Origin of the sequence: Rhizobium sp. CCGE 510, assembly GCF_000292525.1 — a bacterium.
Classification (GTDB): Bacteria; Pseudomonadota; Alphaproteobacteria; order Rhizobiales; family Rhizobiaceae; genus Rhizobium.
On sequence record NZ_AEYF01000013.1, the window covers coordinates 1 to 56,259 of the forward strand.

50 protein-coding genes and 1 pseudogene (1 of these 51 only partly in view) are annotated in these 56,259 nt (G+C 60.0%); 33 read left to right on the plus strand and 18 right to left on the minus strand.

Annotated features, from left to right (window positions below):
- From RCCGE510_RS34685 to RCCGE510_RS06355, 5 genes and pseudogenes are all read left to right on the plus strand, one after another.
- Nucleotides 1–121 (plus strand): annotated as a pseudogene (locus tag RCCGE510_RS34685) (sugar ABC transporter ATP-binding protein); the annotation flags it as partial.
- Nucleotides 122–136: 15 nt separating this feature from the next.
- Entirely contained in the window at nucleotides 137–1,642 is a 1,506-nt protein-coding gene (locus RCCGE510_RS06340; protein WP_007628243.1) for a GMC family oxidoreductase, read from the plus strand.
- Nucleotides 1,643–1,684: 42 nt separating this feature from the next.
- Nucleotides 1,685–3,340, plus strand: coding sequence for a GMC family oxidoreductase N-terminal domain-containing protein (locus RCCGE510_RS06345; protein WP_007628244.1), 1,656 nt, complete (start codon nucleotides 1,685–1,687; stop codon nucleotides 3,338–3,340).
- 12 nt (nucleotides 3,341–3,352) lie between these two features.
- Nucleotides 3,353–4,522 carry a Gfo/Idh/MocA family oxidoreductase gene (locus RCCGE510_RS06350; protein ID WP_007628245.1) on the plus strand — a complete coding sequence of 390 codons (1,170 nt, stop codon included), beginning with the start codon at nucleotides 3,353–3,355 and terminating at the stop codon, nucleotides 4,520–4,522.
- Between the two features lie 6 nt (nucleotides 4,523–4,528).
- The gene (locus tag RCCGE510_RS06355) at nucleotides 4,529–6,613 is read left to right on the plus strand and encodes an FAD-binding protein (protein WP_007628246.1); all 2,085 of its coding nucleotides are present in this window, start codon (nucleotides 4,529–4,531) and stop codon (nucleotides 6,611–6,613) included.
- Nucleotides 6,614–6,643: 30 nt separating this feature from the next.
- Here the strand turns inward: RCCGE510_RS06355 and xth are convergent, their stop codons facing one another.
- Both xth and RCCGE510_RS06365 read right to left on the minus strand, forming a co-directional pair.
- Entirely contained in the window at nucleotides 6,644–7,435 is a 792-nt protein-coding gene (xth, locus tag RCCGE510_RS06360; protein ID WP_037078003.1) for an exodeoxyribonuclease III, read from the minus strand.
- A 132-nt stretch (nucleotides 7,436–7,567) separates the two neighbouring features.
- Nucleotides 7,568–8,065, minus strand: coding sequence for a hypothetical protein (locus RCCGE510_RS06365; protein ID WP_007628249.1), 498 nt, complete (start codon nucleotides 8,063–8,065; stop codon nucleotides 7,568–7,570).
- Between the two features lie 313 nt (nucleotides 8,066–8,378).
- Between RCCGE510_RS06365 and RCCGE510_RS06370 the strand changes: the two genes are divergently transcribed.
- A complete protein-coding gene (locus RCCGE510_RS06370; RefSeq protein ID WP_007628251.1) occupies nucleotides 8,379–8,909 on the plus strand; it encodes a hypothetical protein in 531 nt (176 codons plus the stop codon).
- 21 nt (nucleotides 8,910–8,930) lie between these two features.
- On the opposite strand, the gene RCCGE510_RS06375 is transcribed toward RCCGE510_RS06370, so the two are convergent.
- From RCCGE510_RS06375 to RCCGE510_RS35110, 3 genes are all read right to left on the minus strand, one after another.
- On the minus strand, nucleotides 8,931–9,554 hold the full coding sequence (locus RCCGE510_RS06375) for a response regulator transcription factor (protein WP_007628254.1): 624 nt from the start codon (nucleotides 9,552–9,554) through the stop codon (nucleotides 8,931–8,933).
- Between the two features lie 2 nt (nucleotides 9,555–9,556).
- Entirely contained in the window at nucleotides 9,557–10,945 is a 1,389-nt protein-coding gene (locus RCCGE510_RS06380) for a sensor histidine kinase (protein WP_007628256.1), read from the minus strand.
- 63 nt (nucleotides 10,946–11,008) lie between these two features.
- A complete protein-coding gene (locus RCCGE510_RS35110; protein WP_007628258.1) occupies nucleotides 11,009–11,185 on the minus strand; it encodes a hypothetical protein in 177 nt (58 codons plus the stop codon).
- A gap of 167 nt (nucleotides 11,186–11,352) precedes the next feature.
- Between RCCGE510_RS35110 and RCCGE510_RS06390 the strand changes: the two genes are divergently transcribed.
- Nucleotides 11,353–12,198 carry a methyltransferase domain-containing protein gene (locus RCCGE510_RS06390; RefSeq protein ID WP_007628260.1) on the plus strand — a complete coding sequence of 282 codons (846 nt, stop codon included), beginning with the start codon at nucleotides 11,353–11,355 and terminating at the stop codon, nucleotides 12,196–12,198.
- Between the two features lie 61 nt (nucleotides 12,199–12,259).
- On the opposite strand, the gene RCCGE510_RS06395 is transcribed toward RCCGE510_RS06390, so the two are convergent.
- Complete coding sequence (locus RCCGE510_RS06395; RefSeq protein WP_037077960.1) at nucleotides 12,260–12,541, minus strand: hypothetical protein; 282 nt, start codon at nucleotides 12,539–12,541, stop codon at nucleotides 12,260–12,262.
- A 200-nt stretch (nucleotides 12,542–12,741) separates the two neighbouring features.
- On the opposite strand from RCCGE510_RS06395, the gene RCCGE510_RS06400 reads away from it, so the two are divergent.
- The 8 genes from RCCGE510_RS06400 to RCCGE510_RS06430 all read left to right on the plus strand — a co-directional run bounded on the left by RCCGE510_RS06400 (nucleotide 12,742) and on the right by RCCGE510_RS06430 (nucleotide 18,466).
- Nucleotides 12,742–13,140, plus strand: a complete 399-nt coding sequence (locus RCCGE510_RS06400) for a DUF1236 domain-containing protein (protein WP_003587123.1) — start codon at nucleotides 12,742–12,744, stop codon at nucleotides 13,138–13,140.
- A gap of 110 nt (nucleotides 13,141–13,250) precedes the next feature.
- Nucleotides 13,251–14,090, plus strand: coding sequence for a DUF1236 domain-containing protein (locus tag RCCGE510_RS06405; RefSeq protein ID WP_007628262.1), 840 nt, complete (start codon nucleotides 13,251–13,253; stop codon nucleotides 14,088–14,090).
- A gap of 49 nt (nucleotides 14,091–14,139) precedes the next feature.
- Nucleotides 14,140–14,307: a hypothetical protein gene (locus RCCGE510_RS35115; protein ID WP_007628263.1), complete on the plus strand. Its 168-nt coding sequence runs from the start codon at nucleotides 14,140–14,142 to the stop codon at nucleotides 14,305–14,307.
- A complete protein-coding gene (locus RCCGE510_RS06410) occupies nucleotides 14,304–14,873 on the plus strand; it encodes a BA14K family protein (RefSeq protein WP_007628265.1) in 570 nt (189 codons plus the stop codon). Before RCCGE510_RS35115 ends, RCCGE510_RS06410 begins: the two co-directional genes overlap by 4 nt.
- 92 nt (nucleotides 14,874–14,965) lie before the next feature.
- Nucleotides 14,966–15,280 carry a hypothetical protein gene (locus RCCGE510_RS06415; protein ID WP_007628267.1) on the plus strand — a complete coding sequence of 105 codons (315 nt, stop codon included), beginning with the start codon at nucleotides 14,966–14,968 and terminating at the stop codon, nucleotides 15,278–15,280.
- Nucleotides 15,281–15,385: 105 nt separating this feature from the next.
- Nucleotides 15,386–16,264, plus strand: coding sequence for a hypothetical protein (locus RCCGE510_RS06420; protein ID WP_007628268.1), 879 nt, complete (start codon nucleotides 15,386–15,388; stop codon nucleotides 16,262–16,264).
- An 86-nt stretch (nucleotides 16,265–16,350) separates the two neighbouring features.
- Entirely contained in the window at nucleotides 16,351–17,343 is a 993-nt protein-coding gene (locus RCCGE510_RS06425) for a L,D-transpeptidase (protein WP_007628269.1), read from the plus strand.
- Between the two features lie 415 nt (nucleotides 17,344–17,758).
- Nucleotides 17,759–18,466, plus strand: coding sequence for a type 1 glutamine amidotransferase domain-containing protein (locus RCCGE510_RS06430; RefSeq protein WP_007628270.1), 708 nt, complete (start codon nucleotides 17,759–17,761; stop codon nucleotides 18,464–18,466).
- A gap of 122 nt (nucleotides 18,467–18,588) precedes the next feature.
- Here RCCGE510_RS06430 and RCCGE510_RS06435 read toward each other — a convergent pair whose 3' ends face one another.
- The gene (locus RCCGE510_RS06435; protein ID WP_007628271.1) at nucleotides 18,589–19,380 is read right to left on the minus strand and encodes a phenylalanine 4-monooxygenase; all 792 of its coding nucleotides are present in this window, start codon (nucleotides 19,378–19,380) and stop codon (nucleotides 18,589–18,591) included.
- A gap of 124 nt (nucleotides 19,381–19,504) precedes the next feature.
- On the opposite strand from RCCGE510_RS06435, the gene RCCGE510_RS06440 reads away from it, so the two are divergent.
- The gene (locus RCCGE510_RS06440) at nucleotides 19,505–19,969 is read left to right on the plus strand and encodes an Lrp/AsnC family transcriptional regulator (protein WP_007628272.1); all 465 of its coding nucleotides are present in this window, start codon (nucleotides 19,505–19,507) and stop codon (nucleotides 19,967–19,969) included.
- A gap of 10 nt (nucleotides 19,970–19,979) precedes the next feature.
- Here RCCGE510_RS06440 and RCCGE510_RS06445 read toward each other — a convergent pair whose 3' ends face one another.
- On the minus strand, nucleotides 19,980–20,480 hold the full coding sequence (locus tag RCCGE510_RS06445; protein WP_007628274.1) for an Lrp/AsnC family transcriptional regulator: 501 nt from the start codon (nucleotides 20,478–20,480) through the stop codon (nucleotides 19,980–19,982).
- 129 nt (nucleotides 20,481–20,609) lie between these two features.
- On the opposite strand from RCCGE510_RS06445, the gene hppD reads away from it, so the two are divergent.
- The 4 genes from hppD to maiA are packed head-to-tail and all read left to right on the plus strand — an operon-like array spanning nucleotide 20,610 to nucleotide 24,813.
- Nucleotides 20,610–21,719 carry a 4-hydroxyphenylpyruvate dioxygenase gene (hppD, locus tag RCCGE510_RS06450; RefSeq protein ID WP_007628282.1) on the plus strand — a complete coding sequence of 370 codons (1,110 nt, stop codon included), beginning with the start codon at nucleotides 20,610–20,612 and terminating at the stop codon, nucleotides 21,717–21,719.
- Between the two features lie 59 nt (nucleotides 21,720–21,778).
- Nucleotides 21,779–23,140 carry a homogentisate 1,2-dioxygenase gene (gene hmgA / locus RCCGE510_RS06455; RefSeq protein WP_007628283.1) on the plus strand — a complete coding sequence of 454 codons (1,362 nt, stop codon included), beginning with the start codon at nucleotides 21,779–21,781 and terminating at the stop codon, nucleotides 23,138–23,140.
- 18 nt (nucleotides 23,141–23,158) lie between these two features.
- On the plus strand, nucleotides 23,159–24,184 hold the full coding sequence (locus RCCGE510_RS06460) for a fumarylacetoacetate hydrolase family protein (protein ID WP_007628284.1): 1,026 nt from the start codon (nucleotides 23,159–23,161) through the stop codon (nucleotides 24,182–24,184).
- Entirely contained in the window at nucleotides 24,181–24,813 is a 633-nt protein-coding gene (gene maiA, locus RCCGE510_RS06465) for a maleylacetoacetate isomerase (RefSeq protein WP_007628285.1), read from the plus strand. Before RCCGE510_RS06460 ends, maiA begins: the two co-directional genes overlap by 4 nt.
- 55 nt (nucleotides 24,814–24,868) lie before the next feature.
- Here the strand turns inward: maiA and RCCGE510_RS06470 are convergent, their stop codons facing one another.
- The gene (locus RCCGE510_RS06470) at nucleotides 24,869–25,339 is read right to left on the minus strand and encodes an MEKHLA domain-containing protein (protein ID WP_007628286.1); all 471 of its coding nucleotides are present in this window, start codon (nucleotides 25,337–25,339) and stop codon (nucleotides 24,869–24,871) included.
- Nucleotides 25,340–25,679: 340 nt separating this feature from the next.
- On the opposite strand from RCCGE510_RS06470, the gene RCCGE510_RS06475 reads away from it, so the two are divergent.
- From RCCGE510_RS06475 to RCCGE510_RS06490, 4 genes are all read left to right on the plus strand, one after another.
- Nucleotides 25,680–27,008, plus strand: coding sequence for a hypothetical protein (locus RCCGE510_RS06475; RefSeq protein ID WP_037077964.1), 1,329 nt, complete (start codon nucleotides 25,680–25,682; stop codon nucleotides 27,006–27,008).
- A 632-nt stretch (nucleotides 27,009–27,640) separates the two neighbouring features.
- The gene (locus RCCGE510_RS06480; protein WP_007628298.1) at nucleotides 27,641–30,076 is read left to right on the plus strand and encodes a phospholipase D family protein; all 2,436 of its coding nucleotides are present in this window, start codon (nucleotides 27,641–27,643) and stop codon (nucleotides 30,074–30,076) included.
- A gap of 10 nt (nucleotides 30,077–30,086) precedes the next feature.
- Nucleotides 30,087–31,682: a hypothetical protein gene (locus tag RCCGE510_RS06485; protein ID WP_007628300.1), complete on the plus strand. Its 1,596-nt coding sequence runs from the start codon at nucleotides 30,087–30,089 to the stop codon at nucleotides 31,680–31,682.
- Between the two features lie 27 nt (nucleotides 31,683–31,709).
- Nucleotides 31,710–33,653, plus strand: coding sequence for an ATP-binding protein (locus RCCGE510_RS06490; RefSeq protein WP_007628301.1), 1,944 nt, complete (start codon nucleotides 31,710–31,712; stop codon nucleotides 33,651–33,653).
- Between the two features lie 257 nt (nucleotides 33,654–33,910).
- Here RCCGE510_RS06490 and RCCGE510_RS06495 read toward each other — a convergent pair whose 3' ends face one another.
- The 5 genes from RCCGE510_RS06495 to RCCGE510_RS06515 form a co-directional block, all read right to left on the minus strand.
- Nucleotides 33,911–37,726, minus strand: a complete 3,816-nt coding sequence (locus RCCGE510_RS06495; protein WP_007628302.1) for a vitamin B12-dependent ribonucleotide reductase — start codon at nucleotides 37,724–37,726, stop codon at nucleotides 33,911–33,913.
- Nucleotides 37,727–38,315: 589 nt separating this feature from the next.
- Nucleotides 38,316–38,906, minus strand: coding sequence for a hypothetical protein (locus RCCGE510_RS06500; RefSeq protein WP_037077970.1), 591 nt, complete (start codon nucleotides 38,904–38,906; stop codon nucleotides 38,316–38,318).
- A 190-nt stretch (nucleotides 38,907–39,096) separates the two neighbouring features.
- Nucleotides 39,097–39,591, minus strand: a complete 495-nt coding sequence (gene gpt, locus RCCGE510_RS06505) for a xanthine phosphoribosyltransferase (RefSeq protein WP_007628304.1) — start codon at nucleotides 39,589–39,591, stop codon at nucleotides 39,097–39,099.
- A gap of 238 nt (nucleotides 39,592–39,829) precedes the next feature.
- Nucleotides 39,830–40,672, minus strand: coding sequence for a universal stress protein (locus RCCGE510_RS06510; protein ID WP_007628305.1), 843 nt, complete (start codon nucleotides 40,670–40,672; stop codon nucleotides 39,830–39,832).
- Between the two features lie 108 nt (nucleotides 40,673–40,780).
- Nucleotides 40,781–41,557, minus strand: coding sequence for a competence/damage-inducible protein A (locus RCCGE510_RS06515; protein WP_007628306.1), 777 nt, complete (start codon nucleotides 41,555–41,557; stop codon nucleotides 40,781–40,783).
- Nucleotides 41,558–41,894: 337 nt separating this feature from the next.
- On the opposite strand from RCCGE510_RS06515, the gene wrbA reads away from it, so the two are divergent.
- The 3 genes from wrbA to RCCGE510_RS06530 all read left to right on the plus strand — a co-directional run bounded on the left by wrbA (nucleotide 41,895) and on the right by RCCGE510_RS06530 (nucleotide 45,596).
- Nucleotides 41,895–42,491, plus strand: coding sequence for an NAD(P)H:quinone oxidoreductase type IV (gene wrbA, locus RCCGE510_RS06520; RefSeq protein WP_007628307.1), 597 nt, complete (start codon nucleotides 41,895–41,897; stop codon nucleotides 42,489–42,491).
- A gap of 929 nt (nucleotides 42,492–43,420) precedes the next feature.
- Nucleotides 43,421–45,352 (plus strand): hypothetical protein, encoded by a 1,932-nt coding sequence (locus RCCGE510_RS06525; protein WP_007628309.1) that lies wholly within the window; start codon nucleotides 43,421–43,423, stop codon nucleotides 45,350–45,352.
- A 25-nt stretch (nucleotides 45,353–45,377) separates the two neighbouring features.
- Nucleotides 45,378–45,596: a hypothetical protein gene (locus tag RCCGE510_RS06530; RefSeq protein WP_007628311.1), complete on the plus strand. Its 219-nt coding sequence runs from the start codon at nucleotides 45,378–45,380 to the stop codon at nucleotides 45,594–45,596.
- A gap of 546 nt (nucleotides 45,597–46,142) precedes the next feature.
- On the opposite strand, the gene RCCGE510_RS06535 is transcribed toward RCCGE510_RS06530, so the two are convergent.
- Nucleotides 46,143–46,517: an antibiotic resistance protein VanZ gene (locus tag RCCGE510_RS06535; RefSeq protein WP_007628315.1), complete on the minus strand. Its 375-nt coding sequence runs from the start codon at nucleotides 46,515–46,517 to the stop codon at nucleotides 46,143–46,145.
- A 190-nt stretch (nucleotides 46,518–46,707) separates the two neighbouring features.
- On the opposite strand from RCCGE510_RS06535, the gene ilvA reads away from it, so the two are divergent.
- From ilvA to RCCGE510_RS06555, 4 genes are all read left to right on the plus strand, one after another.
- Nucleotides 46,708–47,958, plus strand: a complete 1,251-nt coding sequence (gene ilvA, locus RCCGE510_RS06540; protein ID WP_037078005.1) for a threonine ammonia-lyase — start codon at nucleotides 46,708–46,710, stop codon at nucleotides 47,956–47,958.
- A gap of 37 nt (nucleotides 47,959–47,995) precedes the next feature.
- Nucleotides 47,996–48,322, plus strand: a complete 327-nt coding sequence (locus RCCGE510_RS06545) for an HlyU family transcriptional regulator (RefSeq protein WP_007628319.1) — start codon at nucleotides 47,996–47,998, stop codon at nucleotides 48,320–48,322.
- Nucleotides 48,323–48,568: 246 nt separating this feature from the next.
- A complete protein-coding gene (locus RCCGE510_RS06550) occupies nucleotides 48,569–49,840 on the plus strand; it encodes a GGDEF domain-containing protein (RefSeq protein WP_037077972.1) in 1,272 nt (423 codons plus the stop codon).
- Nucleotides 49,841–50,030: 190 nt separating this feature from the next.
- Entirely contained in the window at nucleotides 50,031–51,221 is a 1,191-nt protein-coding gene (locus RCCGE510_RS06555; protein ID WP_007628323.1) for an MFS transporter, read from the plus strand.
- 65 nt (nucleotides 51,222–51,286) lie between these two features.
- Here the strand turns inward: RCCGE510_RS06555 and RCCGE510_RS06560 are convergent, their stop codons facing one another.
- Nucleotides 51,287–52,063 (minus strand): glucose 1-dehydrogenase, encoded by a 777-nt coding sequence (locus RCCGE510_RS06560; RefSeq protein ID WP_007628325.1) that lies wholly within the window; start codon nucleotides 52,061–52,063, stop codon nucleotides 51,287–51,289.
- Nucleotides 52,064–52,169: 106 nt separating this feature from the next.
- Here RCCGE510_RS06560 and RCCGE510_RS06565 point away from each other — a divergent pair, with 106 nt between their 5' ends.
- The gene (locus tag RCCGE510_RS06565) at nucleotides 52,170–52,745 is read left to right on the plus strand and encodes a TetR/AcrR family transcriptional regulator (protein ID WP_007628328.1); all 576 of its coding nucleotides are present in this window, start codon (nucleotides 52,170–52,172) and stop codon (nucleotides 52,743–52,745) included.
- A gap of 48 nt (nucleotides 52,746–52,793) precedes the next feature.
- Here the strand turns inward: RCCGE510_RS06565 and RCCGE510_RS06570 are convergent, their stop codons facing one another.
- Nucleotides 52,794–53,408 carry an FMN-dependent NADH-azoreductase gene (locus RCCGE510_RS06570; protein WP_007628330.1) on the minus strand — a complete coding sequence of 205 codons (615 nt, stop codon included), beginning with the start codon at nucleotides 53,406–53,408 and terminating at the stop codon, nucleotides 52,794–52,796.
- 138 nt (nucleotides 53,409–53,546) lie between these two features.
- Here RCCGE510_RS06570 and RCCGE510_RS06575 point away from each other — a divergent pair, with 138 nt between their 5' ends.
- Nucleotides 53,547–54,515, plus strand: a complete 969-nt coding sequence (locus RCCGE510_RS06575; RefSeq protein ID WP_007628332.1) for a LysR family transcriptional regulator — start codon at nucleotides 53,547–53,549, stop codon at nucleotides 54,513–54,515.
- 39 nt (nucleotides 54,516–54,554) lie between these two features.
- Here RCCGE510_RS06575 and RCCGE510_RS06580 read toward each other — a convergent pair whose 3' ends face one another.
- Nucleotides 54,555–56,259: the 3' portion of a bifunctional 2',3'-cyclic-nucleotide 2'-phosphodiesterase/3'-nucleotidase gene (locus RCCGE510_RS06580; RefSeq protein ID WP_007628334.1), read on the minus strand. 284 nt of this gene lie beyond the right edge of the window; the window shows 1,705 of its 1,989 coding nt (coding positions 285–1,989); its start codon lies off the right edge, out of view — the gene reads right to left on this strand; it ends in the stop codon at nucleotides 54,555–54,557.

A 56,259-nucleotide genomic window follows, 5' to 3' on the forward strand; every position in this document is an offset into this window, starting at 1 on the left:
ATCCGTCGTCGCCCGCCTGCGCGCCGATGCCGGCATCGCTCCAGGACAGACAACACGCCTTGCCTTCAATCTCGACAAGGCCGTGTTCTTCGATCCGCACAGCCAGGTGCGGATCGTGTGATGTCCAAGGGCTAAGATGAGCAGTTCACCAGACATCGTCATCATCGGTTCAGGCGTCGGCGGCGCGACGGTCGCCGCCGGCCTGGCCGCGACCGGTGCGCAGATATTGATCCTCGAAGCCGGCGATCACATCGCCGATCTTCCGGTCAATCGCGACCAGCGCGCCATCTTCCAGCGGGGACATTTTCGGCCGCGGGAAACCTGGTACGAGGCAAACGGCAAGGGCTTCAATCCCGGTAACTACTACAATGTCGGTGGCAATTCGAAATTCTACGGCGCGGTGTTGTCGCGCTATCGCAAAGAAGATTTCGACGTCATTGAACATCGGGAAGGCGTGTCGCCGGCCTGGCCGTTTGCTTATGAGGAGCTGGAGCCGTGGTACGCTAAGGCGGAACGGATGTACCAGGTTCGCGGCAGCCTGGGCGAAGACCCTACCGAGCCTTATCACTCGACTGCCTACGGCTACCCGCCCGTGCCGGACGAGGTGCCGATTGCCGATATCAGGGCGCGCCTCAAGGAAAAAGGCCTGCACCCGTTTTCCCTGCCGCTTGGCCTCGACCTCGACGCCTGGCTCTCCAAGGCGCGCACGCCCTGGGATGCGCATCCGAATGCACGCGACGGCAAGATGGATGCCGAGACCGCAGCGCTTGCGGTGGCGCTGAAGCATGAAAACGTGCGGCTCCAAACCAATGCGCGCGTCACGCGGCTAGGCACGGGGGCGGGGGGCCGGATCGACCGGGTCACCTATGTCAGGAACGGCGAGACGCTCATCGTCTCGCCTGAGATGGTGATTCTTTCGGCCGGTGCGGTCCAGTCGTCGGTGCTTCTCCTGCGCTCGAAAAACGACCGCTTCCCAAGAGGCCTGGCGAACTCCTCCGACCAGGTCGGCCGCAACTTCATGAATCACAATGCCTCCGCCGTCATCGGCGTGTCGCCACGGTTCCGGAATACCGCGATCTACCAGAAGACCTTTGCCTTCAACGACTTCTATCTCTCGGACGGCAAGGGTGGACCGCCTCTCGGCAACGTGCAGCTCCTCGGTCGCATCTCCGAAAAGGTTCTGAAGGGTTCGCTGCCGCAGGCGCCGGAATGGGTCCTGCGTTTCATCACCAGCCATGCCATCGATTTCTACGCGATGAGCGAGGACGTTCCCAATCCCGAAAGCCGCGTCATGGTCGATGGAGATCGGATCATTCTCCAATGGCAGCGAACCAACTGGGATGCGCATCTGGCACTTGTCGCCAGGCTGAAGGCGATCCTGAAGTCGATCGGATTTCCGATCGTGCTGTCGCAGCCCTTCGACAAGCGCACGCCCTCGCATCAGTGCGGAACGGTCCGCATCGGAGACGACCCGGCGACGGCGCCACTGGACCTGTACTGCCGGTCCTACGATCACCAGAACCTCTTCGTCGTCGACGCCAGTTTCCTGCCGACGTCGGCTGCGGTCAATCCCGCGCTCACCGTCGCCGGCCAAGCGTTGAGAGTTGCAGATCACATCGCATCGAAGGACTTGCAGGCATGAGCAGATCCATTGGCGTCAGCCGGGTTCAAACAGGACAGTAAAATGGGATTCGACTACATCATCACCGGTGCCGGTCCTGCAGGATGCGTCCTTGCAAGCCGGCTGAGCGAAGATCCGGATATCAGCGTCCTCCTGCTCGAAGCCGGCGGAGGCGACTGGAATCCTCTTTTTCACATGCCGGCCGGCTTCGCCAAGATGACCAAGGGCGTGGCCAGCTGGGGATGGCAGACCGTTCCCCAGAAGCACATGAAAGGCAGGGTGCTGCGCTATACCCAGGCGAAGGTCATCGGTGGCGGCTCGTCGATCAATGCGCAGCTCTACACCCGCGGAAACGCGGCCGATTATGACCTCTGGGCGAGTGAAGACGGCTGTGAGGGCTGGGACTATCGCTCGATCCTTCCCTATTTCAAACGTGCGGAGGACAATCAGCGCTTCGCTGACGACTACCACGCCTATGGCGGTCCGCTGGGTGTTTCGATGCCGGCGGCACCGCTGCCGATCTGCGACGCCTATATCCGCGCCGGGCAGGAGCTCGGTATTCCCTATAATCATGACTTCAACGGCCGCCAGCAGGCGGGCGTCGGATTTTACCAGCTCACCCAGCGCGATCGCCGCCGGTCCTCCGCTTCGCTGGCTTACCTCTCGCCGATCAAGGATCGGAAGAACCTGACGGTTCGGACGGGCGCCCGTGTCGCCCGGATCATCGTCGAGGGAGCCCGTGCGACAGGTGTCGAGATCGCCACCGCGCGTGGCTTGGAAATCGTGCGCGCCGAACGCGAAGTGCTGGTGACATCGGGCGCGATCGGATCGCCGAAGCTGCTGTTGCAGTCCGGCATCGGGCCGGCCGATCATCTCAGCTCGGTGGGCGTCAAGGTGCACCACGATCTGCCCGGTGTCGGCGGCAATCTTCAGGATCACCTCGACCTTTTCGTCATCGCTGAATGCACCGGCGATCACACCTATGACGGCGTCGCAAAGCTTCACCGTACGCTTTGGGCCGGTCTGCAATATGTCCTGTTCCGCAGCGGCCCGGTCGCCTCGTCGCTCTTTGAGACCGGCGGCTTCTGGTATGCCGATCCCGACGCTCGGTCTCCCGATATCCAGTTCCACCTCGGTCTGGGTTCGGGTATCGAAGCGGGCGTCGAGCGCCTCAAGAACGCCGGCGTGACGCTCAATTCCGCCTATCTGCATCCGCGCTCGCGGGGGACGGTGCGTCTGTCATCCTCCGATCCGGCTGCTGCTCCCCTGATCGACCCCAACTACTGGTCCGATCCTCACGACAGGACGATGTCCCTGGAAGGTCTCAAGCTCGCCCGCGAGATCATGCAGCAGGCGGCGCTAAAGCCCTTTGTCATGGCCGAAAGGCTTCCCGGGCCTAAGGTCATGACCGACGAGCAGCTCTTCGACTACGGCTGCGCCAACGCCAAGACCGACCATCATCCTGTGGGCACCTGCAAGATGGGAACGGGGCCGGATGCGGTCGTCGGGCTCGATCTCAAGGTCCATGGTCTTGAAGGTCTCCGCGTCTGCGATTCCTCGGTCATGCCACGCGTGCCGTCCTGCAATACCAACGCACCGACGATCATGGTCGGGGAAAAAGGATCGGACCTCATCCGCGGTCTGCCTCCGCTGCCGTCGGCGATCTTCGCCTACGAACGCAACGACACCAGGCCTCGAGCCCGCGCCGAAATCCGCTAAGGAGTAACGACAATGGTCGAAGTAAGAGTTGCAGTGCTTGGCGCCTCGGGCTGGATGGGAAAGATCCACACCATGGCCTATCAGACCTTTGCGCATTTCTTCGGCGTCTCGGACGAAACGGCGCGGATCGTGGCGCTTGTCGATCGCAACCCTGACGCAGCAGAGGGTCTCGGCAACAGGGCGCCGGGCGCCAGGATCTATCAGGACTGGAAACTGGCGGTCGCCGATCCTGAAGTCGATCTGATCGACATCTGCCTGCCTGACCACCTGCATTATCCTGTGGCCAAGGCGGCCCTGCTGGCCGGCAAGCATGTCTATTGCGAAAAGCCACTGGCAAACACCGCCGACGAGGCGCGGGAATTGGCCGACATCGCCAGGGAAAAGGGTGTGATCACCCGTGTCGGGCACGCCTTTCCTCGAAACCCCGTCCATGATCTGGCGAAAGACATCATTCAATCCGGCGAAATCGGTGAGATCAAGCTGTTCCGCGGCTGTCAGCACGTCGACATGTTTGGCGATCCGAATGCGCCCTTCATGTGGCGCGCCGATGGCAAGCTGGCGCCGACCGGGATCGTCGGCGACACCGGTTCGCACATCTTCAGCTTCATGGATTTCCTGGTCGGCCGCGTCAGTTCACTGATCGCCGACAATCTGATCGTGACGCCGCGCCGGCCGGTCGTCGAGGGGCTTGCCTATGGCGAGCAGGTGAAACTGTCAGGCAACGAGGCCTGGGCTGATATCACCAACCCCGACGCGACCAACCTTTTGTGCCGGTTTGCCAACGGCGCCGGCGGGATCGTCGATTTCAGCCGCGTCGCGACCGGCCGCAAGTTCATGCAGACCTACGAGGTCTACGGAACGAAAGGCAGCCTCGCCTATACCTATGACGAGATCAACCGGCTGCGCTTCTACTCCAACGACGACCGGACGGGGCGGCGTGGCTTCCGGGAGATCGACGTCGGGCCGGAAAATCCCACCTTCAGGGCTTTCCTTCCTCTGCCGAATTTCGGCCTGGGCTACAATGAAAGCAAGATCATCGAGGTGGCCGAGGTGATCCGCTCGATCGTTGCAAACAGGCCGATGTGGCCGACATTCGATACGGGCCACCACATCTGCCAGATCGTCGATGCATGCATGGAGTCCTCCCGGCAGAAGCGCTGGGTCGACATCCCGTTGGGCTGAACGTCAATGACCAGAGTTGTTCCGCAGGAAATTCTTGACGCACTGACCGATGTCGACATGCCGCGGCTTCCACCGGAGGCTTACGCTTCGGAAGCGGTTCGGTTGGCCGGCATCGAGGCTCCGGTCTATCGAGCCGGCTGCGTCGTCGTCGGATCCGGTGCCGCAGGTCTGCGTGCGGCGGTGGAAATGAAGCGGCGCGGCGATAACGTCGTCATCGTCAGTCAAAGCGCCTGGGGCGGAACCTCGGCCTGTTCGGGATCCGACAAGCAGACCCTGCATACGGCAAACACGGCGGATCAGGGCGACAATTACAAGGCGATGGCCCGCGCCATCCGCAGCGGCGGCGCGATGGACGAGGACACGGCCTATGTCGAGGCTGTCGGCTCGTCCCGGATGATGGCGTCGCTGCAGTTCCTCGGCCTGCCGCTGCCGCAGGATCCGCTTGGTGGAACGTTGAGATACCAAACTGACCATGACGAGGTCGGCCGCGCCACCAGCTGCGGCCCGCGCACCTCGCGCCTGATGGTCAAGGTGCTGGCCGAGGAGGCGATCCGGCTCGGCGTGCCGTTCTATAACCAGACCACCGCCGTCAAAATCCTCACGGAAGGTGAAGGAGCGGACCGCCATGTCGTCGGCATACTGGCCATGCGCGCCAGCGACCGCACAGAGCAGAACCCGCTCGGCATTGCGTTGTTCGTCAGCGGAGTGATCGTGCTGGCGGCCGGCGGGCCGGGCGAGCTCTATCGCGACAGCGTTTATCCCAATGGCTGTTTCGGCTCCCTCGGACTGGCGCTCGAGGCAGGTGTCGAACTCGTCAACCTCACAGAGAGCCAGTTCGGCATCGGAACGCGCCGGGAAGGATTTCCGTGGAATCTGTCAGGCACCTACGTCCAGGCGATCCCGCATATCTACTCGGTCGATGCCGACGGCACCGAGCACCATTTCCTGGCACAATATTACCGGACGACGCAGGAGCTGGCTTCGAACGTCTTCCGCAAGGGCTATCAGTGGCCGTTCCACGCGACACGCATGCTGGATTTCGGCTCGAGCCTGGTGGATCTCGCCATATCCAGCGAAACCACCGCCGGTCGGCGCGTGTTCATGGATTTCAATCGCAATCCACCGCCGGTACCGGGTGACCTGCCGTTCAGCCTGGAACGACTGGACGACGACGTCCGCCTCTATCTCGGCAAGGCCGGCGCCGGCCAGGAGATGCCGATCGATCGATTGAAGCACATGAACCCGCTCGCGATTGAACTCTACCGCCGCTATAAGATCGACATTGCGGCCGAGCCGCTGGAATTCGCCGTCAACAACCAGCACATGAACGGCGGCATCATGGTCGACACCTGGGGCCGCAGCAATCTTGCCGGCTGTTATGCGGTCGGAGAAGCGGCGGGCACCCACGGAGTGACAAGGCCCGGAGGAGCGGCGCTCAATGCCGGGCAAGTCTTCGGCACCCGGGTGGCCGAGCACATCGGAGCGAGCGGCAGAGCGAAGCAGGCCGCCACGGCGGATCTATCCGCTATCGCGGCGGCTGGCGTTACCGATCTGCTTTTCGCCCTTCGGACTGAAAGCCCGCTCACCGTCAAATCGATCCGCTCGGCAGTGCAGGCGCGAATGAGCGAGAAGGCCGGCATCATCTGCAATAAGCAGAGCGTCGGCCAGGCCTTGATCGAGGCGCGGAAGCTGAATGCTGACATTCGCGCTGATGGCGTCGCTTACGGTCGCGCAGCCGAGGCGGTCCGTGGCGTGCAATGGCGGCATATGGCGCTGGCCTCGGAAGCGGTACTCAGCGCGCTTGATTTCTTCATTCGCAATGGAGGCGGCAGCCGCGGTGCGCGCGCGATATGCGATCCGGAAGGCGAATCCCTTCCGCATGCGAGCGCCGGCCCGTTGGAGGAATATCGCTTCCGGAGGGAATGCGAAGCGCATCGCGACGAGCAGATCGTCGTTCGGCTTGAGGGCGATGAGATCACGCTTTCGACTCGCGCAAACCGCGCTTTGGACGAAACCGCCAGGTCGTTCTTCGAGCGGGACTGGCCAGCCTGGCTGACGGGCCACATCTACGATCTCGCCGTCGACGAATGAGGCGGTGCCGGTAATCGGCCTCGCCAAGGCTCACATGGCGTCTGCGTCTGGAACGTCCAGCTCGATCATGACCGGTGCGTGGTCGCTGGTATGCTCCCAGCCGCGCGGCTTTCTCCGGACGGTTGCCGATCTCAGCCAAGGCGCGGCGGCCGGGCTGATCAGGACGTGGTCTATCCGCAGCCCCGCGTCGCGTTCGAAGCTGTTCCGCCAATATTTCCAGAACGTGTAGATGCGCTCTTCCGGATGCAGATGCCTGACGGCGTCGGTCCAGCCCTGGGCGACGAGATCGGCATAGGCCTTGCGGACTTCGGGCCTGAAAAGCGCGTCGTCCAGCCAGCGTTCCGGCTTGTAGACGTCAATCTCTGCCGGCATGACGTTGAAGTCGCCGGCCAGGATCGAAGGCACTTCGAGTCCGAGGAGTTCAGCGGCATATTCGTGCAGGCGACGGAACCAGCGGAGTTTGTAGTCGAACTTGACGCTTGGAAACGGATTGCCGTTCGGCAGATACAGGCATCCGATCACGACGCCGTCGATGACAGCTTCGATATAGCGGCTGTGCGCGTCATCCGGGTCACCGGGAAGACCGCGGCGTGTCAGGATCGGTGTCTTGCCCTTCGCCAGGATGGCAACGCCGTTCCAGGATTTTTGCCCGTGCCAGACGGCGCCGTAGCCGGATCGTTCGATTTCCGTTCGCGGAAACCTGGCGTCGTCTGTCTTCAACTCCTGGAGGCAGACGACATCCGGGGTGTCCTCCTTCAGCCAGCGCAACAGGATGGGCAGCCGTCCATTGATCCCGTTGACGTTATAGGTCGCGATTTTCACAAGACTTCCGGAAAGCTGATGCATGTCGCCTGGAAGTGTGCAGCGGTTCCGGGACAACGACATGCATAAAAACAAAGGACTAAAGCGCGCCTCATGAATCAAATTTGATGCGACGCGCTTTAGGCTGGCCCGTCAACGCGTCGCTCCGAACACGAAGGCGAGGCCGGCGACGATCGCGACCGATGTCAGCGGCTGCCGGCGTATCCGATCCTCGATCTCGCGGACGAAGTTGCTCGCTTCCGCCTTTGCCAGGCGGGCCGTTCCTGAAGCCAGCTCCGAAGCGGTTTCCGCCACTCGACTTGCGTCTTTCTGAAGCGCGCGCATTTCGCTTCGATCGGCATCGAAGTCTGCGGAAGAGCCGCCGGTTTCGCCTGTCGAGCGCAGGGCCTGATCGACGAACGGAAACGCCTCGTCGAGCCTGGTGGGATCTGGCTCTCGTTTCACGCGCTCGGCCGCCTCGACATCGCTGCGTCCAGCAGGGATGGAGGTATGGGTGGCCGACACCGGGTCGGAGGCCGGAAAGGTGCCCTCGATACCTCTGTCGAGCTCGCCCTTTCGGGCCTGCTTCCGCTGCTCTGCCTGTTCTTTTCGCATGGACTGGACTGCGGGAGATTCGTTCGGGTTTGCCATCACGGTTTCCTCTGTTGCTCTTCGACAATCAAATCGGTGACACGGAAAGAAGTTCCAGAAAAACGCATTCTTCCTTATGCGGCAATGCATCGACGAGCAGGCGAACGTCACGAAATTGCTCGCGGCACAGCCCGGCGCTCGCAATAATCGTTCGGAATTTCTTGTTCGTAGAATTGGCGATGAGCAAGCCGGACTAAAGTCCTGCCTTTTCTAGTACCTTAGGTCCGGTTGCATTTGATCTTCGGAACAGCGAAAATTGTCATGCGTCTATTACGCGTAGGAAACGGCGGTGAACGGACGAACGAGGCTTGGCATGACTCTCTCGAAACGCGATTTTCTGAGGTTGAGCGGCAGCGCGGTTGCAGCCCTCGTCGCTGCCGCATCGCCGGTGACACTGACCCTTGCCGGCACGCTTCCCGTTCTGGCGGTCGAACGCGCACAGGCAAAGGATGGCAACAACGGCAATGGCGGCGGCAACGGCAATGGTGGCGGCAACGGCAATGGCAACGGGGGAGGGAATGGCAACGGCGGAGGAAATGGTAACGGCGGCGGGAATGGCAACGGCAATGGTGGCGGCAACGGAAACGGCGGTTCCGGGAATAGCTCCGGTGGAAGCTCCGGCAATAGTGCCGGATCCTCATCATCTGCCACAGGGACCTCACAAGGATCGGGGGCGAGAGCGACCGAAGCTTCCGATGGTTCGATCGACGTCCGCCATTCAAACGGCATTACCGAAACCCTGCGGCGTGGCCGCTACGTCATGAAGGACGGAAAAGGCAGAACGATCATAAGCCGCCAAGCCACTGCTAATGATACCCGCCGGTTGGGCCGCTACCTTCGCTAAAGCGCCGCAAACTGGGTGGTTCTACTGCCGTTCGCGCCATTGCAGAGCCGCTTCAGTCCGGTTCGAGACGCCGAGCTTGCTCAGAATCTGAGTCATATGATGCTTCACCGTCTTTTCCTGCAGGTTGAGACGCAAGCCGATATGTTTGTTTGACAGACCTTGGGAGACCAGATCCATCACCTCGCGTTCTCGTGGCGTCAGATTATTTTTATCGGGTGCACTGCCGTGCAGCGAACTCTCCATCACCTTCGTGGACATGGTCGGCGAGATATATCGAGAGCCACTCAGCACCGTCTGGATCGCTTCGGCGAGACCACGGGAGCCGACACCTTTGAGAACATAGCCCATTGCGCCCCGTTGCAGGGCTGTCAGCAGCGTGTCCACCTCCTCGGATACCGTCAACATCAGCACCTTAGTTGTCGGGCAGCGCGTCAGCACGTCGCCGATCGCCGACAGTCCGCCGCCGGGCATCGAGACATCGAGAAGCATGATGTCGGGTCGGCTGTTCGACGCGATCATTGCTGCATCCTCACTGCTGGCGCCTTCTCCAACGACGGAAAAGTCGCTGATCTCCGACAGGCTGCGGGTTACGCCCTCGCGGAAAAGCGGATGGTCGTCCACGACGCCGATAGTGATAGATGTCATCTCTAGTCTCCCACTTCCATAGGCTCGAAGGTCATGGTCACCGTCGTGCCTTCTTCGCCCGTTTTGACGTCGAAGGACCCTCCCAGGCTGTCGATGCGTTCGCGAAGTCCGACCAGGCCGAGGCTCGTCGGCCTCACCTCGGTCGGGTCGAAGCCATCGCCGCGGTCGCTCACCTCCACATGAACACGACCATTGCGCGAGACGGCTCTTACGGCCTGCTGAGCGCCGCCGCCATGGCGATAGGCGTTGTTCAATGCTTCCTGAACGAAGCGATAGATGCAGATCTTTACGGCAGGAGCGAGTTCGGGGCCATCATCGTCGACAATCGTGTCGACACGGGTTTCGGTCTTGCGCTGGTGCGCTTCGACCACCCGCGTGACGATCTCGCTGATCGAGGATTTCTCGATCTGCGGGAGCACCAGGCCGCTGCAGATATTACGAATTTCGGTCATTGCCTCTGCAAGACTCGAGCGTATCCAGGCCAGCTCCTTTTCACGCGTTTCGGGCTGGGTCGACGCATTGATCAACATATCGCTGTCCAGCCGCAATGAGGCATAGGCAATGTGCTGGGCTGGCCCGTCGTGCAGATCGGCACCGATGCTGCGCAGATAGGTTTCGTTGAGCGCCGCCACCCGCTGGGAGGCGCGCTGAAGCCGCCGCTGGAGCCCGCGGTTCTCTTCTAACAGTGCCGAAAGTTCGCTGACCCGTTCTTTGAGATCCTTGCGTTGCGCCTCTATCATGCGACTGCCCCGAAATACCAGAACGGAGAGAAGAAGAAAAAAGCTGGCTGTCAGGGCGGCGACGGCGCCCCAACTGCGAAGCCTGGCATGCGCCAGACTGTCACCTAATCCTTCTGCCGTCTCGTAGAACTCGATGACGGCGACCGCCTGTCCGGACCATGGCTGGAGCACCGGATTGTAGATTTCCATGAGCGGCTTGCCGAGCGTGCGCTCCTTGTCGCTTTCCGGATCGCTGGCGACCTCGTAGCGGGCGACGAGAGACCCTGCGAACGCGTTTCGAAGCTTGCCGTTTACCGCAAACTTCTTGCCCACCAGATCCTTCTCGTTCGAATAGAGGATAGTGCCGTCGCTTCGCCACAGCTTGAACGAAACAAGACGCCTGCCGAGCGCGCCCTGACCAAGCGTCTCGTCCAGAGCCTGAGCGCTGCCTTCGTCGAGCGGTGTTGCCTTTTGCATGTCGGGAAGCAGCGGTGCGACCACGCTGTCGACATAGAGTGCCGTCGCAGCACCGGAATTGTGGATGACGGCCTCTTCGATAAGGTGCGTCACGAGGATGCCCACCAGAAACATGGCGGCAATCGATATGAGCCCGCCCGCGATGAAGAACTGGGAGGCGAGTGAGCGGGCATTCCAGCGGCGAAGCCAATTCATTTTGATACCGGTAAGAGACTTGCCGACTAACCTATCGCTTCTTCAAGATTTTTCCAGACAACGTCAGGGTAGATCCCTGGTATCGAAGATTTCGGCGCCCCTTATGCTTTCAGTCAACTGGAGCGAGCCTCCTGACATGGCGGCGCCGAAGACATAGAGAAGCGCAGCGAGAACGACGACAAGGGCGATGACGGACATGTTGCAGGCGTCATTGACGCGGGATCTGTTAGTCTGGGCCATATCTGGATCTCCTTCACCCCTTCGAAACGGCGCGGTCCTATCCGCGTTCCACCCCCGGGACTTCGGTCTGACAGGCCTAGGACCTAGGTCCGGCCCCCGTGGACGCCAGCAGATTCAGTCATATTTCAGCACTGAATGGTTCGAGGCTTGGAGATTTGCGAGTGACAATGTCTGCCGACATCGAAAACGGCGCCCGCGCCGCATTTGCCAGTTCTCCTGCACCATTCGATGAAGGTGTGGCCGAGCTTTACCAGACACTTCTTGTGCCGGTGCTCTTCGAGCCCTATGCGGCGGAGATGGCGATCGCCGCCGACCGGTCGAAACCTGGCAGCGTTCTCGAACTCGCTGCGGGAACGGGCGCCTTGACCCGCGCTCTGCGCGCGACGCTTGATCCGCCGACCGAGATCGTGGCCACCGACCTCAGCCGGGCGATGATCGACATCGGTGCGCCGTCGGTGACGATGTCGCGGACTCACTGGATGCACGCCGATGCCCAAAATCTCCCGTTCGCGCCCGAGATGTTCGATCTCGTCGTCTGCCAGTTCGGCGCGATGTTCTTTCCCGATAAGGTGAAGGCCTATGGCGAGGCGAAAAGAGTGCTGCGCAGCAAAGGCCGTTTCCTGTTCTCGACGTGGGATGCACTCGCCGCCAACGACTTCGCGAGATCCGTGGACGAATGCCTTGCAAGCCTCTTCGCATCCGATCCCCCGGATTTTCTCAGGCGCTTACCATATTCCTACTTCGACCGCGGCGCGATCAAGGCGCAGATGTCCTCCGCCGGGTTTGAGGCGGTTACCTGCGATCGGCTCGGATTGACCTCGGTCGCGGCCACAGCGCACGACGTCGCGGTCGCCTTCTGCCAAGGCACGCTGCTCCGGGGAGAGATCGAATGGCGGGCGCCGGAGCGCATGTCCGAGATCGTCGACGAGGTGGCAGAGCGAGTGCAAGCGCGGCACGGAGCTTGTCCTAACGGCAGCATGAGTGCGTTGGTGGTCGTCGGCCGCGCTCCATAACGCCCTTCAGCCAACCTTTCACGCCAATCATCTGGATCCTTCAAAAAGCCTGTCCAGCGATCTATGACGGCTCTCCGGCCTTCTGCTCGGTCGTATAGGAAGGTTCGTGCATGGCGCCGATGACGTGCTGCTCGATCTCGAAGCAGACTTGGTCGTACTCCCGCACCCGGCTGGAGTTGAACCCTTGTCTGCGAACAGAATCGCGCGCTTCGACGGCCATCTGGTAGGCCTCGAAGAGTTCGAGTTGCCGCGGTTCGCGCGCTTCCATGATCAGCGTCCGCATCTCCGGCAGACGCATTGCCAGGCGCCTGCGTCCCGCCTCCCTGCGGTTGGATCGTGCCATCTCCTTCAGCCTCCTGCCTATGCGGGGAATGATCGGGGCCTTTCGATCTGAAAGTAGCGCCGGCAACGGACATTGACATGGATTTGGGACCAAAGGCCGAGATCGATCAGACTGAGGTCCGGGGCGTGGAACGACCCCGCCTCCAGCTAGTTGGTTTGGCAGCGGTCACCAAGGTCGCTTCAAAACAGAAGGAGGAAAATATGCTCTCCAAGCTTATCGTCTGTGCGGCAACTGCCGCGACCCTCATGTCGGGCGTCGCATTCGCCCAGTCCTCGACCGTCAATGGTGCGGCCGGCGGCGCAGTCACCGGAGCGATTGTCGGCGGTCCAGTCGGCGCTGCTGTCGGCGGTGTTGCCGGCGCTATCGTCGGCACCGCGATCGATCCGCCGCCGCAGAAGGTCGTCACCTATGTCCGCGAGGCTCCGGCACCGTCGGCGCGCGTGGTCGTAAAGGAGAAGGTTGTCGTCGGACAGCCGTTGCCGGAGACGGTCGTCGTGACGCCTATCCCGGATGATCCGACATATGCCTATGCGGTGGTCAATGACGAACGTGTCATCGTCGAACCGTCGTCTCGCAAGGTCATCCAGGTCATCAAGTGACTTGATCCTCCACGCGGCCCTCTGCCGCGTCCCTTCGGAAATCATCGTTTAGATCAGCCGCACGACGACGGCAGCGTCGTCGTGCGGCCGAAAAAGCAAAAGAGATTGTTATGAAGAGCAAGACACTCGCCGTCCTGATGACGGCACTCTCGATCGGTGTTTCGCCGGTTGGCATCATGTCCGCCTCCGCGCAGGATGCGCCGATTCTTCCCAAGAAGGGGGCGGCCCAAAGCGGCCAATCCAGCGGTGGTGTGACCCAGCAGCCGGATGCGGGCGGCACCTCCTCCTCAGGCGGCGCAGGCGCATCGACCGGCCAAGGCACGCAGCAGCCTTCGGGCTCTGACGCGAGTTCGTCGGGTGCAACCCCGGGAACCACCACCGACGGATCCTCCGGTAAAGCGGTCACCGAGCCCAACACCAACGCACAGTCAGGAAGCTCCGATAGCGCGAAGACGCCGAAGTCCGGTCAGTCCCCGACGGAAGGTCAGAAGCCTGCCGGAAGCCAAGACACCGGCACCTCTTCCGGGACCTCGAATGGCTCGGGCGAAACTCAAAAGTCCGGAGACGCCGCGAAGTCTTCCGGCGGTTCGACCGAAACCCAGTCGAACAGCAAGACAAGCGTCGAGAACAACAACACAACGGTCGACAGCAACACAAAGAACTCCGCCAAGACCGAAACGAACACGACCAACGTCAACATCTCGGTGGAGCAGCAGACGGAAATCCGCACTGTCGTGAAGGACGTTCATATCGAGCCGGTTCGTGAGACGGATTTCACGGTCTCTGTCGGCACGACCATCCCGAAGAAGATCAGGCTCGAGCCGCTGCCGCCGCGCATCATCGAGATCGTACCGCAGTACAAGGCCTACCGTTTCTTCCTCCTGGCGGATGGCCGGATCGTCATCGTCGACCCTTCCGCTTTCACGATCGTCTACATCATCTCGGCATAACAGCCGGCGCCCGGCGGCGAGCGCCGCCGCCGGGCCTGAGGAGAGGCACATGATCTATTCCGAAGAGAAATCCGCTGGTTTGGCCCTGCCGCTGATCGCGATCCTGCTAGCGATCGCCGGCATCCTCGCCATGCTTGTCGCCACCGGCGGCCGGCATGGCAGCCCGGCCGGCCGCGTCTGGGTTCCGCAGGCGCAACAGCAGGGGGCGGGACGATGAACGCGCTCGCATCCGTCGCCTTTGGAATCGTCAGCTCCGTCGGGGCTTGCATAGCCGCCGCATCCGTTGCCTCCCACGTCGTGGCGGATTCCGAGCCTCATGCCTTCCAGGATCTTGCGGAGCCCGATCTCTGGACGACGCAACCCGTGAAAGTAGACCCTCGGCTGCAGCGTTATGAGCGAATTGCGCCTCTCTATTCCAGCTATGTCACAGAGGCGCCGGCGATCATGACGGCAATGGCGAAGCGGGAACCCGGTGGCTCGTCAAGCGAGCGCTTGGCACCGCCGCCAAAATTTACGGCCGAGCACCTCGCCTGGTGCGGACAACGTTACCGCTCATTCGATCCTGCGACCAATACCTATCGATCCTATAGCGGTGAGATCCGCGCCTGCTCTTCGCCAAACCAGCCTGATATAGCCGAGACCGATGGAGGCGCAGGCACGAAGGCGGCGGCTTGGTGCGCCTCTCGCTATAGGTCGTATCGGCCGGATGACAACACTTATCAACCATGGGACGGCCCGCGGCGCACCTGCGACGCGCCGGTGCTCGTGGCGACGAGCAATTGATCATCGCCGTGTCGAGCCGCAATGGGACCAAAGTCCGTATTGCAAACGCTACGGTTGTGATATCGGTTGTGTTAACGGTCGGGGAGCAGGGGATGGCGACGACGCTGATAACGGAAATCCAGAGGGCGCAGATCAGGCTACGGTCCTTGAGCAGGGCGGACAGGGGAGCCCTTATCATCCGCATTCTGCGCGAGCTGAAGACGCATCGGCAAGAGGCTCTCGCCAACGTGCCGGCCGAGCGCTGCGTCTGGATCGACAGGCTCATCGCCTCCGTTTCCTCGACGATATCGGAAATTATCGGCATGCCGGACGGCGAGTTCAATCGGGTCTTGAACGAGTTCGAAAAGCTTATGGCGACGCTGCACGATATTTCGCGTGCGGACGATCGATTGAAGACAATTCACTGAGGGCCTGCGGTCTTGTCGATCGCAATCGTCGTTCTTGCTGATTGAAAATTAGGGGAGGGTGTCGCCCATCGGCAACCGATCCCATCGCGCAAGCGTTCTCCTTTCATGACCGAAACGAAATCCCCGGCTGATCTTGGTGAGGCGCCGTCTGATGACCCCAAGCCAGGCGCTGACGTTTCCTTTCCCTACGACAGGATGACCGTCGAGCAATTCCGAAGACGCTTCCCCCGTGCCCGCTGGAGCGATTCCCGCAAGGCCTGGTTCGTTCCCGGCCGAACGGCTTCCCGACGCATCGGACGATGGCTTGCCGAGCTGGAGGCCGAAGCCGATGCCCATGCGGATGCCAAGGGACGCGACGCCTTTGTCTTCGATCCGATCGACAGTCCATATCTTCAGCTCGGCAAGGCTGGCTTTCGAATCCGCACGCCCTATTCGAAAACCGTCGTCGACGAGTTGCGTGAGGTGCCATTCTCCCGGTGGGACGGCGATCTCAAGATTTGGCACGTTCCCTTGCGATCCTATGAGCAACTCAGGCGCCGATGGCCCGAGATCGAAGCGGCGGCCCGCAGAAACGAGCCGGAGGAGAGACGCCGTCGCGCCGAGGAGCGCAAGGGGACCGAGCTGGATCTCCGCAGCAGGCTCCGTTCCGCGGAACGTAAGCGCCGTCGTTATCCGCTTCCCGGCGACGACCTGCCTCCGATCGGGAGACCAGTCGCCATCTCCTATGGAATCGTCGTCTTCACCGAGATCACCGGCGAACTTGCCGACCCTGCCGTCGTGGCGGAATTCTATCCCGGCGGAGCCGATGATCAGGTCTGGGGATACTGGCGGGTGCCCACACTCGCAGAACTCGTCCGCACCTGGCCTGGAAAAACGCCTCCGGTTGAAGACGCCGCATGGTGGCTGCCGACGATCGAGGAACTCAGGCCCGCCCGTCGCGCGGCAAGATCGCGTGAAGCCAAGCCCCGTGCGAAGACGCTGTGATCCGGAGAAGGACATTCGCGACTAAGCCTAAAGTCCGAGTGTCTTTGCTCAATGGAACAAGTTTCGGGGATGGCCATTTGTCGTTTATGAAAACAGCCCTGTCGATATCGCTGCTCGCTTTGGTCATCTTCGTTGGTGATGCCGCCGCGGAGGAACTCAAACCTGATGACATCAACGCCGCTTCGATTTCGTCTATCGGAGCAAAGAAACAGCCCTCCGAAGATCCAGACCCGGCGATCGTCCGACTTCAGGTGCTGCTCGACCGTGCCGGCGCATCTCCTGGCGTAATCGATGGCCTCGACGGGGAGAACGTCAACAAGGCCGTGGCCGGTTTCGAGGCTATGAACAAGCTCCCTGTCGATGGCAAGCCGGATCCGGATGTCGTTTCCCGCTTGGAAGGCAATAGCCCCATCGTTGCGAGCTATGTCGTCTCGCCAGAAGATACCAAGGGTCTCGTCGACCGGATACCCGAGGATTACGGCGAGAAGGCCAAGATGCGGAGCCTGGGATATACCAGCGTTGCAGAGAAGCTGTCCGAGCGGTTTCATATGGGTATCGATCTCGTCAACGCGCTCAACCCGGCTTCGCAGTTTGCTCCTGGCGACACTGTCTGGGTGGTGAACCCTGGTCCTTCAAGAGAAGGAAAGGTCAAGCGGATCGAGGCTGACAGGAAGACGGGGCAGGTGCTGGCCTATGCTGAAGATGGAGTGCTGCTTGCCGTCTATCCCGCGACGATTGGAAGCGAAGACAATCCGGCGCCGTCGGGCAAGCACAAGGTCAAGGGCGTCGCCAGGATGCCGGTCTACCGCTATGACCCGAAGCTGAACTTCAAGCAGGGAAAGAACGACAAGGTCCTGACCATTCCAAAAGGACCAAACGGCCCGGTCGGCACCGTCTGGATCGACCTGACCGAGCCGACCTATGGCATCCATGGGACACCCGAGCCGAAGCTCATCGACAAGGTTGGCTCGCATGGTTGCGTACGGTTGACGAACTGGGACGTGGAAGAGCTGGCCGGCATGGTTAAGCCGGGCGTCCTGGTGGACTTCGTCGATCGAAGTTCGGCCGCTCCGAAATGAGGGGAACACGGCGGTAGACCACTCTGTCCGGCATCCGCATCGAGTACTTCGAGCACCATTGCACGGTTAGCCCGCCAGCCTGTCGATTAGTGCAAGAGTCCAAGACCGACATCCAGTTTTGCCACCATGTTGGCGGCGCTGCGAAACCTCTGGGTCGAGGGCGAGGCTCCGAGCATGGACTATCCCATCGGGGGAATCCGACGCCGGTGGGGCGCAATTGCCGTAACTCAATCTTCGCTCTGCCTGTCGCTGAAGCAGCCGGAGAGGCGGGTCATCGGAATACGGGCAGCGCTAAGGGCAACCAACACCAAGGTATAGCCGATACCAACGTGCAACTGTGGCGGTTGCAGAGATTTGACATACTTACTCACACGCAGCCGGTTTTGACTGCGGTCGAGCAAAAAGGAGTCAACAGATGAAGATCCTGATGGTGTTTACCTCGCACGACATTCTTGGCAATACCGGTCGAAAGACGGGTTTCTGGCTCGAGGAAGGCGCTGCACCCTATTATGTGTTTCGCGACGCCGGGGTCGAGCTCACACTGGCCTCGCCAAAGGGTGGTCAGCCGCCGGTCGATCCGAAGAGCGATCTGCCCGAAAACCAGACGGACGCCATGGGGCGTTTCAAACAGGATGCAGCGGCACAGAAAATTTTCGCCAGCACCTTGAAGCTAGCCGACATGCGCTCGGAAAATTTCGACGCAGTTTTCTACCCCGGCGGTCACGGGCCGATGTGGGATCTGGTCGACAATCCGGATTCAATCTCTCTGATCGAGTCTTTCTATAATTCCGGCAAACCCGTTGCGGCCGTGTGCCACGCACCGGGCGTGTTGCATAGGGTCACATACAAGGGTGCGCCGATCGTCAAAGGAAAACGGGTCACCGGTTTCGCCAACAGCGAGGAGGAAGAAGTTCAGCTCACGCATGTCGTGCCGTTCCTCGTCGAAGATGAACTGAAGCGGCTCGGCGGATTGTATGAAAAAGCACCGAACTGGCAGAGCTTCGCCATCACCGACGGCCGGTTAATCACCGGACAGAACCCTGCCTCGTCGACGGCTGGGGCGGAGGCCCTGGTCAAACTCCTGTCCGCGACGCAGCTGGTGGCCGGCTCAAGTGCTGCGTGAATTGCCACTCGGGATGAGAAGCTGACAAGGCCAAGCAAGCGTGGTCGCAGCGTTATTCTGCGACCACGAGAACGCAAGTGGACTGGGTGCGCGGCAGTTGAACGCCGCCCTATCTCAGCCGGTCACGAAGCCTTGGCTTCGAAAGCGGGAGCGAAATCACCGAGCGATTTCGCCTTGAGGATCGTGGCCTCGATATCCTGATCCACGATCGCTTCGAGATCGGCAAAGCTGTCGATGACGTAGTAGATCGGCTGGAGGATATCGATGCGGTAGGGCGTCCTCAACACGCTCAGCAGATCGAACGGCCGAAATTCGCACGCCGTGCCCTGCGTTGCCGCCTTCGCCTCGCTTGGCGATGAGACGATGCCGGCGCCGAAGCAGCGGCGGCCCTGCGGCGTGTTGATCAGGCCGAATTCGACGGTGAACCAGAAGATTCGGAACAGATGCCAGGAATAACCTTTGCCGAGGCGGACGGCGGTTTCGCCGAAATGCCGGACGAAATTGGCATAACTCTGGTTGGTCAGTAGCGGGCAGTGGCCGAAGACCTCGTGGAACAGGTCCGGTTCCTCGATATAGTCGATATGCTCGCGGCGGCGCAAAAAGGTTGCAAGCGGGAATTTGCCTTGCGACAGAAGCTCGTAAAAGCGCGAGGGCGGAATGAGCGCCGGCACGCCCTCGACGCCGAAGCCGGTGGTCTCGTTAAGGCGTCTGTTCACATCGAGAAGCTGCGGCACCTTCTCCGGTTTGAGCCCGAGTAGGGTGACGCCGTCAAGGTATTCGCGGCAGGCGGTACCGGCCAGCATCTTCATCTGCCGCCGATAGAGTTCGCCCCAGATCGCGTCTTCCTCGGGACTATAGTCATAGAGGCCGTCCGGGCCGGGCAATTTGGCGGTGTAACTGCTTTCCTTGGGCATAGGCTGTTCCTCCCGGAGCATGACGATATTGCTGCCATTATCCTCCAGCTTTTTCGGATTTTCTTTTCTTTCCTGCTGGCTTTGGTCATGATGATGGGAAGTCTTCCCGGAGCGGGGGTCAAAAATGAAAGAAACTGGGAATTTTCGCCGGACGCTTCTGCAGCTTATCCAGGCCGACGGCAGCCTTTCGCTGGCTGACCTGGCTGAGAAGGCCGGCATGTCGCAGAGTTCGGCCTGGCGGAAGATCCAGGAACTGGAAGCCGACGGCGTCATCCGCAAGCGCGTGACGCTGCTCGACCCCGGCAAACTCGATCTCAAACTCTGCGTCATTGCCCATGTGACGCTGGAGGATCACCACGAAGAAGCGGTCGCCTCTTTTGCGTCGGTGGTGTTGGAGCGGCCGGAGATCATGGAATGCTACGCGTTGTCAGGCGCTTTCGATTACATGCTGAAGATCCGGGCGCGGGACGTGGAAAGCTACGAAGCTTTCATGACGCGCTATCTCATGCGCAACCCGCATGTGCGCACGGTGGTCTCGAGCTTCGTGCTGCGCGAGCTGAAATTTTCGACCGAGCTGCCGCTTTGGTGACAATGCGAGGTCATCGCGCGCTGTCGCCGTGCCCGCTGCCCGGCATGCGCACCGGAAAGCCCTCGAAGGTCTTCAGCGTGTCGAGCACGATCGAGGTTTTCACGTGCTGCACCGACTCGTGCGGCAACAAAACGTCGTTGACGAATTTAGAGAGGTCGGCGAGCCCGCGGGTCGCCACCTTCAGGTGATAATCCATCTCCCCGGTCAAAGCATAGGCTTCGAGAACCTCCGGCAGTCCGTTGATCAGCTGGGAGAAACGCTGCGCATTGTCTCTATTGTGGGTGGCCAGGGTCACGGAAATGACCACCAGCATATCCAGGCCGAGTTTTTCCCGATCGAGATAGGCCCGGTAGCTGCGGATGTAGCCCTCGGTCTCCAGCCTTGTCCGCCGGCGCGAGCATTGCGACGGTGAAAGCGCGATCCGCTCTCCCAGCTCGTTATTCGTCAGCCTGCCGTCTTTTTGCAGTTCCTGCAGCAGGCGTAGATCCAATTTGTCGAGCTGTTCATCCATTGCACGAAATCCTAAAAATACTCACGAACTGTGCACAATATCGTCTTGCGACATGAAGAATGCAAGGATTTTGCGCGGGTTTTGGGCCACACTTTGCGCAGTCAAACTCTATCTGGTCAGGAGGAGAAAATGGGTCCTTTCCCGCACGACGCGCCGCCATCCGAAATCACCGCCGACAACCCGGCCGGCACCGACGGCTTCGAATTTGTCGAGTTCGCGCATCTCGAACCTGAGAAGCTCAGCGAGCTCTTCACACGCATGGGCTATGTTGCGGTCGCCAGGCACAAGGTGAAAGACATCACCGTCTGGCGCCAGGGCGACATCAACTATGTCGTGAATGCCGAACCCGGTACGCATGCCGCTCGCTTCGTCGCAAAGCACGGTCCCTGCGCCGCGTCGATGGCCTGGCGTGTCGTCGACGCTAAACACGCTTTCGACCATGCGGTGTCGAAAGGCGCCACTCCCTATGAAGGTGATGACAAGCTGCTCGACGTCCCGGCCATTACAGGCATTGGCGGCTCGCTGCTCTATTTCGTCGAGACCTATGGGGCAAAAGGATCGGCTTACGATGCCGAATTCGATTGGCTTGCCGAGCGCAACCCGCAGCCTGAGGGGATCGGTTTCTATTATCTCGACCATCTGACCCACAACGTCTTCCGCGGCAACATGGACAAGTGGTGGGCTTTTTACCGCAACCTGTTCAATTTCAAGCAGATCCACTTCTTCGATATTGACGGCCGCATCACCGGTCTGGTCAGCCGCGCCATCACCTCTCCTTGCGGCAAGATCCGCATTCCGCTGAACGAATCGAAGGACGACACCAGCCAGATCGAGGAATATCTGAAGAAGTACCGGGGCGAAGGCATCCAGCACATCGCCGTCGGCACCGAGGATATTTATGGGGCCACCGACCGGCTTGCCGACAACGGCCTGCGCTTCATGCCGGGTCCGCCGGAGACCTATTACGACATGTCCTATGAACGGGTGAACGGCCATAGCGAACCGATCGAGCGCATGAAGAAGCACGGCATCCTCATCGACGGTGAAGGCGTGGTGAATGGCGGCATGACGAAAATCCTGCTGCAGATCTTCTCCAAGACCGTCATCGGCCCGATCTTCTTCGAATTCATCCAGCGCAAGGGCGACGAGGGTTTTGGCGAAGGCAATTTTCGCGCTCTCTTCGAGTCGATCGAGGCCGATCAGATCAAGCGTGGTGTCATCGGGACGGCAGCGGAGTAAACTCTCCCGCGCGTCTGAAAGACGCACGGCGGAGGGGAGAGTTACGGGAGGAGATAAGTATGGACCAGACATCGATCCAGACGGTCGACGGTGAAGCCGCGGCGGCTGTCAGGCTGAATTACATGCCGGGTTTCGGCAACGACTTTGAGACCGAGTCGCTTCCCGGCGCCTTGCCGCAGGGCCAGAACAGCCCGCAGAAATGCAATTATGGTCTCTATGCCGAGCAGCTTTCCGGCTCGCCCTTCACCGCGCCGCGCGGCACGAACGAAAGGTCCTGGCTTTACCGCATTCGCCCGAGCGTGCGTCACACTCGCCGCTTCTCCAACATCTCCTATCCGCTCTGGAAGACCGCGCCCTGCCTCGACGAACATTCGCTTCCCCTCGGCCAGCTTCGCTGGGATCCGATCCCCGCACCCGAGGAGAGGCTGACTTTTCTGCAAGGGGTGCGGACCATCACCACGGCGGGCGATGCCGCCACCCAGGTCGGCATGTCAGCGCATGCCTACCTCTTCAACGAGGACATGGTCGACGATTACTTCTTCAATGCCGACGGCGAACTGCTGATCGTGCCGCAGCTCGGCGCCATCAGGGTGTTCACCGAAATGGGCATCATGGATGTCGAGCCCCTGGAGATATGCCTCATCCCCCGCGGCATGATGTTCAAAATCCTCAGGACCGGCGAGCAGACGGTCTGGCGCGGCTACATCTGCGAAAATTACGGCGCCAAATTCACGCTGCCGGACCGCGGACCGATCGGCGCCAACTGCCTGGCAAATCCGCGCGACTTCAAGACACCCGTTGCCGCTTTCGAGGACAAGGAAACGCCGTGCCGTGTTCATGTGAAGTGGTGCGGAAAATTCTATGTCACTGATATCGGTCATTCGCCGCTCGATGTGGTGGCCTGGCACGGCAACTACGCCCCGTTCAAATATGACCTCAGGACGTTTTCTCCGGTGGGCGCCATCCGCTTCGATCATCCCGATCCGTCGATTTTCTCGGTGCTGACGGCGCCGACCGAAGATGCAGGCACGGCGAATGTCGATTTCGTGATCTTTCCGCCGCGTTGGCTGGTCGCCGAGCACACGTTCCGACCGCCCTGGTACCACCGCAACATCATGAGCGAGTTCATGGGCCTGATCCATGGCCAGTATGACGCCAAGGAGGAGGGTTTCGTGCCGGGCGGCATGAGCCTGCACAACATGATGCTTCCCCATGGGCCGGACGCGCTTGCCTTCGAAAAGGCATCCAATACCGAGCTCAAACCCGTCAAGCTCGATCACACCATGGCCTTCATGTTCGAGACCCGATACCCGCAGCAGCTGACGAAATACGCAGCCGAGCTGGAAACCCTGCAGGACGATTACCTCGAGTGCTGGGACGGCCTGGAACGCAAGTTCGACGGAACCCCCGGTATCAAGTGATAGCATCGGAATTGGCACATGAAACTTGCGACCTTGAAGGACTCCACCAGGGACGGCCGCCTTGTCGTCGTTTCCCGCGACCTCACCCGCTGCTCCGAAGTTGGCCATATCGCCCGGACGCTGCAGGTAGCCCTCGACGACTGGGAGCATGTCGCGCCGAGACTCCGGCTGATTGCCGAAGGCATCGAGACCGGCGCCCAGCCGACACTGCGTTTTCATGAGCATGACGCTACGTCACCTCTGCCGCGGGCCTATCAATGGGCCGATGGTTCCGCTTACGTCAACCATGTCGAACTGGTGCGCAAGGCGCGCGGCGCCGAGATGCCGGCAAGCTTCTGGACCGATCCGCTGATCTATCAAGGCGGCTCGGACAGTTTCCTCGCGCCGCGCGACCCGATCGTGATGGCCGACGAGGCCTATGGGATCGACATGGAGGGCGAGGTCGCCGTCATCACCGGCGACGTTGCAATGGGCTCAAGTCCGGAAGCGGCGCGCGAGGCCATCCGCCTGGTGGTGCTCGTCAACGACGTGTCGCTGCGCGGCCTGATTCCCGGCGAGCTGGCCAAGGGGTTCGGCTTCTTCCAGTCAAAGCCGGCTTCGGTATTTTCGCCGGTCGCGGTCACCCCCGACGAGCTCGGAGACGCCTGGGATGGCGTCAAGCTACATCTGCCGCTGCACGTCAGCCTGAATGGCAGGCCGTTCGGAAAGGCCAATGCCGGCGTGGATATGACGTTCGATTTCGGCCAGCTGATCGCCCATGCCGCCAAAACCCGCCATCTCGTGGCCGGAACGATCATCGGCTCGGGAACGGTTTCCAACAAGCGGGACGGCGGCCCGGGCAAGCCGGTCGAAGACGGAGGCGACGGCTACTCCTGCATCGCCGAAATCCGGATGATCGAGACGATCGAAACCGGCGCGCCGAAGACCCCCTTCATGCGGTTCGGCGATCAGGTCCGCATCGAGATGAAGGACCGTGCCGGCCATTCGATCTTCGGGGCAATCGAGCAGACCGTCGAACACTATGGGGAAGAGGGGCCGCAATGAACGAGGTCGTTCTTTACGACTACTGGCGATCGTCGGCGAGCTATCGTGTCCGCATCGCGCTCAACCTGCTGAAGATCGACTACAGGGCGGTGCCGGTCAATCTCCTGGAGGGAGCGCACAAGACGCCGGACTATCTCGCGCTCAACCCGCAGGGGCTGGTGCCGACCCTGGTGATCGATGGAAAGATCCTGACGCAGTCGCTCGCCATCATCGAGTATCTGGCCGAGCTGCGGCCGGAGTGCGGATTGCTGCCGGGAGACAGTGCCGATCGCCAGCACGTCCGGGCGTTGGCATACGCCGTCGCCATGGACATCCATCCGATCTGCAACCTGCATGTCGTGTCGCATCTCATGACCCTGACCGAGAAGGCTGACGCCCGCGAGGAGTGGATGAAGCATTTTATTGCCGCCGGACTTGGCCAACTGGAGGCGATGATCGGCGAAGCCGGCGGAGCCTTCAGCTTTGGCGATGCGCCGACCATGGCCGACCTCTGCCTTGTCCCGCAGGTTTACAACGCCCGTCGCTGGGGCGCTGATATCACGCATTTCAAGCGCATCATTGATATCGACGCCCGGTGCGCCGAACTGCCGGCCTTCCAGGCGGCGCATCCCGACCGTGTGAAGCCGTGATATCACCGCTGGGGTACAACGCATCAGGCTGAGGCCCGGTAACTGGACGGAGAGACTACGCGTCCCGCCAGGAAGGGAACGTCGCCGCCTGACCCAGCCGCCTGCCCGTTTCGTCGATAAGCTGCCAGACGGTCACCTTCTCGATCCAGAAACGGCGCCCGGATTTTGCGATCCTGAGGCCGCGACCATTGTCGACGAAACCATCGCGGGCGACACTATTCAACAGCCGCTGACGCTCGGCGCGATCAGGCTGCTCGGCCGAAAGCCGCGACGGCAGCGCGATGAATTCATCCCAGCTATATTCGAAACAGGTCTGCGCCGTGCGGTTCGCGTAGATGAAGCGCGGATCGGGCAGCGTATTGTGCGCGAGGACCACGAAAGGCGCGTGGTTGTAGAGCCAGTCCGGCCCTTGCCCGTCCTGGACAAGAGGACGACCGACGATGCGCATGTAGCTGCCGGTGAGAAGGGAGAAGAAATCGGGATCGCTCGTCAGGTCGAGGGCGTGATTGTCATAGGGAGAAGTCACGAAGGCCTCGTTGGTCAAATGCGTCGATGCAGGCGACATAGCCGATATTCAATGCGCACGTCTATGATGCCTTGTGAACCGCGATCCTTTCCCGGCGAGCACCGCCGTTTACCTTGTCCCATCACTTCTGATTGTGACGCTTGCCAGAAGATCGCCCGTTGTGCATTGATCGGATGCTGCTGGGGTCGCCATCAACATTCTCTGCGAAGCCATTGTTCTTCAGACCGTAATCGGCGTCGGCTGGGTGCGGACGGCCGGGATTCACGGGGGCAGGTGATTTCATCAGCTGGCTATACAGAGCCGCCAAGCTATGCTGCGAATGATGACAGGAGAGGTACAGGTGCTTGAGGGCTGGGGAAGAACGGGGAAATCCGTCTCGTTGATCGCGATGTTGCTGGCGTTCGTCGCCATGGCCGGAGAGGGGCATGCGGCAATTTCCTACCAACGTCTGGACGGCGCCCCGGGAGAGCGTGGCCTGGTGATAAAGGGCGTGTTTGAATTCTCCGACGATCCGACGCAGCTTGTCGACGAATACAAGCAGTCCCAAGCGGACTACATCAGCTTTGACTCGCCCGGCGGAAACGTGGTCAGTGCGATCAGCTTCGGCCGCGCCATCCGCGCGCTGAATGCAAGAACACTCCAGATCAGAGCCCTGGAATGTGCATCGGCCTGCGCCTTCGCCTTCGTCGGTGGCGTCGAAAGGTTTGCCGAGCCGGGCTCCATCGGCGTGCATCGGATTTCCCTTTCCGACGATATCCCCATGGACAACAAATTGGCAGTCTCGACCGTTCAATTGATGACCGGCGAGATCATCGGCTATCTCAACGACATGGGGGTCAGCCCCAATCTGCTTCAGCTCAGCCTGTCGATCGACAGCACCGATATAAGGTATCTCACTGCTGCGGAAATGCGGAACTGGAACATCAACACGCCCGAGGATATGCCTGCGCCGCAGGAAAGCGCGCCGCCGCCTGCCGCCGCGCCTGAGGTGAGCGCAACACCCGCCGATATGCCGTCTGACCCCAGCGCTTCCGAGGAGGCGGCCGCATCCGCACCCGGCGACCTGACCACGGAAGCTGTTGATTTCGTCAACCGGTACAATGACGAATGGTCAAAAGACAACGCCTCGGCGCTTGATTTCATGAAGAGCATCTATGCCGACCAGGTCTCCTTCTTCGGAACCTCGGTCGACAAAGACGTCGTGCTAAAGGACAAGGCGACCTTCGCCCAACGCTGGCCGCAGCGCATCTACAGCGTCAAGCCCGGCTCCGTGACTGCGAGCTGTGCCGGAAAATGCGAAATGTCGGGAATCGTTGAGTGGTTTGCCGGAAACAGGGACACGGGTAAGACTTCCTCCGGCATGGCGGAATTCTCCTTCGTGTGGAACACGGCCTCTCTGCAGATCGAGTCCGAGACTGGAAAGGTACTCGCCACGGACAAGGGGACCAAGGCGCCGGATCGGTTGATCCATCAGTGGACAGGACTGGACGACATCTGCCGCACGAGTGTCGATCGCGAGGGCGCCGAGACGCTACGGGCATGCAAACGGCGCGACGAGCTCGGTCCGCTGCTCAATCGTGTCGACTGGTGCTACGGCCATAACGATGAACCCGAGAGCGATAAAATGTGGCACAAATGCGATGCCAATTCCTATAGGTATGGCGAGTAAGGATCGCCGGTCCGCGGCGAGGTGTGGTAGTTTGTCCAAAGGGAGGGCGAGGTGGTCATTGCGATGACCACCGTCAAGCGATGACGGCGCCTAGCAGCCATCAAGCGCCTTTATCCTCGAGACCAGGGTCTTGCCAAACACGTAGGTGGTCTGGACATCGGCGCGACCCTGGCAGCGACGTCCATCATTGGTGACGTATTCGTACGAAACCCTGACATCATCATTGCCGCGCAGCGCGTGCCTGTGAGTTTGAGCGGCTGCGACATCGCGCCGAAGTAGGCGTGGATCGACGCTTCGTTGAGGGGCCTTGGCCGCGCTTCTCCGGAACGACCAAACGCTGAGGCGGTTTCACCATCGGCTGCAGCGAGCGCGGAGTAGAAGGCCGTCACCACCGTGCCCATAGGATCGTGCGGAAACGTCTTGCTCACCTCGGACGCCGGGTCAGGTCCGTCCTCGTCAATCGCGTCGTAAGTGATCCCACGGTTTGCGCCTTGGCGTGTCTTGGAAAAGCAAGATTTGCAGGTTGAGTAAGAAAAGTACGATCGTGAGATCTCGACAACTTACGCGGGATGACCAATGCTTCAAAACTGGGAGATTCGACCAGTCTTGGTCGACTGGGTTCGGGAGCATTAATGGAAATCACGCATTTTTCGCCACGCGATCTGCTGGGCGCCGCGAAGTGGAGCTCACTTCTCTTCACAACCTACTCGCTCAGCCTGTCTTTTCTGGAAGCTGTTCCGCTTTCGTCGGTCAACCGCAGCTTTAAAGACTTTACGGTACTGACCGATCTCGAAGGCTATCTCTCGTCCCTCAGCGACGTAGGCGCAATTGGCGTTGGCCGGGACTACGACCTCGTTCCGATCAAGGTCGATGGTGGCGTCTTTCATCCAAAAATCTCCCTGCTTGCGGATGACAGCGGAAACATTCGCGCCACGGTCGGCTCGGGCAATCTTTCGTTCGGTGGATGGGGTTACAACCACGAGGTGCTGGAGATTCTTCGTCCAGGTAAGGATTCGCGCTGCTTTGCCGATCTAGCCGAAATGCTAGAGGCGATGGCTGCTGCTTCAATCCCGGGACGTCGCTTCGAGTGTCTGAGGCCTCCAAGCCTCAATCAATTTATCGACATAGCACGGCGTGCGTCCATTCAGACAGGAGAAGGCAGAAGCCGTTTGCTCCATACGATGAAGGGCTCGCTCATTCCTCAATTCCGCGAGATGGCAGACGAGCTCGGAGGCGCGCGCGCCCTCACGATTGTTTCACCCTTCTTCACCCAGCACGCTGGCGTGGAAGCGTTGGCTTCAGGCCTTGAGTGTGCCGACGTGTCGGTAATGGTACCGCTAAGGGCCCCGTCAATGTTCGAATTCAAGGAGGCCACGATGGCCGGTTTTCCTTGCAAGCGGGTCACCAGCGAGCTTTTCGAAGATCGGCGCTCGCTCCACTCGAAGCTCTTCGATATCCAGTGCGAGAAAGGTCGGCTTGTGGTGACTGGTAGCGCGAACGCTACGGTGCCCGCACTGCTCGGTCGCAACATTGAAGCCGTCGTCGTCCGTCCAACCGACCGTTCAACTTCATTGGGCTGGCGCCCGACGACCCGGAGCGACAGCATTTCAACGGAGGAAAGAGAGCCTAAGCCATCGAGCGGGGCGGGGCTGATTGTCGACTACAAGGGCGGCGCCGTCGTCGGCCGGGTGATGGGCCTCGACGCGACCGGCGACTGGGATGCTTTTCTTTCCTCTGGAACTCGGCGACAGCAAGTCGGCGCCGTGTCGATCGACGGGAGCGGCAAATTTAGGTTCGCTCCTCCGTCGAACATGGATCCACTTACCCTTGCTACATCGGTTCAGGTGATCCTCATAAGGGGTGATATCGAACTTAGGGGCTGGCTAATCCTGCGGGATCTTATTGGAGCGATTTCACGGAGAGGTCCAATCGCGCGCGTCATTAACCGCATAATCAGTGGACTGGACACCCTCGCCGACGTCGGCGCAATCCTCGACTTTTTCGCCCGCGATCCCCAACTCCTGTTCGACGCGTCCGCCCGCTCGGGAGGTGGCAAGTCCGACCGCAAGGATGCCATATCGTTCTTCGGCCAAAATCTGTCAGCTTTGCGCGGCACCAGCGCGTTTGACATGGATGGGACAGGGACGGGACTGGAAGCCGCTCACTCCGGCGATGCTTTAATCGAGGCCCTTGTTCGCCACCTCGCGAATGCGATGCCGCAATCGCACGACGATGCTGCAGACTATCCCGACGAGGATAGCGAACCGCGTGTGGGAGAGGACGTGGTGCGGAAGCCTTCCATAAAAAACAAGCGGAGCAATCAGCATCTTCAATGGCCAATCGTCGAGAAGGCGTTCGAGCAACTCTTCGCCAAGCTCGAAGAGCACCCTGCAGGCTCACAGAGGGCGGCGGGCCTTTTCGTCTTGTTCGACATGATGATCCAAATCGTCCCTCGTACCGAAGCGCCGGACGAGCTCCTCCACTTTTTGATGCGCCGTTGGCACCGAGCGGCGGTCGGGGCCAGACCCACAGACACGGATCCGACGTCCCTCGATCAATGCTTCTCAATCATTGCTACACGGATGGTCATATCGGATGGGATGTTGGCACCGAGGATGCACGCCGCCCTGCAGACTTGGATCGGAGGGGAGTTGGACGAGGATTTCAAGAACCTCTTCGAGCCAACCGCTAGCGGTACCGAAGAGCGTCGGATCTATCCCGAAGGACAGGACGCCGAATGGAAACAGGCATGGGCGCGGCTAGTCGGGTCAAAGACACAATGGAGCGCGATGAAGGAGCTTAAAGCGGCTCTGGCGGTGGGTACGCAGGTTGTCACCATACCGGAAGGCGCCAGCCCCCAAGAGCGCAGCACCATCGAGAAGGTGGTCCAGGGTAAGTCCAAGCCCAGCCGCATCGCCTACCTTACGTCTCGGCGATCAGACAAAGTCGCGTGCCCAGCTTGCAACATGGGTCTGGCGCTCGAGCAGCGAGGCAGGCTCGCGGCCAAGCGTATTGCGTCATGCACCTACATGCGGTGCGGCTGCGTCGTCATCGACATCTCACTTTAAGGTATCGACCATGCGACTCGACGAAATCGACAGATCATTGGACGACGCTCCGGGTTTCAGGGTGGTCGGCGAACTCACGCTCACGGAGAGCGGCGTCGATCCGATTGGGCTAAGACAGCTCAATCTTGATCTTATGGACGCCACGGTCCCAGGCATCAACAATGTTACTCGGTATATCCGGCCGTACACCTTCATGGCTTGGGCGTGGTGGCGAGCCGCGCGATACGCCCAACGCAAGGGCATGACGCCTGAAACGATGCACGACCTCGTCGCGAGATATGAGGCGATGTACGCGTGGTCACACTCCATGGTCGGTAGTCCATTCCGTGGCGAGGTCACAGTAAGAAGATACCTCAACGCCGAACCAGGGACCGACACATTTACCTTCTCCGGACCGAACTGGGAGCGCTACAAGAAAGAGCGGACCAGCTTCATGGCGCCTACCGAGTATGGGCCTTCGATAAAGGCGCTGCGGTTTTTGAAGCCGGAAGATGGGATGTTCGGTTGGGCCGAGGAGGCGCTTCCCGCCCTCGAAGCGATCGACGCCATTATATCCGCCAGTTTGCCGGCGCGGTTCTTTGAGCTGGATCCTCCGACCATTCGTGTCAAGGAGTTGGAAATGTTCGCCGAGGTACTGCACGTCGATGATCCGACGGATGCCGAAGTCGAAGTGTTTCGTCAACTCTTCTACGAAGTCGGCAGCTCTAACCGGGCTTGGAAAGAAGTCCGCCGGCGCAAGGCGACGATCGATCTGCTGCGCTCGATCCTTGTTGACGAAGGCCCGCTCGATATCGATGGCCTGCGTCGCGCCCTGTCAAAAAACGGCGCCATCGTATCGAACGAGGGCGATCTTGCGGAAATGCGCAAATCGGCAACCATGCTTTGCCATTTGCAGGTTCGCCAGCTTCAGCGACTTGCCACCGAAACCCTGATGCTGTGGGTTGAGGTGTTCCTTAGCGAGACCTCAAACCGTTCACGCAGCATTGACGATATAACGGACCATGCGCATCAGATGTCCCGGCTGCAGGACGCCGACTATGCGAACAGCGGATCCGTCGGAGAGTACATGGAACGGATACGCGCTGCAGCGAAAGACAAAGGCTGGCCTGCCGGCGCTGCTCTTCCACACACAGGTGTCGTGGAAATGATGCATGCTCTTCAGCACGCCCAGTACTCGGAGCGGCCTCGTATTCCAGCACTAGTGGCAAGGTCTGTAGCTATTGTCCGGGCAGTGACAAAGGAATTCGAGGGTAGGGATCTTCCCGAGGGCGTCCTGAACGCGATCGAGGGACGTCCGGACAGAATGCCGATGGGTCTGATGACACGCCGGATTGATGCGCTTTCAGAGAGACCACTCTCCGCTTTGTGGAGAGAGGTCGTGGAGCGCTGGGTTATAGGCCAACATGTCCACTGGTCCGCCGTACGAGGTGGTGACGGAAAGAAGCGCTTGAGGATCGGCCTCGAGGGTGACGGCTGGATGCTTGTGCGCAAGCAGCCTAGCGGCGGCTTCGCACCGACGCCGGACAGGCTTTGGACGCTTCTCGCGCTTGGAACCGCATGCGGTATTTTTACGACGTCCGACGAATGGGAGTTCGACGTCGCGTAATTGAGGACGGTATCTAACGGAGAATACATGCGAAATTGGTTCAAACGGGGCGAGGAGACGAAAATTGCAGCACCGGAGCACAAAGAGCCCGAGGACGTGACAAGCCTCGCTGTCGAACCGGTGACTCATCTTGACCAGTATCTTGCCTACTACATAGGAAGAAGGAAGCCCGGATACGCAGTTCTCGTCACCGGCGACTGGGGCAGCGGCAAAACCTTCCAGGTTCGGAACGCGTTGCCTGACACGCACTCCTATTACGTCAGCTTGTTCGGCCTCAATACGCCCGAAGATGTTGAGGCCCAGGTATTTACAAAGATGTTCCCTTGGGCTTCCGCGGTCAAACGGGTAGCCGACAAGGTAGATGGCACGTCCGTCAACATACCGGTTTGGGGCGCCATCGGCACTGGAGGCCTGGCCGGTTGGATCGCAGGATCCTTGATAAGGAACCAGGTGGATCTCTCCCGACCTCTGATCTTCGACGATCTTGAGAGATGCACTGTTGCCAACGACATCTTGCTGGGCCTCATCAACCGATACGTGGAGCACCATGGATGCAGGGTGATCGTCATCGCCCACGACACGAAGGTCGTGAAGTCGTTCGCGGAAAACAAGGAGAAGGTTTTCGGCCAAACAATCAATATCGTGCCGAACGTCGAAGCTGCGTTTCAAGCGTTCGTCACGTTTTTCGAGAGGCCCGGCGTCGCTGATCGTCTAGGTGAGAAGAGACGGGAGGTATTATCCATGTTCCGAGAATCCGGCGCGGCCTCGCTTCGTGTTCTAAGGCACGTGGTCGAGGACGTCGGTCGTCTGGTAAATGCTCTCGAGGATCGTCACCTCGCGAATGACATGGCCGTCATTGAGCTGATACGAATGTTTTCAGCGCTGGCCATTGAGACACGGTCCAACAGACTGGAGCGCGCGGACCTGCTCAAGCGTGGCGAAAAGATCTTCGGTTTTCGGATGGATCGGGGCCGCAACCGCGCCGACCCGCCAGAACCTCCGGCGTTCGTTGCCGCGGCGCAGAAATATTCGTCCGTCGACATCTCCAGCACGCTGCTAGGGGACGAAGTGCTGATCGAAATGCTGTTCGATGGACGTTTTGATCAGGGGCACATCCGAGACAGCCTGAACCGAAGCGCCTACTTTCTGGAGAAGGAGGCAGCTCCGCCCTGGCAGGTCGTGGGGAGCTTCGACAAATTGGACGACCAAGACGTCGACCAGGCGCTACAGCGAATGAACGAGCAATTTGAAAAGCGCGAAGCGTCTTCGTCTGGCGAGATCCTGCATATCGTTTCGTTGAAGATGATGATGGCTTCAAGCGGCGCTTCAAAGAGTACGCTGCGACAGGTAGCGGACGCCTCAAAAACCTATATCGACGACTTGCTTAAGGCAGGGAAACTGCCTCCTAGACCGGCAGGTTGGATGTGGACTGACGATTTTGCATCGTCGCACGGTGGAGTTGGATATTGGGTCGCCGATTCGTACAAGGCGGAGTTCAAAGAGGTTTTCGATCATCTTGTAGTTTCACGGATCAAGGCGAGGGATAAAATGCTGCCGGGAGAGGCACCCGCACTTCTGGAGGTGCTGAAGTCAAACGGCCAGAAGTTTTTCGAGAAGGTCTGTCATACGCACAATGGCGTGATGGAGTATGAGGACATACCGATCCTCGCGCACATCGAACCATCCGACTTCGTGGACGCATGGCTCCTTTCGCCGAAAACGGGTTGGTACTGGATTGGAAATGCACTCAAGCAGCGTCGAAACGCAGCACCCCAATATCCGGCGCTCGCCGCAGAGATCGCCTGGTATCCGAAGGTTCATCGCGAAATGCTGAACCGCGGGAAGTCGGAAAGCGGTCTCACGCGCGTCCGGATCGAACGTGCAGCGGATCTCATAGGGCTCCCAAGATCGACGCCCCGCACCTCCGGGCCCAGGCCCGCCGCGACGCCTCGAACGCCCGCTGCATCCTAAGCCTATCCAAGCGACCGGTCTCTTCTGATAGTCGCTGCAATCGTGGCGCGTCCGTGAACGTCTCCAATGGCAAATGTTTTCGTCCGCTTCGCCGAATATTACGCGCGGCTCGAACGTGAGTAATTATCTCCGTGCGCTTTTCAATTAATGTTTTATCTCGTCCGAATTTGCTCATTCGGACGAGATCATTACTGCATCACTTTAGTGGCCGTGCGACAAAATAACTGACTGCCTATAGAAGAGTAGGGAGAGCCTACTCAGCTGCACCCGCTGGTCGCCCCACACGTGTCGCACTTCTCGCAAGTCCCATTCCGCACCATCGTGAAGTTCTGGCACTCCGAGCACATGTTGCCGGTATAGCCCTGCATGATCGAGCGTTGGCGGCGTTCGGCTTCCCGCTTCTTGGCTTCGGATTTCGCCGTCGCCGCGTCCGCTGCTGCCTTGTCGGAGAAGAGTGCGGTGGCGTCGCTGGTGATTTCCTCGGTTACCTCTTCGGCAATCTCTTCGGCCAATTCCTTGGCGCGCTCCTCGTAATCGCGCTTGAAGGCGACGATTTCGGAGGTGGAGATGGCAACCGTCGGTTCCAGCTTGCGAGCAGCGCTGCCGGCAAAGACGGTGACGGTGCCGGTCGAAGTGGCGCGGGCAGGGGCGGCGGTTGCCGCACCCTTAGGTTCGCCCGCCTGGCGTTCGCCGCCGGTGCCGGAAACCAGCGTCGGCTTGTAGCCGCGGGTCCAGCCGGTGGAGAGCAGGTTGGTCTTGCCTTCCTGGATGCCCTTGCCGAGCGCGGTGTTGGAGAAATCCGACGTATCGACATGCGCCAGGTCATGGCGGCCGAGATAGGAGACGGCAAGCTCGCGGAAGACATAGTCGAGGATCGAGGTGGCGTTCTTGATCGCATCATTGCCGATGACCATGCCGGCCGGCTCGAACTTGGTGAAGGTGAAGGCCTCGACATATTCCTCGAGCGGCACGCCGTATTGCAGGCCGAGCGAGATGGCGATGGCGAAATTGTTCATCATCGCGCGGAAGGCAGCGCCTTCCTTGTGCATGTCGATGAAGATCTCGCCGATGCGGCCATCGCCGAATTCGCCGGTCCGGAGATAGACCTTGTGTCCGCCGACGGCAGCCTTCTGGGTATAGCCCTGGCGGCGGTTCGGCAGTTTTTCGCGTTCGCGGGAAACACGCTCGACCACTCGCTCGATGATCTTCTCGGTGATGGTGACGGCCTGGGCGGCGACAGGCGCCTGCAGCAGTTCCTCCAGCGCATCCTCATCGTCCTCGTCTTCGATCAGCGAGGCATTAAGCGGCTGCGACAGCTTCGAGCCGTCGCGATAGAGTGCATTGGCCTTAAGGCCGAGCTTCCAAGACAAGAGGTAGGCGTTCTTACAATCCTCGACGGTTGCGTCGTTCGGCATGTTGATGGTCTTGGAAATCGCGCCCGAGATGAAGGGCTGGGCGGCCGCCATCATGCGGATATGGCTTTCCACCGAGAGGTAGCGCTTGCCGATCTTGCCGCATGGATTGGCGCAATCGAACACCGGCAGGTGTTCGGCCTTCAGGAAGGGTGCGCCTTCCAGCGTCATCGCGCCGCAGACATGGATGTTGGCGGCTTCGATGTCCTTCCTGGAGAAACCGATATGGTCGAGCAGGCTGAAGCTCATGTCGGCGAGCTGCTCGTCGGAAACCTTCAGCGTCTCCTTCAGGAAGTCGGCGCCGAGCGTCCACTGGTTGAAGACGAACTTGATGTCGAAGGCGCTCTTCAGCGCGGCGTTGACGGCTTCCACCTTCTCGTCGGTGAAGCCCTTGGTCTTCAGCGTCGACGGGTTGATCGCCGGCGCCTGGTTCAGGTTGCCGTGGCCGACGGCATAGGCCTCGATCTCGGCAATCTGGCTTTCGGAATAGCCGAGCGTGCGCAGTGCGTCGGGCACGGCGCGGTTGATGATCTTGAAGTAACCGCCGCCGGCGAGCTTCTTGAACTTGACGAGGGCGAAGTCAGGCTCGATGCCGGTGGTGTCGCAATCCATGACGAGGCCGATCGTGCCTGTCGGCGCGATGACGGAGACCTGGGCATTGCGGTAGCCATGCTGTTCGCCGAGCGCGAGCGCCTTGTCCCAGGCCGATTTGGCATGGGCGACGAGATCCTGGTCCGGGTTTTCCGAATGGATCAGCGCGACCGGGTCGATCGACAGGGCCTCATAGCCGGAGGTTTCGCCATAAGCGGCGCGGCGATGGTTGCGGATGACCCGCAGCATGCTCTCGCGGTTCGGCGCGAAGTTCGGGAAGGCCCCGAGTTCGCCCGCCATTTCGGCCGAGGTCGCATAGCAGACGCCGGTCATGATCGCGGTCAACGAACCGGCAATGGCGCGGGCTTCGATGGAGTCGTAGGGAATGCCGGAAGACATCAGCAGGCCGCCGATATTGGCATAGCCGAGGCCGAGCGTGCGGTATTCATAGGAGAGTTCGGCAATGCGCTTCGACGGGAACTGCGCCATCATCACCGAGACTTCGAGCACGACGGTCCACAGGCGAACGGCGTGTTCGTAATCGGCAATGTTGATGCGCTTGGTGGCCTTGTCCTTGAACTGCAGGAGGTTCAGCGAGGCAAGGTTGCAGGCCGTGTCGTCGAGGAACATGTATTCCGAGCACGGGTTCGAGCCGCGGATCGGGCCGCCGGCGGGCGACGTGTGCCAGTCGTTCATCGTCGTGTTGAAGTGGATGCCCGGATCGGCCGAAGCCCAGGCGGCGTAGGAAATGGTTTCCCAGAGATCGCGCGCCTTCAGCGTCTTCATCACCCGGCCGTCCTTGCGGGCGGTCAGGTTCCATTCGCCGTCATTTTCGACGGCGCGCAGGAAGTCGTCCTTGATCGAGACCGAGTTGTTGGAGTTCTGGCCGGAGACCGTGAGATAGGCTTCCGAATCCCAATCCGTGTCGTAGGTCTTGAATTCGAGATCCTTGTAGCCCTGGCGGGCGAACTGGATGACGCGCTGGACGTAATTCTCGGGAACCTGGTCCTTCTTGGCAGCGCGGATTTCGCGCTTCAGGGCAGGGTTCTTGGTGGGGTCGTAGCAATCGCCATCGTCGCCGCCTTCGCAATTGAAGCAGGCCTTCATGATCGCCTTCAGGTGCCTGGCGACGATCTTCGAGCCGGTGACGAGGGCCGCGACCTTCTGCTCTTCCTTGACCTTCCAGTTGATGTATTCCTCGATATCGGGATGGTCGATATCGACGACCACCATCTTCGCCGCACGGCGCGTCGTGCCGCCCGATTTGATGGCGCCCGCTGCACGGTCGCCGATCTTCAGGAAGCTCATCAGGCCGGAGGAGCGGCCGCCGCCGGAAAGCTTTTCGCCTTCGCCGCGCAGCATCGAGAAGTTGGAGCCGGTGCCGGAGCCGTATTTGAACAGGCGCGCTTCACGCACCCAAAGGTCCATGATGCCGCCTTCGTTGACGAGATCGTCCTCGACCGACTGGATGAAGCAGGCATGCGGCTGCGGGTGTTCGTAGGCCGACTTGGACTTGGTCAGCTTGCCGGTGAAGGGGTCGACATAGAAATGGCCCTGGCCGGGGCCATCGATGCCATAGGCCCAGTGCAGGCCGGTGTTGAACCATTGCGGCGAGTTCGGGGCAACGCGCTGGGTGGCGAGCATATAGGCAAGCTCATCCTTGAAGGCCGAAGCATCTTCCTCGGAGGAGAAATAGCCGCCCTTCCAGCCCCAATAGGTCCAGGTGCCGGCAAGACGGTCGAACACCTGGCGCGCATCGATTTCGGAGCCGGTCTGCTCGTCCTTGGACAGGGTCTTCAGCGCCGCATCGTCGGGAACGGAGCGCCACAGGAAGGAAGGAACGTCGTTTTCCTCGACCTTCTTCAGCCGGGTGGGGACGCCGGCCTTGCGGAAATACTTCTGCGCCAGAACATCGGTCGCGACCTGGGAGAACTGCGCGGGAACGTCGATATTCTCGAGGCGGAACACGATCGAACCATCGGGGTTCTTGATCTCGCTCGTCGCCTTGCGGAATTCGATATCCGCATAGGCGCCTTGTCCGGGCTTCGTGAAACGACGTTCGATGCGCATGGTCTTGACCTCGTGTTGGCGCCCGGTCCCCGCGACCGGGGCGCAAAATTCCTATCCGGCGGCACTTTGTCGTCGTGCAGCCAGTCTCGTTTCCGTATTGTCACAGGGGTGTCATCCGGAGATGCCCTTCCTGTATCTTGTGGTGATGGTGGCTGCAAACGCTAAATATAGTATTAACAGCTTATTATCGCCAGTCCTGATGTCACTTTTTTTGGAGGCTGAAAATCGCGCAGAAATCCCGTCAGGCCTGTTTCCGTTCCCGGCACATCGCCCTGATTCTGCATCCAATTTTTCAAAAGGGAACCGGTCTCGTTACCTCCGGTCCTGTCGCCGCCGCAACATCAGAGACAGTAAGTTTGAAACAGGTGATTCCGTCAAGGGCTGGCCGTTAATTGATTGCTAACCACAACATCTTGTGGATGCGCCTGTGAAGATTGGGGAAAGCCGGGGAGCCCTGATATAACAATGACTTGCAGGCGTCGCCGGCTAAGGAAAGGCCTGGAACGGCAAAAAAGCGTCTTGCGGCAAATCTTGTGATGGCATTTTCGCCGCAAATCGGCCTGCTGATTCGGCGCGGAAATTGCACTCTTCAGAGCGCATCGATGGCAATGGTGACGATGGCGACGCCGATCGGTCTGTCTTCGTCATCCATGACGACGAAGCTCGCCTGGGTTTCAAGCATCTGGGTGGATTCGTTGCGTTCCGCCCGGTCGATGAAGATCTCGCGGGAGCCGTTGGCGAAGGTTCTGAGGTACTTCTCCTCGTCGCCCTGCCAATAGTCGGTAGTGATGGTGCTTTGCCCCACGTTCAGCCCGTGACTGTCGGTGACGAAGAATTCGACGATCGCCCCCTGCGAGGCGTCCTGCCTGGTTTTCAGGTAATGCGACACGGATTTGTCGAGCAGCAGCTTGACCATCTGCAGATGGTGCTGATCGACCTCCGACCGGTAGGTCTCGTCGAGCACCCGCATATCCATTTCGCTGACATCGCGGAACTGTGCGTTCTGCTCGGCGATGGCTTTCAGCACCAGCGGCGTTTCCACCATCGGCCGGACCTGCGTCTCGACATAGTCGCGCACGAGGGGAATATAGGCAGGCTCGGCGCGGGCGGGCGCCAGCGAAAACAGACATGCCGCCAACCCGACGGCCATACTCGTTCTCATACGCCCCCACCGCGCCATGTTACTTCCCTATGCCGTATCGTCGCTGCACGCTTTAAGCGCAAATTGACGCGATTCGCACGCTGCCTAGTATATGAGCATAAGTTAAAATAGATGTGCAGATCCAGATAGCGGATTCACGAGGCCCCGCGGACAAAATCTGGAACAATTTCAAGTGGTAAATACGAGGATCGCGCGCTCTGATCGGCGATCAGCGCGGGCCCTTGGCGATCGGCTCCTGATAGGTGAAGCCCATGTCCCAAGGGAAGTAGATCCAGGTATCCTGGCTCACCTCGGTGATGAAGGTATCGATCGTGGGAACACCCTTCGGTTTGGCATAGACGCAGGCGAAATGCGCCCTCGGCATCATGGTGCGCACCTGAACGGCGGTCTTGCCGGTGTCGGTCAGATCGTCGACGACGAGCACGCCTTCGCCGCCATTTTCCTGAAGCTCGGGTGCTATTCCCTTGAGCAGCGTCATGTCGCCCTGGTTCACATAGTCATGATAGGAGGCGACGCAGACGGTCTCGATCAGCCGGATGTTCAGTTCGCGCGAGATGATCGCGGCCGGGACGAGGCCGCCGCGGGTGATGCAGACGATCGCCTTGAACGTCTGGTCGAGGCCGGCAAGCCGCCAGGCAAGGGCGCGCGCATCGCGGTGGAACTGATCCCAGGAAACGGGAAAGGCTTTATCGGGAAGGGACATCGGGCTGCTCCGCGGCATGAAAAAACAACACGCCGTTCGCCGGCGACCGGACGAACTCCAGGCGGCGATGGCAAAACGCAAATCGCGCAGCCGGAACTGCGCGAGATCGCGAGCTGCACTGCGCGAGTTCGCGAGCTGCAACGCGCGAGATGTGGCCAAGGCTCGAAGCCGTCATCGGTCGCCGCAATTAACGGAATTTGCCGGCAAAAGGCAAGAGCGGCGATGATCGCTGCAACCGTCAACGCGACAACAGCGTCAGCGCCGTCATCGACTGCAGCAAGGTCTTCGTCGTGCCGCCGAAAATCATCTGCCAGAGCCAGGAATGCGTGTAGGCGCCCATCACCAGAAGATCGATGCTGTCGTCCGAAAGCCGGTTCTCGATCACATGCGAGGTGTTTTTGTCGACGCTTCGGGCTGTCGCAAGCGTCGTTTTCACGCCGTGGCGGGCGAGCGTCGCGGCGATCTCGGCGCCTGGCGTCAGCGGCGATTGCAGTGCTGTGTCGGCCGGATCGACCGAAAAGATCTCCACCTCGTCGGCAGCCTTGAGGATCGGCAGCGCGTCGAAGGTGGCGCGTGCCACCTCTTTCGAGCCGTTCCAGGCGATCAGCACGCGCTTGATCGGCTTCGGCTGCCGGATGACATAGGGGATTATCAGCACCGGCCGGCCGGTTTCAAACAGGAAGCTGTCGACGTCGACATGACTGTCGGAGGGTTTGGCCGGGTCGGCCTGCGAGGCGATCAGCAGATCGGCGCTGCGCGCGCTTTCGATCAGCGGTGCGGAGCCGTAGCCGGTGGATGTTGCAAAGCTGCGCCATTCGGAGGAGCCACCCGATGCTTCAGCCTTGGCGCGAAAGATCCGCTCCACCGCCATCGTTTCGCCGTGCGCCATATCCTGCAGCGCCTGCACGGCGACCGGATCGGGGATTTCCATCGGCGCCACCAGCGGCACGGCGGAGATGGTTTCGGCATGCAGACCGATCACATGGGAGCCGCTTTCGGCGGCGAAGGCAAAGGCGAAATCGGCAACCGCGCTGCTATTGTCCGCTGTATCGAGAATGGCGAGAATGGTTTTGTAAGACATATCAATTCTCCTTGCGCTGAAATGGCGTGCGCGAGGGAAGGAATGCACCGGACCGTTCTTCCGTTCCTTGACGGAGATCAAGCTCGGTCCCCGGTTCCGGCATAGTCCTCAAGCCTCGGCGGAATGGTTTTCGGCAATGTCCTTTCGCTGGCGGATGGCGTCGATCATGGCGTGCACCTCGGCGCCGGCCGCATCGATCGCCGCCTGCGAGCGACCGCGCACGACGATCTCGGTCGAGAATTTCTGGCCGATATATCGGGGGTAGGAACCGATGCTGGTGTCCGGATGGGCTTTCTGGATTGCGGTCAAGGGCGTGCCGATCTCGCCTTCGCCGTAAGGGCAGGCGATGGCGAGCGACAGCACCGGCGTGCCGGTTCGAAGCGTCGGCAGCACATTGTCGACCATTGCCTGGAAGACCTGCGGAACGCCGGCCATCACATGGACATTGCCGATGATGAAGCCCGGCGCCGTCGACACCGGATTGGCGATATGGACAGATCCGCGCGGCATGCGCGCCATGCGCTGGCGCGCCTCGGTGAATTCCATCTCGCGGCGACGGTACATATCGGCAAGCAGCCTCATCGCCTCTTCATCATATTCGCAGGGCACGCCGAACGCCTTGGAAATGGCATCGGCGGTGATGTCGTCATGTGTCGGCCCGATGCCGCCTGACGTGAAGACGTAGTCATATTGAGCGCGAAGCGCGTTCAGCGCCTCGACGATCGCCTCCTCGTCGTCGGCGACGATGCGCACCTCCTTGAGGTCGATGCCGGAAAGCGTGAGCAGGTCGGCGAGATGGCCGATATTCTTGTCCTTGGTGCGGCCGGAAAGAAGTTCGTCGCCGATGGCGAGCATGGCGGCGGTGACGACGATGGCATGGCTCATGGGATTTTCCGTGAAATGAGGCTGGTGAATAGGTAGCGCCCTTCGGCCGCTTTGCAAACAGCCGAGCATGATGCCGAAAAGTGTAAGCGGTTTTCGGACGACATCATGCTCTCACTACATAATTTATAACCGGATTCAGATTTAGGTCGACCGGTCTAAAATCTGAATCCGGTTCTAGCAGGCGCGTTCATTCCAGCCGGAATGAGAAGCGCAAGTGAATTTTGGTCTACGGGCGTTGAACACTGCGTTCTTCAAGGCGGGGCTGTGTGCGGATGAACTCGCTGATAGAATCTTCCCGACCATGACATTCAACCCACTGCGTGAAGGAAGATCGAAGATGGCGAAGGTTCTCGTCCTTTATTATTCGGCTTACGGCCACATCGAAACCATGGCCTATGCGGTTGCTGAAGGCGCCAAGTCGGCCGGAGCCGACGTCACCGTCAAGCGCGTTCCGGAACTGGTTCCGGAAGAAGTCGCCAAGGCTTCCTACTACAAGGTCGACCAGGCCGCTCCGATCGCTACCGTCGAAGAATTGGCGGACTATGACGCGATCATCGTCGGCGCCGGCACCCGCTTCGGCACGGTCGCTTCGCAGATGCGCAATTTCTGGGATCAGACGGGCGGCCTCTGGTTCGCCGGCAAACTCGTCGGCAAGCTCGGTTCGGTCTTCACCTCTTCGGCAACCCAGCACGGCGGCCAGGAATCGACCATCCTCGGCTTCATCCCGACCTTCCTGCACCAGGGCATGGTCGTTGCCGGCCTGCCTTATGCCTTCCAGGGCCAGATGGGCACCGAGGAAGTCAAGGGCGGCTCGCCCTACGGCGCCTCCACCATCACCAACGGCGACGGCTCGCGCCAGCCTTCCGAGATCGAACTCGAAGGCGCGAAATACCAAGGCGCCCATGTCGCCAAGCTTGCTGCCAAGCTCGCCTGATCTTTGACGCGGAATGATAAGGCGCGGCGAGCGTAAGCTTGCCGCGCCTTTTTTATTTTATCCCTTGGAGATTGGCGGCGGCTTGTATCGTCTTCAGCGGTTTGGTCACGTCGCATCACGCCGTCTGGCCACGATCTTATGCAAATCCAATAATGGTGCGGACGGCGGGGGTCGAACCCGCAAAGCCTAGGCCGAGGGATTTTCTTACCAGCTACGGCTTTCGCCGCCGCCTTCCGGCGTTTGTGGTCTGGACTATACCTTCACCCTAGCGTCTGCCTTAGGTGCTGCCCGTCTAGTCTCTACACCTTCCCCTTGCGGGGCTTGGCTCGGGATTGCCATCTGAAAGGTTTCCCCGACTTTGAGCAGTTCTACATCAGGCGTTTCCGCCAGTGCACTCAATTTTGTTTTAAGTCCCTTGTGTCTACCAATTCCACCACGTCCGCGTGGGTATCTTCCTGCTAACAAAGCGGGACGGTTTTCTCAACCGATATTCAGGGGTTGGGATGCGATTCCGTTTCAAAGTCTGGAGACCTCAATCACTCCTCTACGATTTTATATCGGCTTGGAAAGACGAGGGTCGGATATTGGGCGTTGGGAACATGGCTTTCCAAAACGATGCTCGCTTCGAATGTCCAGCTGAATTCGGAAATAAAGCAACGATTCGGCCTGCTGATCACCGCTTTGAAAAGCAACGAACGGCACGAAGGTTCAGATTTACCTTGCCGCATGCGAAGGCGCGACGATCGATCGCGAAACTTCATGCCAGTCAGCATAGAAAACTTGGCACAACCCTTAGACACAAGCTTGTTGAATTTAGCAGGACATTGGGACAAAGTACCGGCTGGGGTAGTGTTTGCGATTTCTACTGTGCAATACGTGCACTTCACTTTTCATCGTGAACGCCGGACATGTGGTGACTAAAGGGCAAAATGGCTTTTGTTCTGAAGACCTTCGGGACGTTGCAGCTCGTTGACGGGGATGGGAACGCTGTCGCGTTTCCCGAGAAAGGGCTGTTGCTTCTCGCGTATTTGTTCACAACCGATCAAGGTTCGGCGGATCGAGCGACCTTGGCTCGCTTTCTTTGGGGCGAGGCCGACAGGGACGTTGCACTTTCGACTTTACGCAAGGTGATTTCGCGAATTAAGGCCCGTCAAAACGATCTCGGGGTAAACATCCTCTCCTCTCACGGCAACATGCTCACCCTCGACCAGGCGTCTCTGTCCTCCGATATGTTGCTGTCCGACAAGGACGAAGAGGTTGAGCCGTTCTCCCGACTGAGACAGCTGGTGAAACTGATGAACCAGCCTTTTCTGGGGCCGGTTCACAGCCATAGCCGTCATTTTCAGCGGTGGCTTGCCGAACGGGAAAACGACCATATCGAGCGTCTCGCAAATACGTTGAGAACGGCGTCCCGATTGGCCCAGTCGCGAACGGAATCCGAACTCGTGAAGAAGGCCGCGCTTATCCTGTTTCGGACCGAGCCGAAGGATCCGGAAACGCTGCAATTCCTCATACGGATCTTCAACGCGGAAGAGGAAGTTGAATCCCTTCGCAGCTATTTCGAGCAGCGGCGCAGTTCAACTTCGAAAGGCATGGCCGCGCGCACCGGATCCGATGACGGTGACGCAAAATCTCGCCGTTCGACATCCATGTCGTCGAAGGCGAAACTCGAGGCGGCTCTTCCCCTCGGGCCGGACGATATCCGCATTGCCATTCCCCGCTTGGTGCTGCTTCCGCCCAGGAACCAATCCGCTCGGCCGCAAGCCGGTTTTCTAGCCGCATCGTTGGTGGAGGATATCACAATCGGATTTTGCGTCTTCAACAGCCTGGAGGTCATCGCCCCGTATTCGGCGGTTCAGATCGGTCACCAGGTGGAGACGCAGAAGGCCTTCTTTGAACGACATCGCGTCAACTATATCCTCGACACGCGGATCAGCAGCAACGGCGATGAAGTGACGCTGTTCGCCCAACTGATCTTTTTCGATCAGAATCAAATTGTTTGGGCCGAAAGGTTCAGCCTCGATCGTATGGATCTCGCCAGAGACAGGAGAGTTGTTGCCCGACAGATCGCTCTCTCCGTGTCCAGCGAAATCGAGCGCCATGAGGCGTTGCGCGAAGATCTGAACCCGATCGCTTACCATCGATATCTTGTCGGCAGGCGGCACCTGGCGCGGCTGACACTTCCGAACCTGCGGCGCGCCCGCAAGGAAATGAAGGCCGCGCTCAGCGAAAGCCCCGATTTCGCCCCGGCGCAGAGTTCTATGGCGCGCACCTACTCCAAGGAATGGTTGCTGACGGCCCGAGGTGATATCGATCTTTTGCAATTGGCGGAGACTTTCGCAAAGCAGGCCACCAAGATGCGTTCGGACTTTGCCGACGGCTATCGCGAACTCGGTGTCGCCAAACTGTTGCAGGGCGCCTTTGATGAAAGCGCCGAAGCGATGGAGGTGGCGGAAAGCCTTGCACCACACTACGCCGACGTGATTGCCGACTACGCGGACACGTTGGTTCATTGTTCGCTCCCCGCCATGGCCTTGCGAAAGATCGAGCGGGCAATCGAGCTGAACCCGCTCGGTCCCGATACCTATTTCTGGACTGCTGCGGGGGCAAACTATGCCCTCGGCGAATTCGAAGCTTCGCTGGACTATATTGGGCAGATGGCCGATCCCAGTTTAGCGGACAGGCTGTCCGCCGCAAGTTGGGCCATGTTGGGTCATCAGGACAAGGCACGGATCTTCGTACGAAGGTTTCGTGAAGGCAACCCGGACTTCGATGTGGACAAGTGGTTGTCTGCAGTTCCAAGTAAAGAGCAATGGCATAAAGATCTTTATCGTGAAGGCCTGAAGAAAGCTGGATTTTAAACATCAATCGTTAGAGGGCAAAAACATGGCTACAGTTGTTGTTATTAGTGTTGAAGGTCAAGACGGGCTCTGGGTCGCTGATCTGGACGCCGGCACCGTACTGCCGCTGCCGGCCCCCAAGTCGGGCGGCCTGAAAGTGGTGACCGATCTTCGGGCCACCGGCGCGACGGTGACAAAGGGCGTGAATGTGGCCGTCACCGTCAAGTCGGCAGAGGCGGCGTTCTCCGGTCATTATGACGGCTAGTGGATGATCGTGGTGCTATAGCGCGTTTGCGTCAATGGCGTTGAAGACCCTGTAACGCTCTAAATTTTCGCATGATTTTATTCGGAGTCCAACGAAGCATTATGTGGAAACGCGCGAGACGGCGGCGAGCGGAAATTGACTTGCTCGCCGTCGAGCATCAGACATGCACTGCAGTGATGTGATCATAGTCGTTCTCTGTTCCGATCAAGTGTACCGGGTCTCAGCGATAATCTATCGGCTCCTGTCATAGGGGGCGATACCGGTCGCCCCGGACCATTTTCATAATACCGTTTGAATATGCATATATCTTGTGGATATAAGCGTGTTGTTGCTTGACAATGGCATTTTCGGTGCAAGGATTGCGCCGCGGCGGTTGAGTAAGTGTTGTCTTCTGGGAGTAGACGATGGTTTACGATTGGAGTGGGGCCAGGGTTCGGCGTGTCCGGATCTTCAAGGCCAGTGTCGCGCTTGTTCTGGGAACTGCGATGGCTGCAATACCACTGTTCTTCTGGGCCGTGCAGCTGCGCGATTTCTAACCTGCTATAATCAGCGTTCTGTGAGAGGAAGCGCATCTGGCGCTTTGGCCCCGCGCCACCTGTTGATTGCCCAGCCGGCGAGCAGCCCGAGGGCGGCGCCCGTTGCCTTGATGCCGGCATCATGCAGGCGCGGATGGCGCGTCGGCGAAAGGTACTGCAGATATTCGATGGCGACGCTACCAGCGATCAGCAGCATGGCCACCAATTTCCACTGTTTCGGATAGGCAAGCGCAAAGGCGAGGCCGACAAGAACATAGGCGCCGGCGCGGTCGGTATCGACCGTCGTAACGGTTTCCGGCCTCAGCCCGATCGGCGAAACCGTGACGAAGAGGATGAAGGCGAGCAGCAGCCAGGCGAGCGGTTTTGCGACGTTGAACGTGATCATGGCTTTATATTAGTGGCTGACGTTTTCATTGACAGTTAAAATCAGTTCATGTGCGGCCAATTTTGCGGTGGGTTTAAGAAAGGCTTTCGCAAACAGGCTGGCGGCGAACCGCAAATGGCCGAAACGGGCTTTCATTTGCCGGCCGGCCTATGCCATAGCGGCGCTGTAATTGTGAAAATGGACCATGCCCGTGACCAGACTTGATGTCGAAAGCGCCGAAGAAGCAATGCGCAGCCTCTTTCCGGCAACGCCGCTGCAGCTCAACGATCATCTATCGGCGCGCTACGGGGCCGATATCTGGCTGAAGCGCGAGGATCTGTCGCCGGTGCGCTCCTATAAGATCCGCGGCGCTTTCAATTTCTTCCGCAAGGCAATCGGGCAGGGGGCGGTCGGCAAGACCTTCGTCTGCGCCTCGGCCGGCAATCACGCCCAAGGCTTCGCCTTCGTCTGCCGCCATTTCGGCGTGCCGGGCGTTGTCTTCATGCCGGTAACGACACCGCAGCAGAAGATCGACAAGACACGCATGTTCGGCGCCGAATTCATCACCATCCGGCTGTTCGGCGACTTCTTCGACCAGTGCTATCAGGCCGCGCGCGACCATGTCGAGGCGGTCGGCGGCGTCATGGTGCCGCCCTTCGACCATGCCGATATCATCGAGGGGCAGGCGACCGTTGCCGCTGAAATCATGCAGCAACTGCCTGAAGGAACGGTGCCCGATATGGTCGTCCTGCCGGTCGGCGGCGGCGGCCTTGCGGCCGGCATTACCGGTTATCTCCACGGCACCGTGCCGAAATCGGCTTTCGTCTTCACCGAGCCCGCCGGCGCGCCGAGCCTTAAACGCAGCATCGAGGCCGGCAAGCTGACGACGCTTGCCAAGGTCGATAACTTCGTCGACGGCGCCGCCGTTGCCCGGATCGGCGACCTGAATTTCGCTGCTCTCTGCAATTTTCCGGCTGAGCAGGTGCACCTGATGCCGGAGAATGCCATCTGCGTTACCATTCAGGAGATGCTGAATGTCGAGGGCGTCGTGCTGGAGCCGGCCGGCGCCCTGTCGCTGACGGCGATCGCCGCGATGGACCGCGACGCGATCCGCGGCAAGACCATCGTCGCCGTCGTCTCCGGCGGCAATTTCGATTTCGAGCGTCTGCCTGACGTGAAGGAAAGAGCCATGCGTTACGCAGGGCTGAAGAAATACTTCATCCTGCGGCTTGCCCAGCGGCCCGGGGCGCTACGGGATTTCCTCAATCTGCTCGGCCCCGACGACGATATCGCTCGTTTCGAATATCTGAAGAAATCAGCGCGCAATTTCGGCTCGATCCTGATCGGCATCGAAACCAAGGCGCCGGAGAATTTCGCTAGGCTGATCGGAAATTTCGAAGCTGCCGGCATGGGTTACGAGGATATCACTGAAAACGAGATCCTCGCCAACCTGATCATTTGACTTGGCGACGACGATATCACCGTGCTAAAGGCGGATCATGGCTTCGTTCATTTCAAATATCTTTTCGATGTTCTCCGGCGGCAGCAAACCCGCCTCGGAGGCGGCAGGCCCTTCCGGCGAGCCGCAGCTTTACAATGATTGCACGATCTATGCGGAGCCGCGTAGGGAAGGCAGCCAATATCGCCTTGCCGGCCGCATCGAAAAGAAGGTCGGCGACGAGGTGCTGGTGCGCAATTTCATCCGCGCCGATCTGTTTACCTCTTCCGACGATGCGCTCGAATGCACAGTGCGCAAGGCTCAGCAGATCATCGATCAGCATGGTTCGTCACTCTTTGGTGACGGTGAGAAGCTTCGTCAGGTCTGAAATCAGTATCTGCCGGATCGGCCTGCCGGCCACAATTATTGATGTTTTTCAATCCTGTGACCCCGTTCCTCGGGTAAGCGCAATCGTGCTCACGCATTCTTAAAGGATTGCGGTCAAAGGTATCGCCTGCAGCATGTGCGGGGCCGCCCTCGTGTTTGACTTTTTCGGACGATCGACCAATGGATCCGCTGTCGCGATCGCCGCGCCCGCGCTCCGTCGACCGCGCCGGCCTGAAGCCGGAGTGGTGTGATGGGGACGTTCAACCTCGCTCTCTTCGCCGTTGAAGCCGTCGCCTATTTCTCGCTGATGGTCACGCTTCTACATTTCCGTCATCGGCTCGGTCTTGGCGTCTTCCTGACGGCGCTGGGCGTCATGCATTTCATGGAAACCTATCTGGCGGCGGTCTTCTACGTCTCGTTGCCGTTCGGGGATGTGTCGCCGGGTTCGTCGGTCTTCTTCTCCGGCAAGCTGATGATGATCCTGATGCTTTACCGGCAGGAGGATGCCGCGACGGTGCGCCAGCCAATCTACGGCCTGTTCCTCGGCAACCTGCTGACCGTCGGCATCGCCTGGGTGCTGCAACTGCACCTGCCGCTGCAAATGTCGCCCAATCACACGCCGGACGTCGATTTCCTCAAAGAGATGGGCTGGTTGATGGTCTGGGGCACGGCGCTGCTCTACGTCGATTCACTCGGCATCATCCTGCTTTACGAAAAACTCGGCGATTTCTTCCGCCGGCGCGTCGTACTGCGTTTCCTGATTTCCGGATTTGTGCTGCTGACCTTCGACCAGATCGGCTTCTTTGCCGCGTTGAATTATTTTCTGGATGTGCCGATCGCTGCATTCTGGGCCGGATGGAAGGCGAAAATGCTGGCCGTCTGCCTCTATGCGGCGATGTTTGCGATCTACGAATATCGTATTCGCCGGGGCGGAGCGAGCGTGTCGGCACGCTCGATCAGCGACGTGTTCGGCGACCTGACATTCCGCGAGCGTTACAACGATCTTCTGGAGCGCACCGGCCGTGATATGCTGACCGGCGTTTACGATCGCACGCGCATGGAGGTTGAAGCACCGCTAATGCTGCGCGAGGCACTGAAGCAGGGGCTGTTTGCCACCGTCCTCATTCTCGATGCCGATCACTTTAAGGATGTCAACGACGGCTACGGTCATCTCCAGGGCGATGAGGTTCTGAAGGCGATCGCCGCCCGATTGGGGACGACGTTGCGCTCGAGCGACCGTGTCTTCCGCTTCGGCGGCGAGGAATTCGTTGCCATCTGCCCGGGCACCGACCACGAGGAAGGTCTGCTGCTTGCCGAGCGCCTGCGCTGGACGATCGCCACCAGTGTCAAGACGCCGGATGACCGGCCGGTCACGGTCAGTATCGGCGTTGCGACCGCCGACGAGGACGGTGTCGACTTTACCGCTGTGCTGGCGGCGGCCGATGGCCGGCTTTATGCTGCCAAGAAGAGCGGCCGCAACTGCGTCATCGGCCGTTCCGGCATGGTGAAACTCGGTTAACCCCGTCGCACTGGTCACCGTTGGCTGCGGCAGTGTTTGGGATGTTGCTCATACCGAAACATTATCCAATAGATTTCAGTAAATTCAATGGGTTGCGTTGACGCTAAAAACGGCTTGTTAGCCTAACATAAACGTGATCTGCCTTGCCGCAATGTTCGAATGAGCGTTGTTGCGAGGGGCGCGCGAAAACATGAGTAATTCGGCTGCACGGAAGAAAGTCGATGGCGGCGAGTTTATCGTTTTGTGTATCGGCGGATTTTTTCTTTCGATCGCCTATGGCGTCACCTTTCTGATCCCGGCGCTGGTCGGTCAGCGCGGTGGGGACGAGGCGCTGGCCGGCCTTGTCATCTCGGCCGCGACTGTCAGCACCGTTATTCTCGTCATCTTGTCAGGCCACATCGCGGATGCCATCGGCTCTGCCCGGGCGGTGGCTGTTTCGGGACTGTTTCTTGCGGCATCAGCGCTGGGATTTGCCATGGTCCCATCGGCCGGGTTGAGCCTGATGATTGTCGGCTTCATTCTCGGCATCGGCTGGGGCACGTTTTATGCGCTTGGACCGATTCTGGTCGCGGCGATCGTCGAACCCGAGCATCGGATCAGGTTCTTTGCCTTGCTTTCAGGATCGATGATGTCGGGCATCGGTGCCGGGCCGATCATTGGCCGTATTGCCACCGGCTGGTCCATGCCGATCGAGACGGCTTTCACCTTTGCGTTCCTGTCCAGTCTCGCCGGTGGCGTGCTTTATTTTTTGCTGCATCGCCGGCTGACAAATGCCGGCAAGATTCTGCCCCACGTCAACAAGATCTCGTTTGGCGCTGCGCGTGAGGTCATCGGTTCGCGGGCAATCTATTCCATCGTCATGGTCGGCATCGGCGGCGCGATCTTCGGTGGGTTGTCCAGCTTTCAGACGAGCTACGCCAAGGCGCACGGATTCGACTACTCTTTGTTTTTCATCGGCTTCATGTCCGCCGCGATTCTGAGCCGGCTGTTCGTGGCGGGATATGTGGTTAGGAAAGACCCGCTCTATTCGCTTTTGGTCCTGACAAGTATGACGCTGGCATCGATCCTGCTCTTCCTGATGCTGACATCAAATCAGTTTGTCTATCTGGGAGGTGCAGCGATGCTGGGGCTGGGCTATGGGCTGACCTATTCCGTCATCAACGGCCTCGCGGCAAATGAAGCTCCTGCCGGCCTTATGCCGCAATCGCTTCTGTTATTCTCGCTGGCCTATATCATCGGCGTCTTCGGCTTTCCCCTGATTGCCGGCCATCTGATCGTCTCCGCCGGCATCCAGGCCATGCTGTACGTCGTGCTCCTGCTTGCCGTCGTCAACTTGGCAATCGTTCTGTTGCGTATTGCCCACCGTGCGCGGAATGGCTGAGCGAAACTGGTGGCAAGATGCGCGGCTCGGGCAAGTTCGACTTGCCCAGGCCTGTTCGCTTGCGCTTAACCGGCGCGGAAGATCTTGGCGCCGGACGGGGCGCTCGTCATGCCGCCATCAACAGTGATCTCGATGCCGGTGACATTGGCCGCATCATCTGAGGCCAGATAGAGTGCTGCCTTGGCGATTTCGTCGGCTTCGCTCATGCGGCCAAGCGGGCTCATCCCGCCGATACGGGCTTCCAGCGCCGACATCGCGTCTTCCGTCTGAGCCATCGGCGACCAGATCGGCGTCTTCGTGCCACCTGGTGTCACCTGGTTGACGCGGATGCCGCGGGGCGCGAGTTCGGAGGCCATGTTACGCGTCAGCGCGCGGACCGCCGCCTTGGTCGCCGCATAGGCCGACCAGCCGGGCGCGCCGAGCACGGCATGCACCGAACCGTTGAGGATCACCGACGCGCCGTCGCTGAGATGCGGCAGGGCTGCCTGCACGGTGAAGAAAACCGCCGTGAGATTGGTGCTGATGATCTGATTGAATTGCTCCGGCGATGTCTCGCCGAGCGGCGTCGCGCCGCCGATGCCGGCATTGGCGAAGACGATGTCGAACTTGCCGACTTTTTCGGCGGCTTCCGCAAAGGCCTTCTCGGTAGCGGCGGCATCGGTGACGTCGACCTTCAGCGCCAGCACGCCGGCGCCGAGCGCCTTTTCGGCGGCAGCCAGCGTTTCCGGGTTGCGGCCGGTGATCACCACCCTGGCGCCCTCATCGATGAAGACCTTCGCGGTCGCAAGACCGATACCGCTGTTTCCGCCGGTGATCAGCGCGACCTTATTTCTTAGACGCATGATTCATGCTCCTCTTGGAATTGGCAACGATCTGGATTATGATCGTTATCTATAAGGATTACGACTGTAATCCATATGAGTCAAGAGGCAGTACCGGGAGATTTCGATGGGTCGTTCGCAGCTGGAAAAACAGAAGACGCACGAGAGGATCGTCGAGACCGCGTCGAAGCGGCTGCGCGAGGCGGGGCTCGACGGTATCGGCGTCGCCGACCTGATGAAGGAGGCGGGACTGACCGTCGGCGGCTTCTACAAGCATTTCGCCTCCCGCGACGATCTCGTCGCCGAGGCGATCCAGTCTGCATTCGATTCATGGGGACGCAAGCTGGAAGCCGAGGGGGTGAACCCGGCGGAGATGACGGCTGCCGATGTCGCCGATCGTTACGTCAGTGTCCATCACCGCGACAATCCCGGCGACGGTTGCCCCTTTGCGGCGCTGACCTCCGATATATCACGCAGCGGCGAGAAGGCGCGGGCGATCGCCACCGACGGGCTCAAGCGCAATTTCGCGTCATTGGCGAACAAGGCTGCGGGTGCGGACGAAGGATCAAGGCGGCGCAAGGCGATCATGGCCTTCGCGATGATGGCCGGCGGGGTCGGCCTTGCGAGAGTTTCATCTGATGGGGAACTCTCGGACGAAATCCTGGCGACGGTCCGGGATTTTGTCGCCGATATCGATAAATGAAAACGGCCGGCAAGAGCCGGCCGTCCCATGTAGCGTTTTAGACGCCGATCAGGCGGCCAGCGCGATTTCCTGGACGCGCGATTTGGCGGCGTCGATGGCCTTTTCCGCAGCTTCCGGACCGAATGCCAGGCCTTCGACATAGATGGTCTCGATATCGGTGATGCCGAGGAAGCCGAGAACCGACTTCAAATACGGTACGGCATGGTTCAAGGGAGCGGCCGGACCCTGCGAATAGACGCCGCCCGAGGTGAGCACCACGTAAACCTTCTTGCCGGTGAGCAGGCCGACCGGGCCGCTTTCCGTGTACTTGAAGGTCACGCCGGCGCGGGCGATGTTGTCGATCCAGGTCTTCAGCGACGAGTAGATGTTGAAGTTGATGAGACCCGTGCTGATGACGATCGTATCGGCGGCAAAGAGTTCATTGACAAGTTCGTCGGAGGTCTTGATGGCGGCGACTTCCTCGGTGGTGCGGGCTTCGGCCGGCTTGCGGATGGCGCCAGTGAAAAGGTCGTCGATATGCGGCAGCGGGTTGGCGGCCAGGTCGCGGCGAACGAGGACGCTGCCCGGGCTCTGGCTGTTCAGCTTCTCGGCGAGATCGACGGCGATCGGCGTCGAGAGCGATTCGGCACGCGGGCTGGACGTCAGAAGAAGGATGGACGACATGGTGCATTTCCTTTTGAATTGAATTTGACGGCCCGTGGCTGGGAGGTGAGCCGCAGTCTCGACGAGGAAAATAGGTCTGGCCCGCTATCGAAAAAACGGTGATAATGTCGATCGAAACTATCGATGGAATGGATGGATATGCTTCCGAACCCGACCCTGGACCAATTGCAGGTGTTTTTGACCGTCGCCGAGACCGGCAGCTTTTCGGCCGCCTCGCGGGCGCTGAACCGGGCGCAGTCGGTCGTCAGCTATACGATCGCCAATCTGGAGGCGCAGCTTGAAGTGGCGCTTTTCGAGCGCTCAGGCGCCCGCCAGCCGAAGCTGACGGAGGCGGGCAAGGCGATGCTGGAGGATGCGCGGCGTATTCTGGGCGACCTGCAGGTGATGCGGGCCCGCGTCAAGAGCTTGCGGGAAGGGCTTGAAGCGGAGGTGTCCGTCGCCATCAGCGTCATGGTGCCGTCCCGGGCCGTGGTCGATGTGCTGCACGAATTTCGCGAAAGGTTTCCATCCGTTTCGTTGAACCTCAATGTCGGCGAGCTCGGCGTCGTCATGGACCTCGTCCTCAGCGGCAAGGCGACCATCGGCATTGGCGGCGCAGTCCTCAAGCAGGATGATTCGGTCGTCACCGAGCGGATCGGCCACTCCTTCATGCTGCCGGTTGCGGCGCCCAACCACCCGCTTGCCGGGATCGATCGGCCGCTGACGCTGGGCGACGTGCGCGAGGAAGTGCAACTCGTCGTCACCGATGCGTCGGGCCGGACGAAGGGCCGCGATTTCAACGTTCTTTCCTACAAGACATGGCGCGTCAGCGATATTGCCACGAAGCATCAGCTCATCAAGGCCGGTCTCGGCTGGGGCGGTCTTCCGGCTTCAGTGATGCATGACGATTTGCGCAGCGGCGCGCTTATCCATCTCGACCTGGAGGCCTACGAACAGGGCGAGTATGCCATCTATTCGATGCGCCAGCTCGCCAACCCGCCCGGACCGGCTGCGGCCTGGATGATCGAGGCGTTCCGCACGCGGCTTTCGGCCTGCCCGAACCAAGCCGATTTCCATGCTGAGATGGCGGAGCTGCGTGAGCCTGCGACGCCGCTCGCGGCCGAATGACGAAGGCGCGAGCGCGCCTTCGCCGGCATCTCTTGCCGCTTAAAGCACCAGCCTGAACTTCGAGAAACCGTCGGCGCCGTCGCCGGCATCCTCGATCTTGACGCTCTTGACCGCCGCGAGGAACTGCTTCGCCTTTGGGCCGCTCTCGAAGGTTGCCGTCGTGCCCGGCAGCGGCTTGAAGGTCCAGTTCGCATCGGCCGTCGGATTGATCGTGCCCTGGTCGTGGATGTAGCGGACGATGACGTCGCGATTGGTATCCGGCGCCTGGAAGATCACCTTGTCCGCGGCAATCTCCGGGAAATTGCCGCCGCCGCCGGCGCGGTAGTTGTTGGAGACGACAACGAACTTCTGGGCAGGATCGATCGGCTTACCGTCGAAGGCGAGATTCTGGATGCGGTTGGCATCCGGATTGATCGCCTTGCCGGACGAATCATATTTCGGCGGCTGCGACAGGTCGATCTGATAGGTCACGCCGTCGATGACGTCGAAATTGTAGGACGGGAAGTCGTTGTTGAGCAGAGCCGCGTTCTTCGAGCCGGCCTCGATGTGGTTGAACATGCCGGCCGACATTTCGAGCCAGTTCTTCACCTGTGCGCCGGTGATGGCAACGGCCTGCACCGTGTTCGGGTAGAGATAGAGGTCGGCGACGTTCTTGATGGCGATGTCACCGGCCGGAACGTCGGTATAGTAGTCGGCGCCGCCGCGGCCGCCGGCCTTGAAAGGGGCGGTCGCCGAAAGCACCGGCAGATCCTTGAACTTCGTGTCGGCCAGCATCTGCTTGATGTACCAGGTCTGAGCCTGGGAGACGACCTGAACGGAGGGATCGTCGGCGACGAGCGCGAAGTAGGAATAGAGCGGTGCCGACGTTTTGCCGACGGGGGTGCGGACATAGGCAAGCGTCGCCTCATGCTCGGCTTTGGCGGCCTCGACCACATCCTTCTTGTCGGCATAGTCGGCGACCACCTTCTTCTTGTCGTCGCGATGATAGATCGGCCGGGCTTCCGAGGTGAAGTCGACGATCTTCCAGCTATTGCCGTCTTTTTCCAGCAACAGGTCGATCAGGCCGAGATGCGAACCCCAGAAGCCGGCCATTACGGCGGGCTTGCCATGCAGCGTGCCCTTGACCGGATCGGCATTGGCGATGCCGTCCCAGCTCTTCGGGCCGGGGAAGACGAGATGCTGGTGGCCGGTGAAGATCGCATCAATCCCCTGGACGCCGGCCAGATGCAGCGAGGCGTTTTCCATCTTTTCGGACGGCGCGGCTCCGTCGATGCCGGAATGGGAGAGCGCGATGACGATATCGGCGCCGGCCTCCTTCATGGCGGGAACCCAGGCCTTGGCGGCCTCGACGATGTCACGCGTCTGCGCCTTGCCTTCGAGATTCTTGATGTCCCAGAGCATGATCTGCGGCGGTACGAAGCCGATGAAGCCGATCTTGACCGGGCTCTCCTTGCCGGCGCCGTCCTTGATCTGTTTTTCCACGATAAGGTAAGGCTTGAAGAAGAGATCGTCCTGCTTCGGGTCCGAGGCGAGCTGGCCCTTGGTCAGGTTGGCGCAGACGAAGGGGAAGTTCGCGCCCGACAGGACCTTGAACATGAAGTCGAGCCCGTAATTGAACTCGTGATTCCCCAGCGTTCCCACCGTATAGCCGAGGGTGTTCATCGCCTTGATCACCGGGTGGACGTCGCCGTCCTTCATGCCGTGCTGATAGGCCATATAGTCGCCCATCGGATTGCCCTGCAGC

What these genes read in the sequence shown, in the direction of transcription:
- RCCGE510_RS06375 (WP_007628254.1), bottom strand. Translation starts at nt 9,554, where the DNA reads ATGACATCTATCACTATCGGCGTCGTGGACGACCATCCGCTTTTCCGC.
- RCCGE510_RS06460 (WP_007628284.1), top strand. Translation starts at nt 23,159, where the DNA reads ATGAAACTTGCGACCTTGAAGGACTCCACCAGGGACGGCCGCCTTGTC.
- RCCGE510_RS06410 (WP_007628265.1), top strand. Translation starts at nt 14,304, where the DNA reads ATGAACGCGCTCGCATCCGTCGCCTTTGGAATCGTCAGCTCCGTCGGG.
- RCCGE510_RS06345 (WP_007628244.1), top strand. Translation starts at nt 1,685, where the DNA reads ATGGGATTCGACTACATCATCACCGGTGCCGGTCCTGCAGGATGCGTC.
- RCCGE510_RS06495 (WP_007628302.1), bottom strand. Translation starts at nt 37,726, where the DNA reads ATGCGCATCGAACGTCGTTTCACGAAGCCCGGACAAGGCGCCTATGCG.
- RCCGE510_RS06440 (WP_007628272.1), top strand. Translation starts at nt 19,505, where the DNA reads ATGAAAGAAACTGGGAATTTTCGCCGGACGCTTCTGCAGCTTATCCAG.
- RCCGE510_RS06535 (WP_007628315.1), bottom strand. Translation starts at nt 46,517, where the DNA reads ATGATCACGTTCAACGTCGCAAAACCGCTCGCCTGGCTGCTGCTCGCC.
- RCCGE510_RS06510 (WP_007628305.1), bottom strand. Translation starts at nt 40,672, where the DNA reads ATGTCTTACAAAACCATTCTCGCCATTCTCGATACAGCGGACAATAGC.
- RCCGE510_RS06480 (WP_007628298.1), top strand. Translation starts at nt 27,641, where the DNA reads ATGGAAATCACGCATTTTTCGCCACGCGATCTGCTGGGCGCCGCGAAG.
- RCCGE510_RS06515 (WP_007628306.1), bottom strand. Translation starts at nt 41,557, where the DNA reads ATGAGCCATGCCATCGTCGTCACCGCCGCCATGCTCGCCATCGGCGAC.
- RCCGE510_RS06380 (WP_007628256.1), bottom strand. Translation starts at nt 10,945, where the DNA reads ATGAATTGGCTTCGCCGCTGGAATGCCCGCTCACTCGCCTCCCAGTTC.
- RCCGE510_RS06570 (WP_007628330.1), bottom strand. Translation starts at nt 53,408, where the DNA reads ATGTCGTCCATCCTTCTTCTGACGTCCAGCCCGCGTGCCGAATCGCTC.
- RCCGE510_RS06390 (WP_007628260.1), top strand. Translation starts at nt 11,353, where the DNA reads ATGTCTGCCGACATCGAAAACGGCGCCCGCGCCGCATTTGCCAGTTCT.
- RCCGE510_RS06560 (WP_007628325.1), bottom strand. Translation starts at nt 52,063, where the DNA reads ATGCGTCTAAGAAATAAGGTCGCGCTGATCACCGGCGGAAACAGCGGT.
- RCCGE510_RS06525 (WP_007628309.1), top strand. Translation starts at nt 43,421, where the DNA reads ATGGCTTTTGTTCTGAAGACCTTCGGGACGTTGCAGCTCGTTGACGGG.
- RCCGE510_RS06555 (WP_007628323.1), top strand. Translation starts at nt 50,031, where the DNA reads ATGAGTAATTCGGCTGCACGGAAGAAAGTCGATGGCGGCGAGTTTATC.
- maiA (WP_007628285.1), top strand. Translation starts at nt 24,181, where the DNA reads ATGAACGAGGTCGTTCTTTACGACTACTGGCGATCGTCGGCGAGCTAT.
- RCCGE510_RS06425 (WP_007628269.1), top strand. Translation starts at nt 16,351, where the DNA reads ATGAAAACAGCCCTGTCGATATCGCTGCTCGCTTTGGTCATCTTCGTT.
- RCCGE510_RS06490 (WP_007628301.1), top strand. Translation starts at nt 31,710, where the DNA reads ATGCGAAATTGGTTCAAACGGGGCGAGGAGACGAAAATTGCAGCACCG.
- RCCGE510_RS06485 (WP_007628300.1), top strand. Translation starts at nt 30,087, where the DNA reads ATGCGACTCGACGAAATCGACAGATCATTGGACGACGCTCCGGGTTTC.
- RCCGE510_RS06370 (WP_007628251.1), top strand. Translation starts at nt 8,379, where the DNA reads ATGACTCTCTCGAAACGCGATTTTCTGAGGTTGAGCGGCAGCGCGGTT.
- RCCGE510_RS06445 (WP_007628274.1), bottom strand. Translation starts at nt 20,480, where the DNA reads ATGGATGAACAGCTCGACAAATTGGATCTACGCCTGCTGCAGGAACTG.
- RCCGE510_RS06530 (WP_007628311.1), top strand. Translation starts at nt 45,378, where the DNA reads ATGGCTACAGTTGTTGTTATTAGTGTTGAAGGTCAAGACGGGCTCTGG.
- hppD (WP_007628282.1), top strand. Translation starts at nt 20,610, where the DNA reads ATGGGTCCTTTCCCGCACGACGCGCCGCCATCCGAAATCACCGCCGAC.
- RCCGE510_RS06340 (WP_007628243.1), top strand. Translation starts at nt 137, where the DNA reads ATGAGCAGTTCACCAGACATCGTCATCATCGGTTCAGGCGTCGGCGGC.
- RCCGE510_RS06415 (WP_007628267.1), top strand. Translation starts at nt 14,966, where the DNA reads ATGGCGACGACGCTGATAACGGAAATCCAGAGGGCGCAGATCAGGCTA.
- RCCGE510_RS06400 (WP_003587123.1), top strand. Translation starts at nt 12,742, where the DNA reads ATGCTCTCCAAGCTTATCGTCTGTGCGGCAACTGCCGCGACCCTCATG.
- RCCGE510_RS06500 (WP_037077970.1), bottom strand. Translation starts at nt 38,906, where the DNA reads ATGGCGCGGTGGGGGCGTATGAGAACGAGTATGGCCGTCGGGTTGGCG.
- RCCGE510_RS06545 (WP_007628319.1), top strand. Translation starts at nt 47,996, where the DNA reads ATGGCTTCGTTCATTTCAAATATCTTTTCGATGTTCTCCGGCGGCAGC.
- RCCGE510_RS06430 (WP_007628270.1), top strand. Translation starts at nt 17,759, where the DNA reads ATGAAGATCCTGATGGTGTTTACCTCGCACGACATTCTTGGCAATACC.
- RCCGE510_RS06395 (WP_037077960.1), bottom strand. Translation starts at nt 12,541, where the DNA reads ATGGCACGATCCAACCGCAGGGAGGCGGGACGCAGGCGCCTGGCAATG.
- RCCGE510_RS06365 (WP_007628249.1), bottom strand. Translation starts at nt 8,065, where the DNA reads ATGGCAAACCCGAACGAATCTCCCGCAGTCCAGTCCATGCGAAAAGAA.
- RCCGE510_RS06355 (WP_007628246.1), top strand. Translation starts at nt 4,529, where the DNA reads ATGACCAGAGTTGTTCCGCAGGAAATTCTTGACGCACTGACCGATGTC.
- RCCGE510_RS06575 (WP_007628332.1), top strand. Translation starts at nt 53,547, where the DNA reads ATGCTTCCGAACCCGACCCTGGACCAATTGCAGGTGTTTTTGACCGTC.
- gpt (WP_007628304.1), bottom strand. Translation starts at nt 39,591, where the DNA reads ATGTCCCTTCCCGATAAAGCCTTTCCCGTTTCCTGGGATCAGTTCCAC.
- RCCGE510_RS35115 (WP_007628263.1), top strand. Translation starts at nt 14,140, where the DNA reads ATGATCTATTCCGAAGAGAAATCCGCTGGTTTGGCCCTGCCGCTGATC.
- RCCGE510_RS06405 (WP_007628262.1), top strand. Translation starts at nt 13,251, where the DNA reads ATGAAGAGCAAGACACTCGCCGTCCTGATGACGGCACTCTCGATCGGT.
- hmgA (WP_007628283.1), top strand. Translation starts at nt 21,779, where the DNA reads ATGGACCAGACATCGATCCAGACGGTCGACGGTGAAGCCGCGGCGGCT.
- RCCGE510_RS06420 (WP_007628268.1), top strand. Translation starts at nt 15,386, where the DNA reads ATGACCGAAACGAAATCCCCGGCTGATCTTGGTGAGGCGCCGTCTGAT.
- RCCGE510_RS06435 (WP_007628271.1), bottom strand. Translation starts at nt 19,380, where the DNA reads ATGCCCAAGGAAAGCAGTTACACCGCCAAATTGCCCGGCCCGGACGGC.
- RCCGE510_RS06350 (WP_007628245.1), top strand. Translation starts at nt 3,353, where the DNA reads ATGGTCGAAGTAAGAGTTGCAGTGCTTGGCGCCTCGGGCTGGATGGGA.
- RCCGE510_RS06565 (WP_007628328.1), top strand. Translation starts at nt 52,170, where the DNA reads ATGGGTCGTTCGCAGCTGGAAAAACAGAAGACGCACGAGAGGATCGTC.
- RCCGE510_RS35110 (WP_007628258.1), bottom strand. Translation starts at nt 11,185, where the DNA reads ATGGCCCAGACTAACAGATCCCGCGTCAATGACGCCTGCAACATGTCC.
- wrbA (WP_007628307.1), top strand. Translation starts at nt 41,895, where the DNA reads ATGGCGAAGGTTCTCGTCCTTTATTATTCGGCTTACGGCCACATCGAA.